Origin of the sequence: Agrobacterium vitis (genome assembly GCF_013426735.1) — a bacterium.
In the GTDB taxonomy this organism is placed as follows: Bacteria; Pseudomonadota; Alphaproteobacteria; order Rhizobiales; family Rhizobiaceae; genus Allorhizobium; species Allorhizobium vitis_D.
In genome coordinates, this window is the sequence record NZ_AP023272.1 from 797501 (window position 1) to 855171 (window position 57671).

General features: G+C 56.4%; 50 protein-coding genes, 1 tRNA gene and 2 rRNA genes (2 of these 53 running past the window's edge). 21 read left to right on the forward strand and 32 right to left on the reverse strand.

Annotated features, from left to right (window positions below; translation table 11 throughout):
- Positions 1-1643: ribosomal RNA gene (locus tag H1Y61_RS03620) — 23S ribosomal RNA — on the forward strand; it begins 1312 nt to the left of the window's first position.
- Positions 1644-1645: 2 nt separating this feature from the next.
- Here H1Y61_RS03620 and H1Y61_RS03625 read toward each other — a convergent pair.
- A complete protein-coding gene (locus H1Y61_RS03625) occupies positions 1646-1819 on the reverse strand; it encodes a hypothetical protein (RefSeq protein WP_174113773.1) in 174 nt (57 codons plus the stop codon).
- A 146-nt stretch (positions 1820-1965) separates the two neighbouring features.
- Here H1Y61_RS03625 and rrf point away from each other — a divergent pair.
- The 3 genes from rrf (at position 1966) to H1Y61_RS03640 (ending at position 4060) form a co-directional block, all read left to right on the forward strand.
- Positions 1966-2080, forward strand: a 5S ribosomal RNA gene (gene rrf, locus H1Y61_RS03630).
- Between the two features lie 119 nt (positions 2081-2199).
- Positions 2200-2276 (forward strand) — tRNA-Met (locus tag H1Y61_RS03635).
- A gap of 275 nt (positions 2277-2551) precedes the next feature.
- The gene (locus H1Y61_RS03640) at positions 2552-4060 is read left to right on the forward strand and encodes a pyruvate kinase (protein ID WP_180573729.1); all 1509 of its coding nucleotides are present in this window, start codon (positions 2552-2554) and stop codon (positions 4058-4060) included.
- 107 nt (positions 4061-4167) lie between these two features.
- Here H1Y61_RS03640 and H1Y61_RS03645 read toward each other — a convergent pair whose 3' ends face one another.
- From H1Y61_RS03645 to H1Y61_RS03680, 8 genes are all read right to left on the reverse strand, one after another.
- Positions 4168-6504 carry a polysaccharide biosynthesis tyrosine autokinase gene (locus H1Y61_RS03645; protein ID WP_012654199.1) on the reverse strand — a complete coding sequence of 779 codons (2337 nt, stop codon included), beginning with the start codon at positions 6502-6504 and terminating at the stop codon, positions 4168-4170.
- Positions 6505-7144: 640 nt separating this feature from the next.
- Positions 7145-8140, reverse strand: coding sequence for a glycosyltransferase family 2 protein (locus tag H1Y61_RS03650; RefSeq protein ID WP_180573730.1), 996 nt, complete (start codon positions 8138-8140; stop codon positions 7145-7147).
- Positions 8137-9069 (reverse strand): glycosyltransferase family 2 protein, encoded by a 933-nt coding sequence (locus H1Y61_RS03655; RefSeq protein WP_180573731.1) that lies wholly within the window; start codon positions 9067-9069, stop codon positions 8137-8139. The genes H1Y61_RS03650 and H1Y61_RS03655 overlap by 4 nt, the downstream gene beginning before the upstream one ends.
- Entirely contained in the window at positions 9066-10091 is a 1026-nt protein-coding gene (locus tag H1Y61_RS03660; protein ID WP_180573732.1) for a glycosyltransferase family 2 protein, read from the reverse strand. The genes H1Y61_RS03655 and H1Y61_RS03660 overlap by 4 nt, the downstream gene beginning before the upstream one ends.
- On the reverse strand, positions 10081-11325 hold the full coding sequence (locus H1Y61_RS03665; protein ID WP_180573733.1) for a glycosyltransferase family protein: 1245 nt from the start codon (positions 11323-11325) through the stop codon (positions 10081-10083). Before H1Y61_RS03665 ends, H1Y61_RS03660 begins: the two co-directional genes overlap by 11 nt.
- A 330-nt stretch (positions 11326-11655) precedes the next feature.
- A complete protein-coding gene (exoK, locus tag H1Y61_RS03670) occupies positions 11656-12462 on the reverse strand; it encodes an endo-1,3-1,4-beta-glycanase ExoK (RefSeq protein WP_180573734.1) in 807 nt (268 codons plus the stop codon).
- Between the two features lies 1 nt (position 12463).
- A complete protein-coding gene (locus H1Y61_RS03675) occupies positions 12464-13588 on the reverse strand; it encodes an acyltransferase family protein (protein WP_235680826.1) in 1125 nt (374 codons plus the stop codon).
- 399 nt (positions 13589-13987) lie between these two features.
- Entirely contained in the window at positions 13988-15466 is a 1479-nt protein-coding gene (locus H1Y61_RS03680) for a lipopolysaccharide biosynthesis protein (RefSeq protein ID WP_180573735.1), read from the reverse strand.
- 235 nt (positions 15467-15701) lie between these two features.
- Here H1Y61_RS03680 and H1Y61_RS03685 point away from each other — a divergent pair, with 235 nt between their 5' ends.
- Together H1Y61_RS03685 and H1Y61_RS03690 are read left to right on the forward strand one after the other, a co-directional pair.
- On the forward strand, positions 15702-16661 hold the full coding sequence (locus tag H1Y61_RS03685) for a glycosyltransferase family 2 protein (RefSeq protein WP_180573736.1): 960 nt from the start codon (positions 15702-15704) through the stop codon (positions 16659-16661).
- 73 nt (positions 16662-16734) lie between these two features.
- Positions 16735-17700: a polysaccharide pyruvyl transferase family protein gene (locus H1Y61_RS03690; protein WP_180573737.1), complete on the forward strand. Its 966-nt coding sequence runs from the start codon at positions 16735-16737 to the stop codon at positions 17698-17700.
- Between the two features lie 127 nt (positions 17701-17827).
- On the opposite strand, the gene H1Y61_RS03695 is transcribed toward H1Y61_RS03690, so the two are convergent.
- The gene (locus H1Y61_RS03695) at positions 17828-18844 is read right to left on the reverse strand and encodes a glycosyltransferase family 2 protein (protein ID WP_174112936.1); all 1017 of its coding nucleotides are present in this window, start codon (positions 18842-18844) and stop codon (positions 17828-17830) included.
- A gap of 271 nt (positions 18845-19115) precedes the next feature.
- Entirely contained in the window at positions 19116-19391 is a 276-nt protein-coding gene (locus H1Y61_RS03700; RefSeq protein ID WP_071203328.1) for an exopolysaccharide production repressor protein, read from the reverse strand.
- A 786-nt stretch (positions 19392-20177) separates the two neighbouring features.
- Here H1Y61_RS03700 and H1Y61_RS03705 point away from each other — a divergent pair.
- The 6 genes from H1Y61_RS03705 (at position 20178) to H1Y61_RS03730 (ending at position 24727) form a co-directional block, all read left to right on the forward strand.
- Positions 20178-20855, forward strand: coding sequence for a sugar transferase (locus H1Y61_RS03705; RefSeq protein WP_174112940.1), 678 nt, complete (start codon positions 20178-20180; stop codon positions 20853-20855).
- 97 nt (positions 20856-20952) lie between these two features.
- The gene (locus tag H1Y61_RS03710) at positions 20953-22233 is read left to right on the forward strand and encodes a polysaccharide biosynthesis/export family protein (protein ID WP_234903484.1); all 1281 of its coding nucleotides are present in this window, start codon (positions 20953-20955) and stop codon (positions 22231-22233) included.
- A 6-nt stretch (positions 22234-22239) separates the two neighbouring features.
- On the forward strand, positions 22240-23517 hold the full coding sequence (locus tag H1Y61_RS03715; protein WP_087730354.1) for an O-antigen ligase family protein: 1278 nt from the start codon (positions 22240-22242) through the stop codon (positions 23515-23517).
- Between the two features lie 296 nt (positions 23518-23813).
- Complete coding sequence (locus tag H1Y61_RS03720; RefSeq protein ID WP_180573738.1) at positions 23814-23978, forward strand: hypothetical protein; 165 nt, start codon at positions 23814-23816, stop codon at positions 23976-23978.
- A gap of 152 nt (positions 23979-24130) precedes the next feature.
- Positions 24131-24400: a DUF1488 family protein gene (locus H1Y61_RS03725; RefSeq protein WP_087730399.1), complete on the forward strand. Its 270-nt coding sequence runs from the start codon at positions 24131-24133 to the stop codon at positions 24398-24400.
- A 99-nt stretch (positions 24401-24499) separates the two neighbouring features.
- Positions 24500-24727, forward strand: a complete 228-nt coding sequence (locus tag H1Y61_RS03730) for a hypothetical protein (RefSeq protein WP_041698624.1) — start codon at positions 24500-24502, stop codon at positions 24725-24727.
- 54 nt (positions 24728-24781) lie between these two features.
- Here the strand turns inward: H1Y61_RS03730 and H1Y61_RS03735 are convergent, their stop codons facing one another.
- Positions 24782-25429 (reverse strand): alpha/beta hydrolase, encoded by a 648-nt coding sequence (locus tag H1Y61_RS03735; protein WP_180573739.1) that lies wholly within the window; start codon positions 25427-25429, stop codon positions 24782-24784.
- Positions 25430-25675: 246 nt separating this feature from the next.
- The gene (locus tag H1Y61_RS03740) at positions 25676-26629 is read right to left on the reverse strand and encodes a ring-cleaving dioxygenase (RefSeq protein ID WP_180573740.1); all 954 of its coding nucleotides are present in this window, start codon (positions 26627-26629) and stop codon (positions 25676-25678) included.
- Between the two features lie 257 nt (positions 26630-26886).
- Here H1Y61_RS03740 and H1Y61_RS03745 point away from each other — a divergent pair, with 257 nt between their 5' ends.
- Both H1Y61_RS03745 and H1Y61_RS03750 read left to right on the forward strand, forming a co-directional pair.
- Positions 26887-27825 carry a LysR family transcriptional regulator gene (locus tag H1Y61_RS03745; protein ID WP_180573741.1) on the forward strand — a complete coding sequence of 313 codons (939 nt, stop codon included), beginning with the start codon at positions 26887-26889 and terminating at the stop codon, positions 27823-27825.
- 269 nt (positions 27826-28094) lie between these two features.
- A complete protein-coding gene (locus H1Y61_RS03750) occupies positions 28095-29261 on the forward strand; it encodes a polysaccharide biosynthesis/export family protein (protein ID WP_180573742.1) in 1167 nt (388 codons plus the stop codon).
- Between the two features lie 81 nt (positions 29262-29342).
- Here H1Y61_RS03750 and H1Y61_RS03755 read toward each other — a convergent pair whose 3' ends face one another.
- Positions 29343-30095, reverse strand: a complete 753-nt coding sequence (locus H1Y61_RS03755) for a TetR/AcrR family transcriptional regulator (protein WP_180573743.1) — start codon at positions 30093-30095, stop codon at positions 29343-29345.
- Between the two features lie 99 nt (positions 30096-30194).
- On the opposite strand from H1Y61_RS03755, the gene H1Y61_RS03760 reads away from it, so the two are divergent.
- The 3 genes from H1Y61_RS03760 to H1Y61_RS03770 all read left to right on the forward strand — a co-directional run bounded on the left by H1Y61_RS03760 (position 30195) and on the right by H1Y61_RS03770 (position 35362).
- Positions 30195-31661 carry a carotenoid oxygenase family protein gene (locus H1Y61_RS03760; protein WP_012654221.1) on the forward strand — a complete coding sequence of 489 codons (1467 nt, stop codon included), beginning with the start codon at positions 30195-30197 and terminating at the stop codon, positions 31659-31661.
- Between the two features lie 418 nt (positions 31662-32079).
- Positions 32080-33858: an FUSC family protein gene (locus tag H1Y61_RS03765; RefSeq protein WP_180573744.1), complete on the forward strand. Its 1779-nt coding sequence runs from the start codon at positions 32080-32082 to the stop codon at positions 33856-33858.
- Between the two features lie 22 nt (positions 33859-33880).
- Positions 33881-35362 carry an aldehyde dehydrogenase family protein gene (locus H1Y61_RS03770; RefSeq protein ID WP_174112958.1) on the forward strand — a complete coding sequence of 494 codons (1482 nt, stop codon included), beginning with the start codon at positions 33881-33883 and terminating at the stop codon, positions 35360-35362.
- 91 nt (positions 35363-35453) lie between these two features.
- Here H1Y61_RS03770 and H1Y61_RS03775 read toward each other — a convergent pair whose 3' ends face one another.
- The 6 genes from H1Y61_RS03775 to hutI form a co-directional block, all read right to left on the reverse strand.
- Positions 35454-36056, reverse strand: a complete 603-nt coding sequence (locus H1Y61_RS03775; RefSeq protein ID WP_174112960.1) for a TetR/AcrR family transcriptional regulator — start codon at positions 36054-36056, stop codon at positions 35454-35456.
- A gap of 162 nt (positions 36057-36218) precedes the next feature.
- Positions 36219-36803 carry a HutD/Ves family protein gene (locus tag H1Y61_RS03780; RefSeq protein ID WP_174112962.1) on the reverse strand — a complete coding sequence of 195 codons (585 nt, stop codon included), beginning with the start codon at positions 36801-36803 and terminating at the stop codon, positions 36219-36221.
- A 1-nt stretch (position 36804) separates the two neighbouring features.
- Complete coding sequence (hutU, locus tag H1Y61_RS03785) at positions 36805-38478, reverse strand: urocanate hydratase (RefSeq protein WP_180573745.1); 1674 nt, start codon at positions 38476-38478, stop codon at positions 36805-36807.
- A 2-nt stretch (positions 38479-38480) separates the two neighbouring features.
- A complete protein-coding gene (gene hutG / locus H1Y61_RS03790) occupies positions 38481-39293 on the reverse strand; it encodes an N-formylglutamate deformylase (protein WP_180573746.1) in 813 nt (270 codons plus the stop codon).
- Between the two features lie 203 nt (positions 39294-39496).
- Positions 39497-41032 carry a histidine ammonia-lyase gene (gene hutH / locus H1Y61_RS03795; RefSeq protein WP_180573747.1) on the reverse strand — a complete coding sequence of 512 codons (1536 nt, stop codon included), beginning with the start codon at positions 41030-41032 and terminating at the stop codon, positions 39497-39499.
- Positions 41029-42276 (reverse strand): imidazolonepropionase, encoded by a 1248-nt coding sequence (hutI, locus tag H1Y61_RS03800; RefSeq protein ID WP_180573748.1) that lies wholly within the window; start codon positions 42274-42276, stop codon positions 41029-41031. Before hutI ends, hutH begins: the two co-directional genes overlap by 4 nt.
- Before the next feature lie 109 nt (positions 42277-42385).
- Between hutI and H1Y61_RS03805 the strand changes: the two genes are divergently transcribed.
- Complete coding sequence (locus tag H1Y61_RS03805) at positions 42386-43735, forward strand: formimidoylglutamate deiminase (RefSeq protein WP_180573749.1); 1350 nt, start codon at positions 42386-42388, stop codon at positions 43733-43735.
- A gap of 242 nt (positions 43736-43977) precedes the next feature.
- On the opposite strand, the gene H1Y61_RS03810 is transcribed toward H1Y61_RS03805, so the two are convergent.
- From H1Y61_RS03810 to H1Y61_RS03855, 10 genes are all read right to left on the reverse strand, one after another.
- Positions 43978-45330, reverse strand: coding sequence for an LLM class flavin-dependent oxidoreductase (locus tag H1Y61_RS03810; protein WP_180573750.1), 1353 nt, complete (start codon positions 45328-45330; stop codon positions 43978-43980).
- A 19-nt stretch (positions 45331-45349) separates the two neighbouring features.
- Positions 45350-46099: a histidine utilization repressor gene (gene hutC / locus H1Y61_RS03815; protein WP_180573751.1), complete on the reverse strand. Its 750-nt coding sequence runs from the start codon at positions 46097-46099 to the stop codon at positions 45350-45352.
- Complete coding sequence (locus H1Y61_RS03820; protein WP_071203311.1) at positions 46096-46887, reverse strand: amino acid ABC transporter ATP-binding protein; 792 nt, start codon at positions 46885-46887, stop codon at positions 46096-46098. The genes hutC and H1Y61_RS03820 overlap by 4 nt, the downstream gene beginning before the upstream one ends.
- On the reverse strand, positions 46884-47552 hold the full coding sequence (locus H1Y61_RS03825; protein WP_180573752.1) for an amino acid ABC transporter permease: 669 nt from the start codon (positions 47550-47552) through the stop codon (positions 46884-46886). The genes H1Y61_RS03820 and H1Y61_RS03825 overlap by 4 nt, the downstream gene beginning before the upstream one ends.
- Complete coding sequence (locus tag H1Y61_RS03830) at positions 47549-48190, reverse strand: amino acid ABC transporter permease (protein WP_012654235.1); 642 nt, start codon at positions 48188-48190, stop codon at positions 47549-47551. Before H1Y61_RS03830 ends, H1Y61_RS03825 begins: the two co-directional genes overlap by 4 nt.
- A 304-nt stretch (positions 48191-48494) precedes the next feature.
- A complete protein-coding gene (locus H1Y61_RS03835) occupies positions 48495-49322 on the reverse strand; it encodes a transporter substrate-binding domain-containing protein (RefSeq protein ID WP_180573753.1) in 828 nt (275 codons plus the stop codon).
- Between the two features lie 210 nt (positions 49323-49532).
- Positions 49533-50168: a nucleoside triphosphate hydrolase gene (locus H1Y61_RS03840; protein ID WP_180573754.1), complete on the reverse strand. Its 636-nt coding sequence runs from the start codon at positions 50166-50168 to the stop codon at positions 49533-49535.
- Entirely contained in the window at positions 50165-50947 is a 783-nt protein-coding gene (locus H1Y61_RS03845; RefSeq protein ID WP_180573755.1) for an ATP-binding cassette domain-containing protein, read from the reverse strand. The genes H1Y61_RS03840 and H1Y61_RS03845 overlap by 4 nt, the downstream gene beginning before the upstream one ends.
- Positions 50947-52029, reverse strand: coding sequence for an ABC transporter permease (locus tag H1Y61_RS03850; protein ID WP_174112982.1), 1083 nt, complete (start codon positions 52027-52029; stop codon positions 50947-50949). The genes H1Y61_RS03845 and H1Y61_RS03850 overlap by 1 nt, the downstream gene beginning before the upstream one ends.
- Before the next feature lie 195 nt (positions 52030-52224).
- A complete protein-coding gene (locus H1Y61_RS03855; protein ID WP_012654240.1) occupies positions 52225-53250 on the reverse strand; it encodes a sugar ABC transporter substrate-binding protein in 1026 nt (341 codons plus the stop codon).
- A gap of 350 nt (positions 53251-53600) precedes the next feature.
- On the opposite strand from H1Y61_RS03855, the gene H1Y61_RS03860 reads away from it, so the two are divergent.
- Positions 53601-54830 carry an ROK family transcriptional regulator gene (locus tag H1Y61_RS03860; protein ID WP_071206039.1) on the forward strand — a complete coding sequence of 410 codons (1230 nt, stop codon included), beginning with the start codon at positions 53601-53603 and terminating at the stop codon, positions 54828-54830.
- The gene (locus tag H1Y61_RS03865) at positions 54831-55259 is read left to right on the forward strand and encodes an RbsD/FucU family protein (RefSeq protein ID WP_180573756.1); all 429 of its coding nucleotides are present in this window, start codon (positions 54831-54833) and stop codon (positions 55257-55259) included.
- 118 nt (positions 55260-55377) lie between these two features.
- On the opposite strand, the gene H1Y61_RS03870 is transcribed toward H1Y61_RS03865, so the two are convergent.
- Both H1Y61_RS03870 and H1Y61_RS03875 read right to left on the reverse strand, forming a co-directional pair.
- Complete coding sequence (locus H1Y61_RS03870) at positions 55378-56145, reverse strand: SDR family NAD(P)-dependent oxidoreductase (RefSeq protein WP_180573757.1); 768 nt, start codon at positions 56143-56145, stop codon at positions 55378-55380.
- A gap of 41 nt (positions 56146-56186) precedes the next feature.
- Positions 56187-56633 carry an Lrp/AsnC family transcriptional regulator gene (locus H1Y61_RS03875; RefSeq protein ID WP_180574399.1) on the reverse strand — a complete coding sequence of 149 codons (447 nt, stop codon included), beginning with the start codon at positions 56631-56633 and terminating at the stop codon, positions 56187-56189.
- Positions 56634-56756: 123 nt separating this feature from the next.
- Here H1Y61_RS03875 and rocF point away from each other — a divergent pair, with 123 nt between their 5' ends.
- Positions 56757-57671: the 5' portion of an arginase gene (gene rocF, locus H1Y61_RS03880; protein ID WP_180573758.1), read on the forward strand. 18 nt of this gene lie beyond the right edge of the window; 915 of the gene's 933 nt are visible here — the first part of the coding sequence; it begins with the start codon at positions 56757-56759; the stop codon falls past the right edge of the window.

The following is a 57671-nucleotide window of genomic DNA, read 5'->3' on the forward strand; positions in this document are numbered from 1 at the left end:
TCTTTGCGCCGAAAATGTAACGGGGCTAAAGCCATGCACCGAAGCTGAGGATGTGCAGTAATGCACGTGGTAGCGGAGCGTTCCGTAAGCCTGTGAAGGGACAGTCGTGAGACATCCTGGAGGTATCGGAAGTGCGAATGTTGACATGAGTAACGATAAAGGGGGTGAGAGACCCCCTCGCCGAAAGACCAAGGGTTCCTGCTTAAAGTTAATCTGAGCAGGGTTAGCCGGCCCCTAAGGCGAGGCAGAAATGCGTAGTCGATGGGAACCACGTTAATATTCGTGGGCCTGGTGGTAGTGACGGATCACACAAATTGTACAGTCTTACTGGATTGATTGTGCAGTGGAGTGGTTCCAGGAAATAGCTCCACCGTATAGACCGTACCCGAAACCGACACAGGTGGTCAGGTAGAGTATACCAAGGCGCTTGAGAGAACTATGTTGAAGGAACTCGGCAAATTGCACGCGTAACTTCGGAAGAAGCGTGACCCCTTTTTACGCAAGTGGAGAGGGGTGGCACAGACCAGGGGGTAGCGACTGTTTATCAAAAACACAGGGCTCTGCGAAGTCGCAAGACGACGTATAGGGTCTGACGCCTGCCCGGTGCTGGAAGGTTAAAAGGAGAGGTGCAAGCTTTGAATTGAAGCCCCAGTAAACGGCGGCCGTAACTATAACGGTCCTAAGGTAGCGAAATTCCTTGTCGGGTAAGTTCCGACCTGCACGAATGGCGTAACGACTTCCCCGCTGTCTCCAACATAGACTCAGTGAAATTGAATTCCCCGTGAAGATGCGGGGTTCCTGCGGTCAGACGGAAAGACCCCGTGCACCTTTACTATAGCTTTACACTGGCATTCGTGTCGGCATGTGTAGGATAGGTGGTAGGCTTTGAAGCTTGGACGCCAGTTCGAGTGGAGCCATCCTTGAAATACCACCCTTATCGTCATGGATGTCTAACCGCGGTCCGTTATCCGGATCCGGGACAGTGTATGGTGGGTAGTTTGACTGGGGCGGTCGCCTCCGAAAGAGTAACGGAGGCGCGCGATGGTGGGCTCAGACCGGTCGGAAATCGGTCGTCGAGTGCAATGGCATAAGCCCGCCTGACTGCGAGACTGACAAGTCGAGCAGAGACGAAAGTCGGTCATAGTGATCCGGTGGTCCCGCGTGGAAGGGCCATCGCTCAACGGATAAAAGGTACGCCGGGGATAACAGGCTGATGACCCCCAAGAGTCCATATCGACGGGGTTGTTTGGCACCTCGATGTCGGCTCATCGCATCCTGGGGCTGGAGCAGGTCCCAAGGGTTTGGCTGTTCGCCAATTAAAGCGGTACGTGAGCTGGGTTCAGAACGTCGTGAGACAGTTCGGTCCCTATCTGCCGTGGGTGTAGGAATATTGACAGGATCTGTCCCTAGTACGAGAGGACCGGGATGGACATATCTCTGGTGGACCTGTTGTCGTGCCAACGGCATAGCAGGGTAGCTATATATGGAATGGATAACCGCTGAAGGCATCTAAGCGGGAAACCAACCTGAAAACGAGTATTCCCTATCAGAGCCGTGGAAGACGACCACGTTGATAGGACGGGTGTGGAAGCAGGGTAACCTGCGAAGCTTACCGTTACTAATAGCTCGATTGGCTTAATCGTTCTCATTGACCATGCTCATCAAAGCCTTCGGCTTTGATGATGCCATCTGTTTTGTCCTGACGCTGTCGGCTCTTTGAGCCTTCGCTGCGGACGGCCAGCACCATCAGGTGCGACGGCCCTTGGCCTTGCGGACTTTGTCCGATGAGTGCCACGAAAACGAAAAAAGACGTGTTCATAAAAAATCCAGCTTCTCAAATATGCAAAGCATCAATACGGTTCCGTATGGTCCTTTGGCACCCTTCAACACGTCAGTGTTGAAGAAAGGTTTGCCAAAGAAAAGGGAACAATGTTGATGCGAAGCATCAACATTGCCCTTAGCTGACCTGGTGGTCATGGCGGGGCGGCCGCACCCGTTCCCATTCCGAACACGGCCGTGAAACGCCCCTGCGCCAATGGTACTTCGTCTTAAGACGCGGGAGAGTAGGTCGCTGCCAGGTCTGCTAAGCGCAATGTTCATACTCAAATCAATCATCTTCTCTCAAAAACATCGGCCCAGCCGAAAACATAAAGGGTCGCTCAAGCGACCCTTATTCCGTTAACGAATAACAATATATAACGCGGGGTGGAGCAGCCCGGTAGCTCGTCAGGCTCATAACCTGAAGGCCGCAGGTTCAAATCCTGCCCCCGCAACCAATAGTTACACAAAATCCCGTAGCCTTAAATGCTGCGGGATTTTTGCGTTTGGGGAATGAGATCCCCGGGCTTTCGGCTCTGTTTATAGGTTACAAGGAAGGGTGCGCACAGTTTCGAACCTGCGGCTTACTCCGTAAGTCCTCACGGTTGAGATGATACCGCCTTTCGAAATTGCTTTGTGAAACTTTCTAGACGGTTGACGTAGCGCAAAGCGATATAAGCCACCATCAGTCTTCTGTGTCTAGAAGGCTTATGTCTTCTGGACATAATTAAGGATGATGGCCATGGCACAGTCTAATTTTGTTTCGAATGAGAATTCAATCGCACTGGAGGCTTTGCATCGCCAGATGAATGACCTTCGCGCTGACATTGCTGCGCATGCGCAGGATTTGTTGCAAGGTCTGTGCGGTTCGGCGGTGGTTCCCCTGCAACATAGGCCAGCGATTGAAAACCTTTGTCATTATCTTTCACTGCGCCACCGTGACCTACGTGTTTTGCAGCGCGAGTTGATGTGGAGAGGTTTGTCGTCTTTGGGACGTCTGGAAAGTCGTGTACTTCCAACCTTGGATGCGGTCTCCGCAGCGCTGTCGGGACTACAAGGTGTTACGTCACACCTGGAGGAACTGTCGGAGAGTAAATTCTTTGCCGGAGAGCGCTCGTTGCGAGCGGCAACAGAGGAATTGTTTGGACCGGCCCGCTCCTCTCGTCGCGGGCGGATCATGGTGACTATGCCAAGCGAGGCTGCTGATCAGCCGGATTTTGTACTTGATCTCGCCAAACGCGGGATGGACATTGCCCGGATCAATTGTGCGCATGATGACGAGAAGACATGGGCAATGATCTCCGGCCACGTCCGCGCGGCGTCAGAGATCATTGGCCATAAACTGACCGTGTTGATGGATATCGCAGGACCAAAAATTCGCACGGAGGCCGTTGCGGGGGAAAAGCGCAAACTTCAGGTCGGGGACCGCCTCAGATTGGTTGCGCAAGGAAAGCCGCGTCCAACCGAGGATGTGGAGTTTGCGGCGACCGTATCGGTTGCGGAAATCGTCACACGTGTCGCTGTGGGCCATCGGGTTCGATATGACGACGGTAAGCTTGAAGGTGTCGTCGAAGAAACGGGGCCAAACGAAGCGGTCATTCGTGTAACCCATACCAAAACCGGAGGTGTGAAACTCAAGCCCGAAAAGGGTTTGAACCTGCCAGATACAGCGCTTGGTCTTTCGCCGCTAACGACGAAAGATTATTCCGATTTGGCAACCGTTATGACACACGCGGATATGCTGGGCTATTCCTTTGTCAGCCATGCTGATGACATCGATCTTTTGGAGGATGCACTGGCAAAATTCCCGGCTCGTTTGCAGCCGCTGGGCTTGATTGCCAAGATCGAGCAGCCGCAGGCTGTGACCAACCTGCCGGAATTGATCGTGCGAGCTCGATGCTGTAATCGCCCGTTTGGTGTGATGATCGCCAGGGGTGATCTGGCGGCTGAAATCGGCTTTGAGCGGGTAGCGGAAATGCAGGAGGAGTTGTTGTGGCTCTGCGAGGCCGCCGCTGTACCCACCATCTGGGCGACCCAGGTTCTCGAGGATCTTGTCAAAACCGGTCTGCCGTCTCGGGGGGAGATGACCGACGCCGCCATGGCTGCTCGCGCCGAATGTGTGATGTTGAACAAGGGGCCCGCGGTGGGTGAGGCAGTGAGCCTTCTCGACAGTCTTCTTGCCCGTATGGATGGGCATGTGTTCAAGAAGACCCCAACGCTTCGCGCCCTGAAATCATGGTAGCGGACGGATTGCTCGTAGCCATCATCTTCAGGGACTTAACCCTCTCGGTGCGGCAGAGAGGGTCAAGTATATTTCAATTCATTATTTGTGAGTCGCCGTTACAGCGATTATTCCACGTAGTATTTATTGTATTGCTTGCGGAATTTCTCTGAACCGCCGAAGTCGCTATAGCGAGTCAGGGTCTGCATGTCTGTCTTGTTCAAGAGAACGCCGAGGACTTTATTGCTGATATGCGGTTCTGCTTCGAGTAGATCGGACACCAGCTTCTTAGGCGTCTTGCCCCATTCGACAACGAAGACGAAACCATCTGCCAAGGGGGCGAAGGCTTTGGCATCGACGACCGGGCCGAGTGGCGCAAGATCAACGATAATGTAATCGAACGATTGGCGGACATTTTCGAGCAAGGCATTCATTCCAGGCGATGCGATGAGCTCGTTGGTATGGGCCAGAGATCGGGCTGCCGCGCCTGGAACGATGGGTAGGACGGCAAGTTTCGTTTCCTGATCCACCTTGATGCAATCCTGCCAGGAGACCTCACCAAGCACGGCCTGCACGAGGCCGGTTTTCGGGGCTGGCTGCAGAAGCCGGCTGAGGCTCGGATTGCGCAAGTCGGCGTCGATCAGCAATGTCCGTTTGCCGCTGGAGGCAAGCAGAACAGCAAAATTTGCTGCAACCGTAGACTTACCTTCGCCAGGAAGTGCCGACAGTACACCGATAACGCGGCTTGTCTTGCCTTGTAGAATAATATCGGTGGCCAGCTTGGTATTGCGCAGGGTTTCTGTGAAGGCGGACCGGGGCGCTTCGATCACGGTTCGCATCATTCTGTCGAGCGATACATTTTCCGCGCCAGGAACGACAGTCGCTCCCTTAGGCGCTTTTTGACGCCAGCGGGCAAGTTTGGGATTGATCGGCTTTTTCAACTTGGGGCCGAGACGCGGCAGATAACCCAGAGATTTTTGGCCAAGTGTGGTGCGTACGTCGCTTTCCAGCCGGAAATACCGCTCCTGCATTTCCTGAAGAAAGGCTAACCCGGCACCGGCCATCAGGCCGAGAACCATGGAAAGGGCGATCACCATTGTCTTTTTCGGGCTGGATGGTGAGGCGGGTATGCCAGCCTCCGAGATAACCCGTGCTTTAGCAGCCGGCAGGGATTGGCTTTGGCTGGCCACTTCGTAGCGGTTCAGGAAGGCTTCGTAGAGGGTCTTGAGCGCTGACGATTTCTGCTCAAGCTCTCTCAGATGCACAAGCGATCGATTGGCGTCGGAATTGGTGCCGGTCAACTTCTCCAGGCTTCCGCGCAGTGATTGCTCACGCGATCTGGCAACGTCGAATTCATTGCCATAGCTTGACGTCAGTTGTTGCAGTTCCTGGAAAATCTGGCCGCCGACATTGTCTTTTTCAGCCTTCAGCGCTTTGGCCTGGGGATGAGTTGGGCCAAAATTGGCAACGATATCTTGTTCACGCTTTTCGATCGACAAATACCGGCTCCGCAGATCCTGGAGCACCTGATTGGCGCCAGCCTGTCCGGAAACGATGGCATTCTTGACCGCATTTTGCGGGCCTTGCGTGACGATGCTTTTATATTGCTCGTAGCGGGCCTGCGCGCTTGCCGCATCGGCCTGGGCAACGATCAGCTGCTTGTTGAGGTCGGTCAACTGTTGTTCGGACATCAGTTCGCCGCCCGTTTGGGTCAAGCCGTTTTCTGCCTTGTATTTTTCAACGTCCAGCGAGGCCAGCTGGGCACGCTTTGCCAGATCGTCCAAGCGACCTTGCAACCACAGCGTTGCCCGCTCACTGGCGTCGAAATTGGCATTCAACTGATCGGTCAGGAAGGCATCTGCGTAGGCTTTGGTGACTTTCGCTGACAGAAGAGGGTCGGGAGAGCGATAGGATACGGCAATGACCGCACTGCGCATCACCCGCTCCACGGTGATGTTCTGCTGTAGCATGGCAGCGGCCTTGCCGCGCTTGCCTGCTGCAATTTCCGCATCGGTTAATTTCGGTCCGGGGCTGACCAGTCTCTTTACGGATCGCAACATGTCCTTGACGAAGGAGACTGGCGAGGCAGGAGGATTGGTGACCAGTTCGTTATCGCTGAGCTTGGCCTCATCGACAACCCGCAGGGCCATGCTGTTGGATTTAAGGATTTCCACGGCGCTGGCCAGTTCGGTATCGGCCTGGGAACGGTCACCGGGTGCTGCCTTGTCGTCTTGCGTGTAGCGCGACAGGCTGTCATCCAGCAGGATCTGCGTCATCGACGTATAATAGGGTGTCGTGAAGAGCAGATAGGTGACGCCGAGCATCACGAAGAGGGCGATCGACAGACCGACGATCCTGGCCCTGCGCACGGCAATGGTCAGCAGTCTATCAAGATCGATAAAGGAATCGGCTTCAGGCTGCTCCCGTTGCAGAACGGCTTTATAGGGATAACTTCTCTCGTTCATGGGGCGGCTCTTCATAATTCGTTGCGGAACATAGTGTGGTCCAAGGATGTCTCGGCGGCACCAGGCATAAGCCGGAAACCGGCTTCAAACGTGGTTGAGGCATGGATAGCTGTCAGGAAAACACCTCCGCTGACCTGCCAGGATCGATTTAGGGTTCGTCTCCCGCCAATGCCGTCCGGGCGGGAACTTTTCGTCAGGGCATGGTCTGTCAACGGACAGCTGGACCGCCGCGACTGCTCATGCACATTGGAAAAACTCACACTCATACAGCACTCCAAACCCTTGATCTCGACAGATGCCCGTTTCCCAGCTTCGTTAGGATCGGAATGATCCGACCCTGATCAAGCAAATTGTAGAACAATGTTGATATTCCGGTGCCTCATGTCATTCATGACGAACAAACCAGGCTCAGGCACTTTATAGTCAAGCATCGTTGTCGCCTTAAATCGATTTCGGACTTAAGGACTTTGCACTATAGGACGTCTTGGTCCGCCTGAATACGGCCTTCATGCGACGGAACCAATTCCTTTAAAAAAGAGTAAACAGCGCAGGTCAAGATCGCTCCGGGTTGGGACAGGGGCTTCATTGATTTTGGTCTTGGCGTGCAAATATCCATGTCACTTCTCTTTAAAGCAGCGGGTTAGCCCTTGATTGGCGGATCGGCAGAAGAGGTAGCGGCTGTTGATGTCCGGTCTCTCTGCAGGCTCTTTATCAGTCGCCGGAGACGAACGGAGATTGGCATTTTCAGATGGCGTAGCGCCAAGGGATTGGCAAGGGCCGTTTTGATAACACCCGACAGCGATCGTGCCTTGAGACTATCGATCAGATTTATGAACGCGCGCGCCTCCTTCAGGCTACGGGTTCGGGCCGTCTGGGCCGCAAGGGCTGCCCCTTTCAGTGGATAGCGGGAGATGAAACCGGCATCGGCGGCCATCATTGCATCGACATGATGGAGGCGAAGCACCCGCGAGATCGATCCTTCCCTGATATAATAGAGGTAACCCGCAGTCGGCTCTATTGTGCAGACCGCATTCTCGGCCAAGGCCGAAGCCAACAGCAGATAATCCTCGCCGATCCTGAGGCTCTCGTCGAAACGCAGGCCTTTGTCATTCAGGAAACTGCGCAGGAAGATAGGCTTCATATAGCCGAAATTATGCTCGGACTGAAACAGGATGTTGGAGCCGATAAACCGCGCCAGGTCGATTTGGCCGATATGCGCCAGCGCGTCTTCCAGAAACATCGTCCGGCAGGTGCCATTCATGTCGATCACGTCGAGATTATCGACGACGACCTGGGCCTTTTCGTCCTCGGCGCGCTCGATCATCCTAAACAGGCGCATCGGTTTGAATGTATCGTCCGAATCCAGTACGGCGATCCAGCGACCACGGGCGGCATCTATTGCCGCATTCCTGGCGCCGCCCGGGCCCTTATTGCGCTCCAATGCGATCAAGCGAACGCGGGGATCGGTGAGGGCAGCAACCCGTTCGCGGGTATCGTCGGATGAGCAATCATCGACAACAACAACTTCGACTGTGACATTAACCTGCGACAGCGCGCTTTCAATGGCGCGCTCGATGGTTTCACCGGTATTATAGGCGGCAATCACCACCGTGACGTCGGGGGTCCAGGCGATCATGGCTTGGCAGTCTCCAGCGATCCGTATTGATGGATTTCACGAAAACCGAGAATGCCGGAGACGGCGCCGAGATGCAGGATGCCGCGCAGGACATAGCGATGACGATGGATTGGCATGAAGACGAAAACCAGTGCGGCCAGAAAGCAGAAAACCGCCTTTGCTGCAGCCACCAGGATTGCCTTGAATTTCGTCAACGGTCCCTTGCCTTCAGCCACCAGCCGGCCATGGGTCTGGCCCATGCGGTAGCGGCGCTTGGCCAACCAGTCGAACCGGCTGCGCGATGGGGTCACGGGTTCATGAAGAAGGGCGTTCTCAGCATAGGCGATCCTGCCGCCATTGCGGTATATATAGGTGAAATACTCGGTATCCTCGCCGCCGGTCTTGCCCAGCGCCAGGTTGAAGCGGCGCTCTGCAAGGCGTGGTGAACGTAGATCGAGAAGCACGTTGCAGGTATAGCCGGTGCGGATTTCACCGCCAACGAAGACCGGGAATGTCGAGTGAAAGTCACCTTTGCGCATCCATTCCGGTGCGTTGTCACTGTAGCTCGCCCTGACAGGACCAAGCACGGCATCGGCACCGGTTTGGCGGGCGACCGCCAGAAGTTCGGTCAGCCAGCTTTCCGTTGCGGTCTCGTCATCGTCGATAAAGGCGAGGTAATCGGCATCGCTGGCATCCAGGCAGGCATTGCGGGCGATGGATATATTGCCAGCCGGGCAATGGACGTAAATCAGCCCGCAGGGGAGGCGTGGGCGCAGGCTATCGACCAGGGATGTCGCGCTGGGCGTTTGGTCATTGTCGGCAACGATGATACGCAGGGATACACCGGTGGGAACGTCGATCATGGCGAGCGACAAGAGAGCTGTCTCAAGCTCCGGCCGGCGGAACGTGCAGATGCCGATATCGATGCGGATGGGATGGGCGGCATTCATGACGCAACCTCTTGACTGGGCGGCAGCGGATAGGTTTTACGATTGCGAAAATCCAATATTTCCCGCCAGAAACCGGCTGACCAGGCAAAATGCATGATCATTGCCGAGAGGGCGGCGAGAGGCCCGAGCGGCTGGCGCTCGCCGATGGCGAGCCAGACGCCGTAGCCAAGGCAGGCCAGCGCCCAGACGAGAAGCGGGATGAGTGCGAGCCAGCTGAATACGCACAGCAATGCGAAAACGGCAACCGGAGCCACAGCCAGCGGAATGAGCTGACGCAGGCTTGGACGGGAGCGATGTTTCAGGAAATTCTGGGCGCGGCCGCGGCCATAGCCAAAATATTGCCGGTAGAGCGGCAAGGGGCTGGAGCGTGGATAATAGACCATGCTGGTATTGGCGGTCATCCAGACACGAAAGCCGGATTTATTCAACCGGTAGTCGAATTCCGCATCTTCGTTATGGCGAAACGATTCGTCATAGCCGCCAATCGCTTTATAGGCGGCAATGCGGATCAGGGCGTGATGGCCATGATCTGTCCAGTGACTTTGAGCGCCGGTGCGATGCTTGGAGCCACCGTTGCCGAGCTTGGAATTCTGAGCCAGGGCCGTTGCCTTCTGGAACGTTCCGAAGCCAACCGTCAACATGCCGACAACGACGGAATCGGCCCCGGTTTCCAGGGCCTCTGTCACCAGTGTCTGGCAATAATCGTCTGGATAGGTGCCATGGGCATCGATGCGAATGATATAATCGTAATCGCCGCCGAATTGCGCAACGGTCAAGTTGACGGCGGCGCTCTGGATTTTCTTGGGATTGTCGATCAGCTTGACCTTGGAATTCTCAGCGGAAATGCGCGAGACGATCGCCTGGGTCTGATCGCGGCTGCCGCCATCGGCCACGACGATTTCAGCGTTCAGATCGTCAAGCGCCTTGGCCAGATTGGCGATAACGCCCTCGATATGCTTTTCTTCGTTGAGGCAGGGGATGACGATCAGGCATCTTACGGATTTCAGCTTGTCAGCCATCATGAACGTCTACCTTGTTCGAAAGGGTTGGCTTGGTTGAAAGGATCGGCGCCTTCATGGCGTTTGAATTCAGAGAACGCGAGGCCATGGGATCTGCAGGAAGTGCCGCAAGTCGGCGCACCAATGTCTCGCAATCGGCTCTGGTGAGCGTGAAGCTGTGAGGGTCCTGGGCGGCGACCGCATCGAAGGCGGACTGGTAGCGCTCGGCAGTCATGGTTTCAAACAGTGAAACGAGGGACGAGACACTTGCATCAGGCAATTCAAAGCCGATGCCCTTGCGGGCCAGGTAGCGTGCTGTCTCAGTCCCTTTCAGGGCAATGGGAACGGTGCCATAGCGACATCCTTCATAGAGCCGGTTCGGCAAAAGCCAGCTTGAATTCTGGCCCTCCTCATAGAAATCGATGGCCCAGACAAATTGAACCTGCTGGTAAATGCCGGCCAGGTCCTCAGGGTTTTTGTAGGGTCCATGAAAATTGACATGCGGTTCACGTGCGACCTGAGCGTCGAAATTCTCAAACTCGATATGGGCTGGACGTCCACGCATCTCAACAATTGCCGAACCCTGCATCGACCGGGTGAATTCACCGAGCAGTTTAAGGGATTTCGAACAGCGTAAGGCGCCGAACCAACCAATGCGCCAAGGCTGGCCGGGAGCCGGAACCCGCGGTGTCAGCGCCAGCGCTGTGTCTTGCCCGGACAAGTCGAGCACTTGGTTTTCCAGCAGCATGGTCGGCAGATCGAGACCTGAAAGCGGCTGGAAATACTGCTCGACAAAGGCCGGAGAGCTGGTGATCAACAGGCTTGCCTGGCGACCGAGCCGCGCTTCCAGACCACGCAGGGACTTGCCGAGCGGATCATTGCGCAGCATCAGCCGATGAATGTCGAGACATTCATAGACCATCGGTACGGCTGCACCGAAGATATGGCGCGCGCGACGGCCGATGGCTAGCATTTCGAGATTGCGGGCAATGATCACGTCCGGGCGGGGCAGATGGCCAAGTTTGGCGGCAGCTGACAAACTGGCTTTCACCACCGTTGCTGCGCGGTGAGCAAAGCGGCCATCGGCGGTGATCCCAAGCTCAATCGGCTGAACACCTTCCACTGCGGCCAATTTGTTTTCATCGCGGCGAAAGCCAGCCAGCATCACGTCCGCGCCACCGGCACGCAACATCATCACCCTGCGGCGAATGGCAGGATCGGCAAGGTCATGCGCAAGGTATAGCACACGTATGGTCATTGGCCCCCTTTGTGCAATTGCGGGGAAACCCTCGCCAGTGAGGATCCGGTTTCCCGCGCTAAATTGCGTCTTCATGGAAAGGTAAGCCACCCATGGCTTACCTTGCCCCCTGTCATAAAGATGCGGCATGTCTTTTCTTGAACCTTACTAGTGCACTGACGCATTCACTTCGTTCATGCTTTCGTGCACTAATTTTTTGTTTATGCATCGATTTTTCCAAACTCGGCTGAAGCCTCCGTTTGGATCGATGCACTAGGATCAAGCCGTGATGCAGTAGTCTGGCAATGTGGCGTCCCTCTCAACGTAAGGCTGCTCTCACATTGTTTGGTCTCAATTCAGCGTGCAGGCTACCGATTCCGGGAACTGGCACTTGTCGCCCAGCGCCGTGAATGCCAGTCGCTCTACGGTCATGGTCTGCGGTCCGGAATAGGAAAACGGCCCCATCCAGTCCTTCAATGTATCCGTACCCCAAAGACTGAAGAAGATCTTCTGGCTGTGGCTCGGCAATTTGGCCGGATCGGTCACGTCCTGAACCAGCTTGCCGTTGACATAGTAGCGCAGCCTGTCCTTTTCCCAGACAAAGGCATAATCGTTGAAGCCCTTGTTGGCGCCATTATCGACGGCAGCCATTTTTTCATTGCCACCCTTGGCCGAGATATACTGGTTGACCTGAACCTCGTTGAGGTTCTTGCCGAGGATCTCGAAGTCGATCTCGTCATGGGGAGTTTTGTCGCGCGGGCCGATAAAGGTGAAAAAAGCCGAATTCAGCCCGGACGCATCGGCGGTTTTCAGGCGCGCCTCATAGGTGCCATAGCTGAAGCGCTGCTTGGTCTGGATTTCGGCGCAGGAATACTGACGCTCGCCCAGGGGCTTGTCGTCAAATGTCAATTCCAGATGGCCATCCTTGATTTTCACGTTTTTCTTGGTCCACGTGCAGTTCTGATGCGGTCCGTTATTCCAGCCGTCGGAAATATACCAGCGTTTTAAATCCAGTTTGTCAAATGTATCGACAAAGGATTGTCCTTCCACGGGTTGCTGGGCATGTGCCGTGGACAGGGTCATCAAAACCGTCGCGCCGAAAGCAGAGGCGCAGAGTAGGCGAGAAAACAGACCTCGGAAAAGCGAGGGGTGGTTCATGTCAGTCTCCTTTGCTGAAGGCAAGCGCCCGCCCGGCTGCCACGTTCTTGTTCTTGTCTCTGCCGCTTGCATTGCGCTGGCCGGTCATGACCCCGTAAAATCCCGGCGTCAGCCGGATCGCCAGGAAATGGGAGGCAAGCAGCAGGCAGAAGGTGACGGGTAGCGCAAGGACGTAAAAGAGGGGGTAAGGCCCTATATCGAATTTTTGCCAGATCATCCATGCGGTCATCAAGATCGGATAATGCGCACAGAAAATCCAGAAACTAAGTCCGCCGGGAGCGGCGACCAGTGTTTTGCCAAGGCGCGTATCCTTGAGCAGCCGGGTCATTTCCCATGCTCCCAGGCCGCCAATCACCGTGATCAGACCATATATCACATCAAGCCAGAGTGGATGCTCGTTAAAGCCGGTTTGATACATGCAGACGAAGACCGCCATGGCCGAGACCAGCACGGCTGCCACAATCGGCAAGGCATAACGGTCGAGCTTGCGGATGTTGACATTGTGTATCGCAATCGCCGCACCAGCCGAAAACCCGAGAATGATCGATTTTTTCAGGAAGATCATATTGGGCACCGGTAGAACGACATAAAGCAACAGAACGCCAAGCGTCAGTACGGGTTGGCGTTTCACCAGGAAGCCAATCAGCGGCGATAAGAGGAAGCAAAGCAGCAGATCACGCAGGAAATAGAGCGGCAGATTGATTGGCCAATCTTCCGTCGCCAGCACCAGGGTAACGAGTTCCCGATAAGACGCGGTCAGTACGCTTGGGAAATATCCTTCGCCATAGCCCAGAGATTGCGTCGTCAGCACATACAGGAAAACGATGCTGTTCCAGAGCAGGAAAGGCAGCAATACGCTCACACTTTTTGAGCGCAGCACTTTCCTGTAATCGAAACCGTCCAGTCCTTTGCGAAACATCAGCAAGCCGGAAATCGCACTCAGGCAGGGAACGCCAATGCGAAACAGCATGTCGCCGAGAAAGGCGCGCAGCCAATCAAAGGCGCCGTATTGGCCCAGATAGGCGTTCGACTGCGGATCGAAGGGGACATGTACGAAGACAATGCCGACGATCAGCATCAACCGCGCCATATGAATCCGCGCGGAAAGTTCCTGGTCGATCTTCACGATATTCGGTACTCCTGTCTTCAATATCCTCTATCGTCCCCATCACCCCGCAGCCCTTCACAGTATGGGCCGACACCTTCACATTATGGGAATGTGCCTGTAAAAATGTGGCAGTGCAGCAAAAAATTTACCTTTGGTTCCTCAATTTTTTGCAGCTCGCTTGGTGAGCATAGGTGGGATTAGTGGGGTAATAGCCGGATTTTTTTGATAAAATATTTGAAATTCAATGGTTTGAATTTATGCAGGTAAAGCTATATGTCTATTCGCGTATGCGAATATTTTTTTGTCCGTAGCTCGAAAAAAGCTAAGGAATTGCGCCGCTTCCACCATCGGGTTTCCCGGATTAGCGCAGAATGGCTCGATAATGAGGCGGCGCAGAGCAGTTTGCAGGGGCTATCATCATTCTGCGGGTGCGGGGGCAGTGGATCTGCGGTTGCGCACCATGGTTTGCAGTTTTCTCAACAATTCGGCCTCCGTCAGAACCACAAATACACCATAGATTGTGCCGCCAATCAGGCCGCCAATCAATACTTGCAGTACGGGATTGGGGACCAGATACCCATAAAAATGCAGAAGGGCGCGAACCATGCCAGCCATGATCAGAGCGGTGACCATCGGCCGTGTGGAAATAAACATGCCCTTGAGGAAGGGCATCTGGTCGGCACGGAACACCACCCAGGAATAACCGAAGAGCACGACGACATTGACGACGCACAGCGCCACCATGGCATCGACCAGGTTTCCAAAGGCTGCGGCAACCGCGACCGCAACGGTGGTGACGATTGCCCGGATGACGGCCCACCAGAAGAGCGTACCGCCGTGTCCGACGCCTTTCAGATAAGGGATAAATGTGCTGCAAGGTGTGAGGATGCCCTTGGACAGAGCAAGCAGACCGAGAACCGGCCAGGCCCAGGCCCATTGCGGTCCAAACAGCACCAGCATGGCCGGTTCGGCCAATGCCCACATGCCGAACATCATCGGCGCCAGCAGCACGGTCGTCACCTGGGTGCTCAACATCAGCGCCTGTGAGCGGCGATCCCGGTCATGCATCATGGTGCTGAAGGCGGGAAACAGCACGCCCATGACAGCGGACAGGACGACCTGGTTGGGAATGCTGGAAAACCGGTTGGCGGCGGAATAAGCGCCAGCGTCCGACAGGCCGAGATAGCGGGAAATCACCACCATGGGAGATTGGAAGGTGATGAAATTGGCGATTTCCGACCCCATCATGCCGAGGCTGAAGCGACCGAGCGCCAGGATACGGCGCGGCTTGAAGGCAAAGCCCGGGACATAACCGGATACATAATAGAGCCCGCAAAGCCGGATGATGGAGGAGGAAAACAATTGCGCCACCAGCGCCATCACCCCATAACCCATCAAGGCCATGCCGACCGCAATCAGTGCGCCGGCCGATTCGGAAATCATGCTCCACAGCGCGTCCTGGCTGAACTGCATGCGCCGGGCCAGGAGAGCATAGGCAACGTCTCCGGTCAGTTGCAGCGGAATGAGCACCGCCATGATGCGCACCAGCGGCGCGGCCTCGACCGCCCCCAGCATGGCCGAAATCGGTTCGGCAAACACGTAAAGGAGAGTTGCCATCAGGCAGGAAATGATCAAATTCGCCCAGAAAACAGAATGGATCGTCTCCGGCTCTTCCTTTTCCTGGATGACCAAAGCTGCACCGAAACCCGCACCGCCGATCATCGCCAGGAATTGCACCACGGTTAGCGCAACGGCGACAGCACCGAATTGATCGGGAGTGAGAATGCGCGCCAGGATCGGGACCGTGACAAATTTAAGCCCGAAAGTGCCTGTTTTGGAAAGGACGCTCCAGCCAACATTCCGGGTTACGGATTTCGCATTGACGGTTGGCGGCATGGGCAAACATCCTTGGGTCTGGGGGCGAAAGAGCGGTTACAGGTCGAAAAGCTTGTGGGAAAGCGCCAAAATTGTATGGTTATGGAGAGTTTTTGCTTCAGGGTGGCAAACAACACAAGCGCTATGGCGAACCTGATTGCATCATGGAATATGGTGCAAGGCACCATAGTCTGATAGCGCAAGGGTACATAACAGGCAACTGAACCTCTTTCTTGAGAAACGACAGGGCAAAAAGATGGCGAAGCTGACGGTGATTATTCCCTTCTATCAGAAGGAAGCCGGAATTTTAAGACGGGCGCTGGGCTCGATTTTTTCCCAGACATTCCAGGACTTCGACATTATTGTGGTCGATGACCAGTCCCCCTATTCCATCGATTTGGAATTGCAGCCGCTGGAGCCGGCACATCGTGCCCGTATTCGGGTGATCAAGCAGGAGAACGGTGGTCCGGGCGGCGCCCGCAATACCGGGCTCGACGCAATTGCCGCCGACTGCGATTTCGCCGCCTTCCTGGATTCCGACGATGAATGGGCGCCGGACCACCTGAAAAATGCCTATGAGGCCATGACTCGCTTCAATGCGGATTGCTATTGGGCATCGATCCATGGCGGAGATGATTTCTACTATCATTTCAGCGTTGCCGAGCTGAAGAAGACCGAAAAAACCGTGCAGCTTCAGGAGGCGCCACTGGTGCTCGAACTGCCGGAAATGCCAGTGGTGATGCTGAAGAACTGGAGTTTCCTGCATCTGTCCTGCATGGTGATCGGTCGCCCGCTGTTTGAGAAAATCCGGTTTGAAGCCGAGCTTCGGCTGGCTGCTGAAGATGTGCTGTTCTTCTGTGATTGTGTGCTGGCAGCCAAGCGCGTCATTTTGTGCGATGCCGCCGGAGCCGAGCGCGGTGAAGGAATCAATATTTTCCACAGTATTGATTCAAGTTCTCCCGCCTTTCTCCAGCAGCAGTTGAATACCTGGGTGGCGCTCGATACGCTTGAACGGCGATTTTCCAATAAACCTGAAGCCTTGAGCTTTATTCAGCACTATAAGCAGACCGCTCGTAAAAATGCCCTCTGGGGTCAGATGGGCATGGTAAAACGCCGTAAGCTACCGCAATTCGGCGTGCTATTGCGATGGATGAGACGGGATCCAGCCATCGTGCAAAGTGCTTTGGCTCTTGCGGTTGGTAAATTTTCCCGCTGATATAAAAGTATCTTGAAATGCAGTGATCATGCATTCTCATCGGGCGTCTGCCTCGCCCCGTAAAGGAACATTCATGCAGCCTTACTATTGGGAATCCGCCCATGGAAATTTTGGTGACGACCTGAACCTTTGGTTATGGGATTTTCTCATGCCAGGTTTTCGGGATGTGCATCCGGAAACGTTACTTGTCGGCGTCGGAACTGTTCTCAATCGCGCTCTTTTGCCGGAAGGTCAGCATAAGCTGGTGATCGGCAGCGGTTTTGGCTATGGAAGCCTGCCGGATATGAGCCGACCGGAAGAATGGGATATAAGGTCCGTGCGCGGTCCTTTGACTGCCAAGGCGCTTGGTCTGCCGCCGGAAAAAGGTGTGATCGATCCGGCTGTGATGCTGGCCGACATGCCTGAATTCCAGAAGCTTCCAAAACTCTACAAAAAGAGTTTCGTTCCTCACTGGGAATCGGCGGTAGCGGGTGTTTGGGCATCAATTGTACCCAAAGTGGGCCTCACCTATATCGACCCCTGCGGCGAGGCAAAGGCGGTTATTCGTCAGATCCTGCAATCCGAAGTGATTATCGCCGAATCGATGCATGGGGCGATCATTGCTGATGCTCTACGCGTTCCATGGGTCGCGGTCAGCACCTCAGCTTCTATCAATAGTTTCAAATGGAACGATTGGGCTTCTACTCTTGGTGTGACTTACAAACCCCTGCGCGTCCCATTGTCCAGCCGAGCAGAAGCAAAGATAAAGGGCGAAAGCTTCTGGGGGATGAGTTTTAAAAACCACCAGCCAGCTCTGGAAAATCCGAATGATCTGGCTGTAGACGCAACGATTATCGAACAAGCACGTGGTCCAAAGCAGACCGGATTGCGCACCGTGGTCAAGCAGGTCCTGGCAGGGCCAGCCATGCTTGGTCTATGGAAGGCAAGCCAAGCAGAACCGCAACTGAGCCGGGATTCGGTCTTACAAGAGCGCAAAGCACGGTTCTTGGAGGTTATAGAGGGCGTCCGTCGTGATTACGGGATCGCAGCGGTCTCCTGATCATGCAGGTGTATGAAAGTCTGTCCGGTTTAGTCTGAGCCGGGCAGATTTTTCATTTATGCGGTGCCGTAACGCATCATAGACGACTTGCTACAGCGCTGTAGGTGCATGTTTTTCCTGGAAAACTCTATCTTTGATCGGCATCCGCGATGACAGGCAAAAGATAGCGCAGAGTCCCCGAAGACTGGGAGGATTGAGGGCGCTGGCTTTTACCCATCAGGGCATCTCTCTTATCTGCTGCAATCCCGCCGATGATGGCCGGTATGGCCATAGGATGCCTCGCGGCATAGGCGATGGCTGAAAATGCACCCTGATTATTCTTTAAATCGAGGAAATGGCGCAACTCGTAGCGGTCGCGAATGTGCTTTTCATGTTGGGTCAACAGTGACCTCTGTTCCTGCGTCAGGTTTGGATTGGCAAGAATGGAGCGGTCGGCTTCGTAAAGCCGCTTGAGATCTTCGGTGCGATGTTTGCCGCTCAGCGAATCATGGCGAACAACGGCGCCATAGCCGCAACTATGAATGATTTTGTAGCGTGCGCCAGCGACAAGTGCGCGCGCGTAAAGATCATAATCTTCACCAAGGCGGAGCTTTTCATTATACCGCAAGCCATGGCGATCGAGAAAATCCCGCCGCATGACTGGCTTTAGGAAGCCGATTTCCCCGCGTTGCGCGCCTCTTTGGGAAATATTTCCGGCAATGAAATCCTCAAGCACCAAAAGGCGGGCCTGACGCCGGAAACGTTTGACGCCGGTATTGACCTGGGAAACGCATTCCTCTTTTACAAAAACGATATTGTCGGCGATAAAATCCCACTGGTCTTCAGCCATCATCTGGGTGAAGCGTCCTGGCAGGAAAAAATCGTCGGCATCGAGAATAGCCAGCAAAGGTGCCGTCGATGCTTCAATGGCGCAGTTGCGCGCGGCGGCTGGGCCGCGGTTATGGTCGAAACGGATAATTTTCAAGCGACCGCTGTTGTCATCGGCGGATAGGGCTTCTGCACCAGTGCCATCCACAGATCCATCATCGACAACGACCACTTCATGCGTTTCGGCTTCCGCCAAGGCAGAACGCACCGCCCGTGCCACAGTGGCGCTAGCGTTTTTGGCGGCAATAATAACGCATACGGTGGAATTCATCGTCATTACGGTCCCCCGTACTCTAATCTGACGCGCAGGTAGCGCGTTTCTGATAAGAACAGATGACGAAGCAAAATTTCCCCTACATTACGGCAGGAACCGGAAAGGCAGTGGATGTCTCCCGGGGTTCTAATCGCCTTGCTCCAAATCAACCGTTTTCCAAGCCAAACGCGGCTTTCAAACACAAATGCTTGGCGAAGTGAGCCGTGTCAACGGCTTTCGCGCAATCTTTGCCATTTGATTTTGGCTGAAACGCGGCCAGGCGAAAGAAGGCGGGTTAGTTGTTGCGCAATGCGGTTTGACCCGTCTCGCCAAGCGCGCGGATCGCGCCATTGCTGGCTGTCGCGTCGCTGGTCCCCATCGCCTGCGTGCGGCGCTTTGATTCCTGGAAAACAAGATAAGCGACAGCGCAGAAGTAACCAACCTGTAAAAGAATGGCGGCCAAAACTGTTTTAATGAGCGTGCCAGCAAGCGAGCCTGACAGGAAATAAGTCGCAACTGCAAACACCAGCAGTGCACCAATCATGCTAAAGAAGACCTTAGGCGCATGCATAATTTAGAGCCTCCCCCCGGTACATTGATCTTGAGATCATAGCCATTGCCTTCTCCTCAGAGGCAAATTGAATATAGGCACCTTGCCTCATTCTTTCAATCTTCATGTTGTTACGGGCCTTTGGCTGCGATCTTGTCATGATGATAGAGCAAATGGCTTGCAGGACCGTTACAAAAATCAGTCAATTTTTCTGGCCGCTTTAGTGAATTACTAACTATTTCCTTGGCTTGCGACAGTGCGTCGATAAAGGTCATTGCGTGTTGGAATAGGGAATGCATTGTCGAAGGGGCGGCGGCGATCGAGCCGAAAACCTATATTTCACCTTTCCGAATTCATTAAATCTTTACCCAGTTCGATCACGAATTGTTACAATATTAGGATATTGTTTTAAACCTATATGCGTCGCACCATAATGATGCAATGCAATATCCATGTCGGGGGACATCAACCTGACCCTCTTTCCTTCATTTCACATGACGAATTTATGAAACTTCCAGGAGTCGGCATTTATATTATAAGTAAAAAACATTCCATTTGCGGGAAGGTTAAAGGATTTTCATTGCGAAACATCCAAAAATGGAAACCTAAGTGTCACAACGGGACATTAAATACTTAAAATGTAGTGCAAGAAAGACACATATTCTAATTGCTATCATTCCATCGTCCGGAAGGTTTTCTGCAAAGGGTATTGCGAAGGACAAATTATCACCACACACTAGGGTTCAATGACCACGGACGCGTCCCGCCGGGACCCGACCAATCGCCCACGTAAATGGAGTTACCTCTATGAAGTCCGCGACAAGATCGGCCAGTTCGCCGTTTTTTACGACCGCCGCATCCGGTACCCAGCCGGTTGGTGGTCTTGCCAAGAGAGGGTTTGATATATTCATCGCCACGATGGCGCTGATTATGTTCAGCCCGATATTCTTGATGATTGCAGCCATGGTAAAATTTACCGATGGCGGCAGTGTGTTTTACGGTCATCGCCGTATCGGACATAACGGCCAGCAATTTCATTGCATGAAGTTTCGCACCATGGTGCAGAATGGCGACAAGGTTTTGCAGGATTACCTGCGGGCCAATCCGGAAGCCTATGAAGAATGGCGTGCCACCCGTAAGCTGCAAAATGATCCCCGCGTCACGGCGATCGGTTCTGTGCTGCGTAAGCTTAGCCTGGACGAGCTGCCCCAGCTGTTCAACATCATCAAGGGTGAGATGAGCATCGTCGGACCCCGGCCTGTGGTCGAGGACGAGCTGGAAATGTACGATAGTGCCGCTGCTTTTTATCTGCAAACCCGCCCTGGCCTGACCGGTCTCTGGCAGGTGAGCGGTCGCAACGATGTTTCCTATGAAACGCGGGTGGCTATGGACACGCAATATGTTAAGACATGGTCGCTGGCCAGGGATGTCCTCATCATGGTCCGTACGGTTCCGGCTGTGTGTCTGTCTCGCGGCAGCTACTAAAATCTAAAGAATGTCATAAGGGCGGAGCCAGAAGGCTGCTGCCCGAAGTGGCGTTTTAGACCTGCCGCATTTTTATTGAATACGCATAGGATTTGCCATGAAGGCTTACGGATTTGCTGGAGGATTTCGGTCATCCAAGCGCATTACGACCGTGAACGGTGCAGCGCTCGCGTTTTGTCTGTCCTTGGCTGTGCCGGGATTGGCATTGGCCGATGACTATCGTTTGGGCGTAATGGACAAGATCCGCGTTCGGGTGGCTGAATGGCAGACGGCCGAGGGCGCCGTGCGGGACTGGGCCGCCGTCAGTGGCGACTATTCCGTCGGCGCTGCGGGCCAGGTGTCTCTGCCGTTCATCGGCGAATTGCCAGCCTCTGGTAAGACAACAGCCGACGTCGCCGACGAGATCGGCAAAAAGATGCAACAATTGTTCGGTCTCAGTGATCGACCGTCTGCATCGGTTGAAATTTCTGAGTATCGCCCCGTCTACATGGCTGGTGCAGTTCAGTCGCCGGGTGAATATCCCTATGCACCGGGTATGACTGTGTTAAAGGCGCTCAGTGTCGCAGGCGGCTTGAAGCGCGCCGATGCTGGCCAGCGTTTTGCGCGTGATTTCCTTCAGGCACAGGGCGATGGCGCCGTTTTGGTCTCCCAACGCAACCGTTTGTTGGTCCGTCGTGTGCGCGTTCTTGCGGAAATGAATGAAAAAGAGACGATAGAAATTCCCGAGGAGTTGAAATCCATTCCCGACATCAACCAGTTGGTTGAGTCGGAAGCGGCCTTGATGAATTCCCAAACCGCCAAGCTCAAGGTTCAGTTGTCATCCCTTGCCGACCTTAAGACTTTGCTTGCGGCGGAAATCGAGGCTCTTGGCAAGAAGTCAGAAACCCAGACCCGTCAGTTGACGATGGTTCAGGAAGACCGCGACAAGGTCAATAGCTTGAGCGAGCAGGGCTTGGCGCTGAGTTCGCGTCGTTTGGCGGTCGAGCAGCAGGTGTCGGATTTGCAATCGGCACTTCTGGATATCGATACCAACACGCTGAAGGCCAAGCAGGATCTGAACAAGGCCCAGCAGGACGAGACCACGACGCGCAACGATTGGGATGCACAGCTCGCCCAGGAATTGCAGGATACCGAAGCTGAGCTGGACCAGATTGCGTTGAAGCTTTCCACCAGCCGTGGCCTGATGGCCGAATCCCTGCTGCAATCTTCGGAAAGCGCCAGTGCCAAGACTGCCGATGGCGAAGCCAATGTCGCTTATTCCATCGTCCGCGAAAAGGATGGGAAGCCCACCGAAATCGCTGTGGACGAGAATACCTCGGTGACGCCCGGCGATGTGATCAAGGTTACGGTAAAGCTGTCTCAGCCAGCCATGCGGTAACGGTCGATGCGGATCGCCAAATCGCATCTCATCGACCCGGAACGCAATGGTCTCTATGCCGCCACGGCGATTGCGCTTTCCTATTTCGTCTTTGCCTATTCTGCCCGTTTCGGGCAGATTTCCATTCTGGCCTATTACGGTGTCTGGCTGCCGCTGATTGCTGTGAATTACCGGCGCGTGCTCGGTAACTATGGCCTGTATCTTCCGATTTTTGCCTTCAGTATTCTGACGATTCTATCTATCTTCTGGTCGGCGGCGCCACCTGTAACCGTCAGGGCCTCGTTGCAATATTTCTCGCATATCGTCTGTGCGTTGATTGCCATGCGTGTAGTGGGAATCCGTTCCTTTCTGAGGGGATCCATGATCGGCACAGGAATCGTGCTGGTCTATTCGCTGCTGTTCGGCTCTTATTTCCTCGATCCACTGGACGGATCCTTCAGCTTTGTGGGCGCGTTCTCGTCAAAGAACCAGCTGGGCTTTTATGCCTCCCTCGGCGTGTATTTTTCGTTCGCTGCGATCATTATCCTGAAAGAACGCAGCATATGGATGCTGCCGCCTGCTGGGCTGGCTTTGCTATCAGCTTACTGTCTGTTTGCATCCGAATCGGCGACATCGGTCATTACTGTCATGGCGGTGGTCGGTGCGTCGCTGGTCTTGAGAGCAGTTATTCTCCTGTCGCCGCGCCATCGTATTGTGCTGGTTGTGGCTGGCGTCGTGCTTGGCGGGCTTGGCGCAGCGGCGTTCGTGTATGCTGGTGGCGTCGATTTGATCCTGGGAGCGTTCGGAAAGGATTCGACCCTGACCGGGCGAACCTATCTTTGGCAACAGGGCATAGCGGCAGCCCTGGCGAATCCGATTTTTGGCGTCGGTTACCAGGCCTATTGGGTTCAGGGCTTTTCCGAGGCGGAGCGGCTATGGGATGAGTTCTATATTCCGACCCGAGCCGGGTTTCATTTCCACAATACCTTTATCGAAACCGCTGTTGAGACGGGGATTATCGGCCTCGTTCTGCTGGTTGCTATGTTGGTCGTCGCATTGATCGGCAATCTCAAACGTCTGCTCGTCAATGCCCGAGATCCAGAGGCCGGTGTGCTGTTCGGTCTCGCCATGCTGCTGGTCGAGCGGGCTTTCGTGGAAATCGATATTATCTTCGCTTACCAGATCGGCTCATTCCTGCTTTATTTCATGCTGGGCAAACTTGTTCAGCGCCGTGCCATTCCGGTGACACGCTCAAGTGTCGTGCGTTATTATGGTGATGGAACCTCGAGCGCCCGCAATATCTAAAAAACAACGGCGTTGTAGCCGTTGTAAAAGAAGCGCTACTGCATCATATATGAATGATTGGCTGCCTTGCTTGCAGGGTTCTGTCTTTGCGCTGTGCTTTCTTTTGCTGGCGTGGATTTTAGAAGTTGCCACCGGTGTTTTGCCAATGCACACAAGACGCCGTAACGCTTTAAAGATGCTGCATAATGGTCCTGAATCAAGTTGGATTTAGGCAATCGTGCAGCCACAGTCATAATCGACAGTCGATTTCCCGACCGTATCCCTTTGCTCAAGCCGTTCATTCGAAGGACTAAGCCATGATTCGATTCACCACTATTACCGATGATGCCGCACCGGCAAAAACGCCAGCCGTAAAGGCCGTTTCAAATGAGACCGCGCCGGAGCAGCAGTCCGAGCCGACAAAAACCGAAAAACGGCAGAAGCGGAGCAAACCGGCTGATGGCGGTGAAAGACTGTTGTGACGATTGGGCATGGCTACTGAAAATTGATCGCGAAGTTTCTTCGCGTTCGATTTGAGAAATGCATGCAGTCGTGGAACCTTAGGTGCCTTTTTTCACTTCAGAAATCCGATAATGACCTCTTTTCTTTGAAACATGCGAGCGAGAATAATGCGATGGCTTTAACCTTCCCGAATAGTAGCCGCAGTTTCGATGAGAAGGGACACCGCATCCGGTTTCTTGGTTACGACGGCATGTTTGAAATCCGGTTTTTCGTTGAACTTGATGCGATATCCAAGGCGATGGCCAAGGTCATTGTCGGAGAGCACGACTTCCTTGCCGCATTCGACAATCTTCGCGGGTCTATTCTGGATGTCGCGAGAAAAGCCTACGGAAAAAAAGGCGGCAACAACATGTATCTTTTGACCGCGGCGGATTTCCGTTGACCGTAGAACAGCTGGATCCGTTACGTACTCTCTGAACCTGACGGGGTCCAATGTCTTCTGCTCACGGCTACGTCAAACTCTAAGCAAAGGGATTTTACATTGACTGATCAAGATGAGGATCTGGTTGAGCGCCGCGCTGTTCGTGCCCAGGAAAAACTGGTGAAGCAGCAGGAAGGGCAGCAGGCGATGGATGAACATCTCGCTGCCCTCGAGCGGCAGAAGGAAAAGACCTTGCGGCTGCGCGAATTAAGACATGCCTTGGAGGCAGAAAAAATGCAGACCGCCGTCAAGGCAAAGCCTGCAACCAAACGCGCTGGTCAGCTGTAAACGACTTTGGACGGAGAGGCCGTATTTTATCTGCGGCCCAAAACACCCGTCATATCAGGTGGTAGCAGCCGGCGCGAAATTCGTGTCGAGGAACTGCTTGCTGATTGATAGATCGATTTGAGTGAGATTATGCCCCGACGGCAGGATTTCGTGGCTGACCGTATGGCCCACAGCTTGAAGCGAGCCGACCAATCGTTCTGCATTGTCTGCGGGAACGATTGGATCCATCGCTCCAGATAGGATGAGAACTGGCACGCCATCGGCAGTGTCATGCACGACCGGCGGCGACTGAAGCGGGGTCATGGCCCGCAACAGTACCGCACCAGCCAAGGCCTGGCGATGCAGCAACAGCAGAGCGGCGGCAATATTGGCGCCATTGGAGAAACCGACGGCGACAGGGGCTGCCAGGTTATGAACCGCACGGGCCTCCTTTATGAAGCCGGCCAGATCCGCTGCCCGCGCGCGCAGGTCATCTTCATCGAACACACCTTCCGCCAACCGTCTGAAGAAGCGTGGCATGCCGTGTTCCAGAACTTGTCCACGGGGTGATAGCAGAGCCGCACCCGGAGAAAGGGCAGAGCCAAGCGACAAGAGATCATTTTCGTTGCCGCCTGTTCCATGCAGCAAAAGCAAGGGCGTAAGGTTCGGCACCGTCGCCGGAACGAACTGATGGATGAATGACGAGATGGGGGAATGGGTCATGTCGGCTTTCTCCTAAGCTGCCCCGACGTGAGGCGCGAGATGTGCCGCAAACGTAAAGTGTTGCAGCAGTCGAGCGTTTGATAAAATGCACGATCGTGTTTCGGCAGCGCGTTTCGGTAACGCGCCGCATTTTTTAGCAGGTTGGTGGCAGCATCGCCCAGGAAACTGGAATCGGTACGATGCTGTCGGTTTTTGTTTTCGCATCGGACTTTCCGAAAACCTGATTCCACGTCTCCCTGACGAACGTTAGTCCTGCTGAGCAACGCTGAGATCGCCGAGATCGGGTAGCATTCCTTCGATCCGGCCCCGGAAGCCTTCAAGGCCCTTCGGCAGCTTCAAGGCCTGACCCAGGGTTTCTGCCGGTTCATCGACGGCAAAGCCGGGATCGAGCGTGGCGATTTCAAACAACACGCCACCCGGGGAACGGAAATAGATCGAGCGGAAATAGTCCCGGTCTTTCTGTTCCGTTGTCTGCAAGCGGTGATTCTTGCGCAGTTTTTCGGCCATTTCCGCCTGTTCGGCATCGTCCTTTGCTCTGAAGGCAACGTGGTGCACCGAGCCGGCACCTGGCCGGGCGGGCAGAAATTCACCGGCTTCGCGCAGATCCACTACCCCACCGATCTCCGTGCCAGGCACATGATACCGGGTGACATAGCCTTCCTTGCCCTGCTGTTCAAAGCCGAACACATCGGTCAGGACAGCAGCCGTTGCGTCAATCTTGTCCAGCAGCAGCGTCACCCCGTGAAATCCCCGCAGCGCGTGCTCCGCAGGAATGCCCGGTGCAGCCCATGCGGCTTCGTGTTCGATGTCTTCAACACCGACCAGAGCAAGTCGCATCCCGTCCGGGTCCTTGAAGGGCAGGACTGTCTGGCCAAAGCGCTGTTCGAGCTTTTCATGCACGACGCCCTGTTCGATAAAACGGTGCGTCCAGAAGCCAAGCGAAGATTTGGGAACCCGGTAACCGGTTTCCTGGGTTTCTCCGATGCCGAGGCGGCCCGGTGCAGCATGTTCCCAAGGGAAGAAGGTCATGATCGTGCCCGGATTGCCAGCCTCATCGCCGAAATAGAAGTGATAGGTGCCGGGATCGTCGAAATTCACAGTCTTCTTGACGAAGCGCTGGCCGAGAACCCGGGTGTAGAAATCGAGATTGCGGCGGGCGGGGCCAGCAATTGCAGTGACGTGATGAATGCCATGTGCCATGTGAACTCTCCTTTGCTTGGTCAGCATTGAGGACGCCGGGCGGTTTCAATTGCCGCGTTTCGGGTTCTCTGGGCCATGAAAGCAGGTGCAGGATTGGACTTCGGTTCCCGATGTCGGCAATGATGCGGCGCTTTCGATGACCAAGAGATAGGCGCTTGGCGTTCGGATTGCAGCTGATTTTGCTTGCATTCATGCAAACTTGACTTTGCGTTGTAAGAAACCAGAATGCATTCTGGAAATAAATGCGGAGGCTTATCATGAGGGCAGCAAAATCCTTGGCCTGGGACGATCTGCGGCTCGTCAAGGCTATCGCGCAGGCCCAAGGCATGGCTGGAGCTGCAGCGGCACTGGGGATTGATCACTCCACCGTGTTCCGCAGGCTGGGCGCCCTGGAAGAGGCGCTGGGTGTACCGCTGTTTGAGCGCAGGCGCTCCGGCTACGCGCTGACGCCGACCGGGGAAGAAGCGGTGCGCACCGCCGAGCGGATCGAGGCGGAGGTCGCCCAGATGGAACGCCGCCTGCAAGGCCGGGAGATTGCGCCAGCCGGTGAAATCCGGGTGACGACGGCCGACAGTCTGCTGGTCTATTTGCTGACGCCCTTGTTTGCCCGGTTCCAGCAGGTCTATCCGGACATTCAGCTGGATGTGGTGATCGGCAATAATGCTTTGAACCTTTCGCGGCGGGATGCAGATATTGCCATTCGTGCCACGGACAATCCGCCGGACATGCTTGTCGGGCGGCGTATCGGCCTGATCGCCTGGGCACTCTACGGTCGCGGCCAGGATTTTGCCGCCTCATCCGGCCCTTCGCCGGAGGAACTCGATGCCGCTCACTGGGTTTGCCTAGGCGAAGACATGGCCGGGTTGAAAGTGGTCAAGGCGGCCAAGCAGCAGCTGGCGCCAAAACAGCTGCGCTACCGCGCCAATTCTGTGCTGGCATTGGCCGACGCAGTCGAGGCGGGTATCGGCATCGGGCATATTCCCTGTTTCATCGGCGACGTACGCCCCGCCCTGGTTCGGCTTTCGCCGACCATTCCTGATTATTCCGCCAGCCTTTGGCTGTTGACCCATCAGGACCTGCGGCATTCGCCCCGTATTCGTGTGTTCATGGATTTTATTGCCGCACAGTTGATCCCGCTGCGGCCGCTGATCGAGGGGGAACTGCCGGGCCGTTCCGACACTCTCCAACAGCGTTGATGTCGCTGGGGTCGCGGCACGGCCAGGATCAGGCCGGGGAAAGTTTACCTTGCTATGCCGTCTGCGTCTTTACGGAACAATCTTTGTCATGCATTTCCTGTTGAAAGCCGGTGGGTGAGAATTCGTTAAGATTGTTTGAATAGTGTCAGCGTAGAGAGGGTATCTTGAAACGACCGTAGAAGGTCGCTAGTAGTTTGTTGCGCCCACCGTCTGCGATGGCAGTCGCACTGTGCAAGCGCCAAGGAGTTGTGCGAGTGGAGAGTTACCCGTTGAAAAAGGTTGTCGCAGTTTTTGTTACTGCGGGTCTTGCTGCATGCGATACTCTACCGGCCTCAGGGCCGCTTTCCTCGCAGATCGAGAGCCAGGCAGGTAAGTCAAGGCAGGAGCTAAACAGGCCCAATGCATCGGTTTTCGATGTTGTTGACGTCGATCAGCGGACGGCCCGTACGGTTTCCGGTTTTTCCAATTCGATGTTCAGCCGCCGTTTCGGTATTGGCGGGCGGGCTGGCCGGGTGGTGATCGGGATTGGCGATCAGTTGAAGATCAGCATTTTCGAAGCGGGATCGGACGGGCTATTTTCAACGAGCCAGTCCAAGCAGACGACCATCGATGTGGTGATCCAGCCGGACGGAACCGGCACCATTCCTTATGTCGGACAAATCGTTCTGGCCGGGAAAACCCAGGAAGAGGCGCGCAAGGCTATTCTGGCCAAGCTGGTCAATAAAGCGGTTGAGCCTGATGTCCTTGTCACGGCAGCGGGCACCGCCTCGCGTTCCGTCACGGTTTCCGGCTCCGTCGGCAAGCCTTCGAATGTGGAGCTGACACTGGCCGGAGACAAGCTCACCGAGGTGATCGCACGGGCTGGCGGGGCTTCCAGCGAACCCTACGAATCCTACGTAACCCTGGTACGCGGCACCAAATCCGCCAGCGTGCTTTTGAAGTCGCTGATCGAAAATCCGCGTGAAAACATCTATGTCGAGCCGCGTGACCAGATCTATGTCACCCACGATCCGCGCACCTTCACCATTCTGGGTGAAGTCGAGAAGAATGGGCGTGTACCCTTCGGCGCCAATGATCTGAACCTCCTGGAAGCCATTGCGCTTGGCGGCGGCGGTTCCGACAGCAAGGTGGATGCGGAAGGCTATTTCGTGTTTCGTTATGAGGAGCCGGAAATCGTCATGGATATTCTGGGTGCCAAGCGGTTCCACGAATTGCAGTCCAAGGGCATGGTGGCGAGCAAGGATGGCCGATACCCGATCGTCTACCGGTTCAACATGCGTTCACCCGATAGCCTGATTGTCGGCCAGAGCTTCCCGATCAAGAGCCGCGATGTCATCTATGCGTCGCGTCATCCGACGGTCGATTTCACGAAATTCATGCAATTGATCGCAACCCCGGTCGGCACCGCCTCTGGCGTTCGCAGTTTGACGGATTGAGTTTAAAGGGAGCCATACCGGGAGCCATTGAAAATGGCCCCCGCTATGCCCCATCACGACAAGTCAAGTGCTTGATATATATCAAATTCTATAGGGTTGCTCTTGGTGAGCTTTTTCGGGTAGCAGATCATTCTGCTGGCGCAGGACATCGCCGTCCGGCGGGTTTTTCCTGGGTGTCGAACGATTGGTCGATGACTGTTTTGCAGGGGCTTTCGGTCGCCGCCGCGATTTTGTCGGTCCATACCTCGTGCACATAATATCGACCGTGGCTGCGACATTGGCCTCCATGTCGCGTTCGCTCGGAATACCGGCTACACCAAGCAGCACAGGTTCATAAAGACCGGCCTCGCACAGCGCCTTGAATTCCCGCGCCGCCTGCGCGCTATCGGGTGGGACAAGTTTCCCTGACATCTTCATCGTCTCGAAAATCTGTATGAAGCGGTCCAGCACCCGGCGCGGACCGATGTCGAAGTAAATCGCGCTGAGATCAGTGGCCCTGCCTGCTTCCGACACCACCAGCCGGGTAATTGCGATGATCTTAGGGCGCAGCAGCAGCCTAAGATAGTTCATTCCGAGCGCTTTCAGCGTATTCGCCGCGTCCTGCTCCTTGTCGATGACGTCCATCAAAGGGGCAAAGGCATCTTCACCCACTTGGACGACAAAAGCGGCAAAGAGATCCGCCTTGCTTGGGAAATAGCCGTAGAGCGTTCCCTTGGATCCGCCGACTTCTGCCGCCACCGCCGCCATCGATACCTGGGCATAGCCATGGCGAAGAAACATCGACCCGGCGATGTCTACAATGGCCTGGCGCTTGGCCTGGGTTCTGACACGCATGGCGCCTCCTGAAATCGTACTGGTATGTACGTTTATAACTTGACGTCTGTCACATGGCTGTATATGTACAATATCGTACGGTTATGAAAGGTCAATCCGATGACAGTCCCATTTCCAAATAAGCCTGAATTTACTGGATCGCTCTATAAGCCGGCCCGTTTTGAAGGCCAGGTTTATGATCTCGAAGTGGAGGGCAAGGTGCCCGAGGAGATCGACGGCACGTTCTTTCAGGTTGCTCCCGACCCGCAATATCCCCCAATGCTTGGAGAGGACATTTTCTTCAATGGCGATGGCGCTGTCAGCGCCTTCCGGTTCAAGAACGGCCATGTGGATTTTCAGCGTCGTTACGTGATGACCGAGCGATTGAAGGCTCAGCGCGACGCTCGCGCCTCCCTGCATGGGATCTATCGCAATCCCTTTACCAATGATCCGAGCGTCAAGGATATTTCCAACTCCACCGCCAATACCAATGTCGTTGTTCACAATGGCAAGCTGCTGGCGCTGAAGGAGGATAGCCCACCTTATGCCCTCGACCCGATCACGCTTGAAACCATCGGTCTTTATGATTTCGATGGTCAGTTGACCAGCGCGACCTTCACGGCCCATCCGAAATTCGACCCTGAAACCGGCGATCTGCTGTGTTTCGGCTACGAGGCCAAAGGCGAGGCGACCCCCGACATCGTCTATTACGAGATCGACAAGCATGGCCGGATGAAGCGTGAAGTGTGGATCACTGCACCTTATGCCGCAATGATCCATGATTTCGCGGTCACGGAGCATTTCGTGATTTTCCCGCTGATGCCGTTGACGGCGGATCTGGAGCGGATGAAGCAGGGCGGCAAGCACTTCCAGTGGCAGCCGGGTCTGGATCAGCTGTTCGGCATTCTGCGCCGGGATGGCGACGGACGTGATGTTCGCTGGTTCAAGGCGCCCAACGGCTTCCAGGGCCACACGCTGAACGCCTTCGATGACGGCGGCAGGATCTTTGTCGATATGCCCGTTACATCAGGCAATATCTTCTATTTCTTCCCGCAATCGGATGGCACGGTGCCGCCGCCGGAAACCCTGTCGTCACAGATGATGCGCTGGACTTTCGACATGCGGTCGAACGGCAACAATATCGAAGTGAAGCCGCTCACCAGTTTCGCTTGTGAGTTTCCCCGCAGCGACGACCGCTATTGCGGCCGGCAATATCGCCATGGCTTTGTGATCGCCATGGATCCCACCAAGCCCTTTGATGAAGCCCGGATCGGTCCGCGTCCGTTTCAGTTCTTCAACCAGCTGGCGCATCTGGATATCGCAACCGGAAAGACCCAGCTCTGGTTTGCCGATGACCAGTCCTGTTTCCAGGAGCCGATCTTCGTGCCGCGCCGGCCGGACGCGCCGGAAGGCGATGGCTATGTGATCGGTCTGGTCAATCGGTTGGCGGAGCGCGCCACGGATCTCCTCGTGCTGGATGCGCAACATCTGTCCGACGGTCCGATTGCGACCATCAAGTTGCCGATGCGTCTGCGCATGTCGTTGCACGGCAATTGGGTGCCTGGCGATCAGCTGAAGGCGGTTTGACGTCGCCTGAAGGACGGCATTGGGCTGAAAGCCGGGAACGATTTTCAGCCCGATGCGATAATACCAAGACTTAGAGCATCGTGCCGATTCCGATTTTCTGCACCATTTTCTACAGCGTCGCGCGTTTTATCGCGCGCATGTAAGTTGCTGTAATAACTTAAATTTTCGACATAGTTTCGCATTGGATTGAGTTCAATTTAAGGAATTATGCGGTAAGGCTTGGGACATTCGAAAGAGTATACGAAGTGTCATCTTTCATGACTCTTCTTACCAGACATCAATCCGATACCGGACCCCGTTGCCGCCTTTGAAGAGAACCGACCGCATGTCTCAAGCGTCAAAAAACACAACACGTGGCGATGTAAACCGGTGGCGGCGTCGATTTGTTTTCTTAAAAGGCCCCAGCGTCAGCTTTGCCTTGCGCACCACCCTTGCCGCCATTCTTGCCATGGCGCTCGCCACTTTGCTGCAAATTCACCATCCCTATTGGGCGGCAATGACTGTGTGGCTGGTCGCCCAGCCCACGCGTGGCCTGGTGGTCGAGCGGGGACTGGCGCGTCTGGTTGGCACTATCATCGGAGCACTTGTCGGCTTTCTCGTGCTTTGGCAATTGAGCGCGGCGCCCGGCCTGCAGCTGTCGGTGCTGATTTGCTGGGTCGCGCTGTGTGCCGCGGCTGGGTCGTTCTTTCGCCACTTCCGATCCTATGGGCTTTTGCTGGCTGGCTATACCGCTGCCGTCGTCACTATGTCGGGTCTGATCGAGCCCCAGCTTGGCCATGAACTTGCCTGGTCACGGATCGCCTGTACCCTGATCGGCGTGGTGGCTTCGCTTGTCGCCACGGTGCTTTTCGCGCCGGGGGCAACCAAGGACATGGTTCATACCCGCTCGCTGGCGCTTCTGCGTCAGGCTCTGTCGCTTTCGGCGACCTTGCTGAAAACCCGTGAGGAGACTGTGGGTGAACCCGTGCAACAGTTCTTCTCTGCGGTGGTCCAAATGGACGCCGATCTCGATACATTGGCCGCGGGCTCACTCACAGGGCATCAGCGCGCCCGGTTCGCCCGTCACATTGCCGCCGCCTCGACCATTCTTGTCACCGAAGCGATGACCGCCCGCCAACTCGAGGAACCGCAGGTGAGGGCGGAAAAGACCGCCGACACATTGGCCGTCGTCGATCAGGCGCTTGGGCGTGGTGATATCGAGGCTGCCCACGCTGCCGTCACGGCAATTGGCGATCATGCCCCGCAATTGTCCGCAGCCATGACCGCTGCGATCAGTTATTTGGCTGAGCTTTCCGCTGTCCAGCCGGTCAATCGCCTGCTGGACCTCAATGCCTTGCGCATCTCGGACAAAAGGGCGGCAGCAATTGCCTTTTGCCGGACTTTTCTGGCGCTGAGCGCCGTAGCACTGGTCTGGAAGCTCACCGGCTGGTCGCTGGGTCCGGTCATGCTCATGACGGCTGCCGTCTTCGTGACGCTGTTTTCAAGCCATGAAGCCCCTCAGCTCGCGGTTGGTGAGGCATTGAAGGGGACGCTGTGCGGCGCAACGCTTGGCATGTTCTCGCGGATCTTTCTGCTGCCGCATGCGGAAAATTCGCTGGACATGCTGTTGATGGTGGCGCCTTTCCTGGCAGTGGGCGCTTACGCCATGTCGCGTCCGAAAACCGCCAAAGCGGCCATTGATGGCAACATGTCCTTTCTGCTCGCCGCCCAGCCGGTTTTTCCGGTGGCGGTATCGCCCTGGCTTTCGGTCGAACAGACCTTGGCGATGGTGGCGGGCGTGGCGGCGGCGGCACTCGCCTTCCGGTTTGTTTTTCCGGTCAATCACCGGCTGGTGCTGACAGTGCTGCGCAACCGTTTGACGGAGGATCTTGAGGTGACGGCCCGGCTTGCAAGCCATGAACAGGTGCTGCAACGCCGCTTCAGAATGATCCAGCGCATCCTGCGCATGGGAAGTCTGCGGCTTGTTGCGCCTTCAGAAACCAGCCGGGACGTGTTTCTGCTTCTCTGCCTTGTGACCATGCTTGGCCGTCTTCTGGAGCGGCGCGGGCGCGATGACATCGCCTCGCTCGACAGGCGCTATGTCGATTTCGCACTCGAGGCACTGAAAGCGGCGCCTGAAAACTGGGAACACCATCATTCGGTCTTCTCGACCCTCCTGAAACGGGATCCGGTCCTGGTTCCCCACGCATCCCTTTGAATTCCAATTGTGGAGAAAAACAATGAACGCGATCGCTCGGTCGGAATCCTATGGCGTTTACAGCGGCCAGTATATTGGCGGCATTTGGCGTCCTGGCGCCGCAGGTGACGTCCTTAACGTCAACAATCCCTATTCCGGGGAGAGGATTGCTGAAATCGCACTGGCCTCAGTAGAGGATCTTGATGCGGCCTATTTGGCTGCCGAAGCGGCGCAGCGCGATTGGGCAGATAGGCCCGCCAGTGTAAAGAGGGATATCTTTCTGCGTGCGGCGCAGATCGTTGAACAACGGCATGCTGAAATCGTCGATATGATCATCGCCGAATCCGGCAGCACGCGCATCAAGGCCGAGATTGAATGGGCCTCGGTGCGCGATATGATGCTTGAGGTGTCCGGCATGCCGTCGCGCGTCCAGGGCCGGATTATCCCCAGCGAAGTGCCGGGCAAGGACGTGCGGGTTCATCGCGCTCCTCTCGGTGTCATTGGCGTTATCAGCCCCTGGAACATGCCGATGCATCTGTCACATCGGTCGATCGCACCGGCGCTGGCGCTCGGCAATGCAGTGGTTGTCAAGCCAGCGGAAGAGACCCCGATCAGCGGCGGGTTGATGATTGCCAAGATTTATGAAGAGGCTGGCCTGCCGGGCGGCCTCCTGAATGTGGTCGTCGGCCTTGCCGGGGTGATCGGCGACATGTTCACGCTGCATCCGGTGCCGAAATTCATTTCCTTCACGGGATCGGCGCGTGTCGGCCGACATATCGGACAGCTTGCCATGCAGGGCTCAACCTTGAAACGGGTGGGGCTTGAACTTGGCGGTAATGCGCCCTGCGTCGTGCTTGATGATGCGGATCTCGATCTGGCCGTCCGGGGCGCTCTCTTTGGCCGGTTCCTGCACCAGGGCCAGATCTGTATGAGTACCAACCGGATCATCGTCGATGCATCGATCTATGACGAGTTTGTCACCCGCTTCATTGAGCGTGCCTCCAAACTTACCTATGGTGATCCCAGTCTGATCGGCACCAATATCGGTCCGATCATCAGCAAGCGCCAGCTTGACGGTATCCTGGCAAAAATTAATGAAGCCAAGGCCTCTGGCCTTCATCTGGCATTGGGTGGTGAGCCGCAAGGCCTGGTCCTGCCGCCGCATGTGTTTATTGATGTCGATAACAATTCGACGCTGGCCCAGACTGAACTGTTTGGCCCCATTGTTCCGATCATCAAGGCTCATGGTGAGGAGGACGCGCTGAAACTCGCCAACCAGACCGAATTCGGACTTTCCAGTGCGGTTTTCACGCGCGATGAAGGGCGTGGCCTGCGGTTTGCCAAGCGCATCCATGCCGGCATGACCCATATCAACGATATTTCCGTTGCCGATAGCCCCAATGCGATGTTTGGTGGTGAAAAGAATAGTGGTATCGGGCGGTTCAACAGCGATTGGGTCATCGCGGAATTCACCTGTGATCACCTGATCACCACCCAAAGCATTCCCTTGCAATATCCCTTCTGACAGAAGGCGCTTCGTTTATCGCACGGACACGACAGCATCAGACGTTTCATAAAACGCATGATGCTGTCGTTAATAGCCGTCGGCCAGCGTTTCAGCGGCTATAAAGCATCAGGATGGTGGTGGATGCATTTTTCGCTGCGGTCTCGATTTGCGCGTCATTCGGGCGATCAATCAGGCCCCAGAGGCAGTGTTCATAAAGACCCGCCTCGGCCACTGCCTTGAACTGTAAGGCCGCCATTGCGATATCCGGGATGGCAAGCGCCTGGCGTTCGACCAGATGCTCCAGCTTTTTTTCGATCTGGTCCAGCGTGGCCCGGGGTCCATTCTGATAGAAGATCCTCCCAAGCTCTTGAAAACGTGGCGCTTCGGCAATCACCAGCCGGTTGATGGCGAGAACCTCCGGTGAAAGCAGCAGCCGCAGGTAGGCGCGCGCATAGGCCGTCAGCGATTTTTCCACATTGTCGCCAGCCTGATTGCTATCGGCCAGAGCTGCAAAGGGTTCGCGCCCTGCTTCAATCACATAGGCTTCGAACAAGGCCTCCTTAGAGGGGAAATGATTGTAAAGGGTCGATTTCGATCCGCCGACCGAGGCCGCGATCTGCGCCATATTAACGGCGCCAAATCCGTGTTCCCGGAACAGATTCCCGGCAATCGTCAGGATCTGGCGTCGTTTCGTCTCGCTTTTTGTCCGCATGGGTTCTCTGGTCGGAATACATCGAAGATGCTGATGTATCCACATCATTGAGGATCATCGCTATCCCTGATGCCTCAAGGCTTCAAGTGTTCATTCTACACGAGAACTATCCTAAAATTCTTGCCAGGTTAAGGTTCTGTGTCGCAGAAGGAACAATCTTCTTCAGGTTTGATACCCTGCGTCCAGCGTCACAGTGAGGAGATCGCGCTGCGCCGTGAGTGTCAGGTCCAGTGGATCTCCTGGCGAAAAGACCAGGGTATCGAAGCGGCGCAGGGAGATAGTTTGTCCATTGGCAATGACAGTGGCATCACTGTTGAAAACGGCCAGTGTTGTGATTGTGGTCGTGATCACTTGGCCGTGCAGCACTTCCAGATTGCCCCGTTGCATGCTGTGGCGAAAGTGGCTGCGCCGGGTCATGATATTGAGATCGATGGTTTTGCTGCCAAGATTGCGACTGGAAACGGCTAAATCGCCAGAAAAGGCGAGGGGCTTACTGCCTTGTTTGAGTGTCACATCTTTGCCGTCCGGTAATGACAGAACCATGCCATCGCCATCCAAGAGCGCAATGCTGCGATCCACACCGGGAAAGGTCGAAAAAGGGCCGTCCGCGCCGACATGGGCGATGGACAGCCGGTAATCGAAATCCTCAAGGCCGCTGCCGGGCGGAAAAATCAGGATTTCCTCGGTCATGCCCTGGCCATTCTTCCAGGGCATGCGGCGATAGTCTTCCCGACGCAGAATCTGCATCTCAATTGCCCAGAATGCCGGGAAGACGAAGGCCTTTTTCCTTGGCGCAATCCAGCGCTTCCTCATAGCCCGCATCGGCATGGCGCATCACGCCGGTGGCCGGGTCGTTCCACAACACCCGCTCCAGGCGCCGTGCTGCATCGTCGGTGCCATCGGCGCAGATCACCATGCCCGAATGCTGGCTAAAGCCCATGCCAACCCCGCCGCCATGATGCAGCGACACCCATGTGGCACCCGAGGCGCAATTAAGCAGCGCGTTCAGCAACGGCCAGTCGGATACGGCATCCGAGCCATCCTTCATCGCTTCGGTTTCGCGGTTGGGTGAGGCGACGGAGCCGGAATCCAGATGGTCACGGCCAATGACAACAGGAGCTTTCAGCTCGCCGCTGCGGACCATTTCGTTGAAGGCCAGACCCAGTTTATGGCGATCACCAAGACCCACCCAGCAGATGCGGGCAGGCAGGCCCTGAAAGGCAATGCGCTCGCGCGCCATATCCAGCCAATTGTGCAGGTGCTTGTTGTCGGGCAACAGTTCCTTCACCTTGGCATCGGTCTTGTAAATATCCTCTGGATCACCCGAAAGGGCAGCCCAGCGGAACGGACCAATGCCCCGGCAAAACAGCGGACGGATATAGGCAGGCACAAAGCCGGGGAAGGCAAAGGCATTTTCCAGCCCTTCTTCCTTGGCGACTTGGCGGATATTGTTGCCGTAATCCAGCGTCGGCACGCCCATGTTCCAAAAATCCACCATGGCGGCGACATGCACTTTCATCGAGGCGCGGGCGGCACGCTCCACCGCTTTCGGATCGCTCTCCTGCTTGGCGCGCCATTCGGCCACGGTCCAGCCGGAGGGCAGATAACCATTGATCGGGTCGTGGGCCGAGGTCTGGTCGGTGACAATATCGGGACGGATACCACGCTTGACCAGTTCCGGGAAAATATCGGCAGCATTGCCAATCAGGCCTACGGATTTGGCTTCTCCCGCCTTGGTCCATTGGTCAATCAGCGCTAAGGCTTCATCCAGCGTGTGGGCCTTGGCATCGACATAGCGCGTGCGCAGACGGAAATCGACACGGGTTTCATCGCATTCCACCGCAAGGCAGCAGGCCCCGGCCATAACGGCGGCGAGAGGCTGCGCGCCACCCATGCCGCCGAGACCGCCGGTTAGTATCCACTTACCTTTAAGGCTACCATCATAATGCTGGCGGCCCGCTTCCACGAAGGTTTCATAAGTTCCCTGCACAATGCCTTGCGTGCCAATATAGATCCACGAGCCTGCGGTCATCTGGCCATACATGGCCAGCCCCTTCTTATCCAGCTCGTTGAAATGGTCCCATGTGGCCCAATGGGGAACGAGGTTGGAATTGGCAATCAGCACCCGTGGCGCATCTTTATGGGTTTTGAACACGCCGACTGGCTTGCCCGATTGCACAATCAGGGTTTCTTCTTCGGTCAGGGTTTTCAGCGTGGCAACAATGCGGTCAAAATCTTCCCAGGTGCGGGCGGCGCGGCCAATGCCGCCATACACCACCAGCTCATGCGGACGCTCGGCCACGTCGGGGTCGAGATTGTTCATCAACATGCGTAAAGGCGCTTCGGTCATCCAGCTCTTGGCCGAAAGCTCCGTGCCGGTCGCGGCCCGCACATCGCGGATATTGTGGCGTGGGTTGGTCATGATCATTCCCCCTTTTGTTTCAGCTGAAACGCGATTTGTTCAATCCGTTCCAGAATGGCTTTGAGATGAACGCGCAAGCGATCAGCCTTTTCCTCGTCGTAAGCAAACGGCGGCTCTTCAGTGGCAAGGTGTGATGCCTGCGCCAGCTCCATCTGAATGGCGTGAATGCCCGTGTCTGGCTTGCCATAATGGCGCGTGGTCCAGCCGCCTTTGAAGCGGCCGTTGAGGATGGATGTGTAACCCTCCGCTGACGCTGCAATCTCCACTGTTGCCGCTTCAATGGCGGCATCACAGGTGCGGCCCATGTCGGTGCCGATGTTGAAATCCGGCAAGCGGCCTTCAAACAGAAAGGGGATGTTGGCGCGGATGGAGTGGCAATCGTAGAGCACCGCCACGCCATGGATGGCTTTGACGCGCTCGATTTCCGCCAAAAGGGCGGCGTGATAGGGTGCGTGAAACGCCGCCAGACGCTCCGTAATATCCGCCTTAGTCGGTTCTTGCGAATCAATCCAGATCGATTGTCCGTCAAAATCCGTCTCTGGAATAAGCCCCGTGGTGTTTTGCCCCGGATAGAGGCTCACCCCCGCCGGATCACGATTGGCGTCAATCACATAGCGATGGAAGGTGGCGCGAACGGTGGTGACGTTTGGCAACAGGTCTTGGTACAGATTGTGGATATGCCAATCGGTATCGGCCAGCAGTTTGCCGTTGTCGTTGAGGCGGTTCCAGATGGCAGGTGGCACATCCGTTCCCGTGTGCGGGAAGGCGAGGATAACGGGCGATGTGCCTTGGGTGACTTCGAAGATGTTGGACATTTAAAATGATCTCCCTTGGCGGCTGGAGTTACCCCCCTCTCTCCTGCCGGACATCTCCCCCTCAAGGGGGGAGATCAGCAAGACGCGATGCCGAGTTCCATTATTTGGCCCCGCACTTTTCAACGAGTCGATCTCCCCCCTTGAGGGGGAGATGGTCGGCAGACCAGAGGGGGGTAGACCCCACATGAAAACGCCCATTCCGCTCACCCCTCCAACCCCGGCAAAATCCCAGCCGATACGCTGCCCACCAAAGCCCCATCAGCCACCAGAGCGCTGGCCGCAACCAAATCCGGTGCCATAAACCGATCTTCTTCCAGTGTCGGCACAACGGCGCGCAGGGTATCCATGGCCTTTTGCAGCTCCGGGCTGGTGGTGAGGGGCGCGCGAAACTCCACGCCTTGGACTGCGGTGAGAGCCTCAATGCCAATGATGGCAAACAGGTTTTCGGTCATTTGCAACAGCCGCCGCGCACCGTGGCAGGCCATGGAAACATGGTCTTCCTGATTGGCAGACGTTGGCGTTGAATCGACTGATGCCGGATGGGCCATCTGCTTGTTTTCGCTCATCAGCGCGGCAGAAGTGACTTCGGCAATCATCAGACCGGAATTGAGGCCGGGTTTTTTCGCCAAAAACGCTGGCAAGCCATAAGACAGGGCCGGGTCCACCAAAAGCGCAATACGCCGCTGGGCAATGGCACCGATTTCACACACGGCAATGGCAATCTGGTCGGCAGCAAAAGCCACTGGCTCGGCGTGAAAATTGCCGCCAGACACCACACTGTCATCTGAGAGCACCAGCGGATTATCCGTCACCGCATTGGCTTCGATTTCCAAGGTGCGGGCGGTCATCCGCAGCAGATCAAGGCAGGCTCCATCCACCTGCGGCTGGCAGCGGATGCAATAGGGGTCCTGTACGCGCTCGTCACCATCCAGATGGCTTTGGCGGATCACCGAGCCTTCCAGCAAGGCGCGCAGGCTTGCGGCCGTATCAATCTGGCCCTTGTGGCCGCGCAGTGTGTGAATATCGGCCGTAAACGGTGCCGAGGAACCCATGGCGGCGTCCGTAGACATCGCCCCGGTAATCAATGCTGCTTGCGCTGCGCGATGGGCGCGGAAAAGGCCTGCCAAAGCCAAAGCGGTGGAGGCTTGCGTGCCATTGATCAGCGCCAGCCCTTCCTTGGCTGCCAAAATAACCGGAGTAAGGCCAGCGCGTTCCATCGCAAGTTTGCCCGGCAGCTTTTCGCCCTGATAAAATGCTTCCGCCTCACCCATCATCACCGCAGCCATATGGGCCAGCGGGGCCAGATCGCCGGAGGCACCGACAGAGCCTTTTTCCGGGATCAGCGGAATAACTCCTTTTTCCAGCATGGCTTCAATCAACCGCACCAGTTCCAGCCGCACGCCGGAGGCTCCACGGCCCAGCGAAATCAGTTTTAGCGACAGGATCAGCCGCACGATATTCTCAGCCAGTGGTGCACCGACGCCGCAGCAATGGGAGAGAATGAGATTACGCTGAAGCGTGGCGGTATCCGCTGCATCAATCTTGATGGAAGCCAGTTTGCCAAAGCCGGTGTTGACGCCGTAAACAGGCTCATTGCCCGCAGCTATAGTGGCAATGCGGGCGGCGGCGCGCTCAATGCCCGCATCAAAACTGCGATCCAGAACGGCAGGCTCACCATGCCAGTAGATTTTCGCCAGATCGGCCAGCGGCACGGAGCCGGGGTGCAAGGTAATGGTCATAGTGGCCCCTTGTTGGAAAGTGTTATTGTGTCTTGGCCGCGCCATACCCGCGCATAAAGCGGGTTAAAGCCCATGCGGTAGACAAGCTCAGACAGTTCAGAAATATCCCAAATGGCAAGATCAGCCGATTTTCCGGCTTCCAGCGTGCCAATCTCATCCAGCCGACCCAGTGCGCGGGCGGCCTCGCGGGTCACCCCGGCAAGGCACTCCTCCACCGTCATGCCAAACAGAGTGGCCCCCATATTCATGGTCAGCAGCAGCGAGGTGAGTGGTGAGGTGCCGGGGTTGTTGTCGGTGGCCAGTGCCATTTTTGTGCCGTGCTGGCGGAAGAGATCGACAGGCGGCTTTTTTGTCTCGCGGATAAAGTAGAAGGCACCCGGCAGCAGCACCGCTACGGTGCCTGCCTTTGCCATGGCATCCGCGCCCGCTGCATCGGTATATTCCAGATGATCGGCAGACAGCGCGCTATATTCGGCAGCAAGGGCTGCACCGGATAGATTGGAAAGCTGATCGGCATGCAGTTTTACAGGCAGGCCCAGAACTTGGGCCGCATCAAACACCACGCGCATCTCATCGGGTGAAAAGGCAATGCCCTCGCAAAAGCCATCCACGGCATCAACAAGCTGTTCCGCATGGGCAGCTTTCAAGCCGGGAAGCACCACCTCGCGGATAAAATCACCATTGCGGCCCTTATAGTCTGCGGGCGTGGCATGGGCACCGAGATAAGTGGTGCTGATGGAAACGGGGCGCGTATCGCTGAGTTTTTTTGCGGCCCGCAGCATTTTCAGCTCGTCTTCCACCGTCAGCCCATAGCCGGATTTGATCTCAATGGTGGTCACGCCCTCCGCCAGCAGCGCATCCAGACGCGGCAGGGTTTCACGCAGCAAATCCGCCTCACTCGCCGCCCGTACCTTGGATACGGATGAGACAATGCCACCACCCGCCCGGGCAATTTCTTCATAGCTGGCACCTGCCAAGCGCATTTCAAATTCATGGGCGCGGTTGCCAGCATGCACCAGATGGGTGTGGCAATCCACGAGGCCGGGAGTGATCCAGCGGCCCTCGCAATCGGTCACCTCGGCGGCGTTCAGCAGACTGATCGGTAGCTCACTCATCGGGCCAGCATAGATAATCTGCCCACCGCGGACCATCAGCGCGGCATCTTCGATAATGCCGAGGCCGGATAGCTGCGGATTGAGCGTTGCCAACCGCGCATTGGTGAAAATGCGATCCCGATGTGTCATGCTGATCCCTTGTTATTGCGGTTCAGGCTGCATTGCGCCTCACCGATTTTCCTATTATGTATATACTTAATGAACCAAGACGCAAGTTAGAAAATGAGAGGGGAAAGCCATGCCGACACTCCACGCAAAACAGGCGCTACTGCCGGATGGCTGGGCCAAGGATGTGCGGCTGACGCTGAAAGGCCGTGCCATTTCCGCCATTGAGCGGGGTGTGGAAGCCAAGCCGGGCGACGAGCGGCATGAAATTGTGCTGCCCACCATGGCGAACCTGCACAGCCACGCCTTTCAGCGCGGAATGGCGGGTTTGGCGGAGCTGCGCGGGCCGGACAATGACAGTTTCTGGAGCTGGCGCACGGTGATGTATCGCTTTGCCCTGACCATGAGTCCGGAGCAGATGCAGGCCATTGCCGCCCAGCTTTATGTGGAAATGCTGGAGGCTGGTTTTGGCCGTGTGGGCGAGTTTCACTATCTCCACCATGATCGTGATGGCAGCCCTTTTGCCAACCGCGCCGAAATGGCCGAACGTATCGTCGCCGCGAGCAGCGAGACCGGAATTGGCCTCACGCTCCTGCCCGTGTTTTATGCCCATTCCGGCTTTGGTGGGTTGGCCCCCAATGAGGGCCAGCGACGGTTTATCAATGATGTCGATGGTTTTGCAGAACTGTTGGAGGGGGCGAAAAAGGTAGCCTCGAACCTGCCCGGTAGCGTCACAGGCATTGCGCCTCACAGCCTGCGGGCGGTGACGCCGGAAGAATTATCAGCGCTGCAACAGCTTTCTTTCGATGGACCAATCCATATCCATGTGGCCGAGCAGGTGAAGGAAGTGGAGGATTGCGTGGCGTGGTCTGGTCAGCGTCCGGTGCAATGGCTGCTGGACAATGCCGATCTCACCGCTCGCTGGTGCCTGATCCATGCCACGCATATGACCGACGACGAAACCATGCGGATGGCAAAAAGCGGTGCCATTGCCGGTCTTTGCCCGATCACTGAGGCCAATCTGGGCGATGGCACGTTTAATGCTGAGGTTTTCTTGGGGCAGGGCGGGCGCTTTGGTATCGGCTCTGATTCCAACATTCTGATTGGCATTGCCGATGAGCTGCGCCAGCTGGAATATTCGCAACGTCTGGCCCATCGCGCCCGTAACGTGATGGCTTTGCCCGGCGGATCAACGGGCCGGTATCTGTTTGATGGTGCTGTGAATGGTGGGGCTGCGGCGCTGATGGCGGAGAGCGGCTTGGCGGTGGGCAAGCCTGCCGATGTTGTCAGCCTCAAGCCGCACCATGATCTCGGTTTGAGCGGAGATCAGATTTTGGACAGTTTTCTCTTTGCCAATGGGGCTGCGGTGGATTGTGTTTGGGTGGGTGGGGCCAAGCAGGTGGATGCCGGGCGGCATAAGGCGCGGGAGCGGGTATCATTGCGGTTTGCGGGGGTTATGCGGGAGTTGATGGCTGGGTTTTGAGGTTGCCTTGTCGTCCAACACTTTGGCTTCGCCCCCTCATCCGGCTGCCGCCACCTTCTCCCCGCTGGGGAGAAGAGGTTGTGTGGCAGATGTCATTGTATTCAACCAAAGGCAGTCTATGTGGACGCCGATTTTAGTATGAATTCAAGGCTAATGATTTACGCTCTTCTCCCCAGCGGGGAGAAGGTCCCGGCAGGGGGATGAGGGGGTGCGCTTGCGCCCTGAGATACGGAGGCCAATCATCAACCACCCTTCCGCGCCGCCGCATAGCGATTAACCGGCATCGACAACCCCAAATTCTCCCGCAAAGTCTTGCCCTCATACTCTTCCCGAAACAGACCACGCCTGCGCAATTCCGGCAGCACCAGCCGCACAAAATCATTCAAGCTGGCGGGCAGGGTTGGCAGCATCAGGATAAAGCCATCGGCGGCTCCGGCTTGGAACCATTCTTCCATAAAATCAGCAATTTCGGTGGGGGTGCCGGTGATGCCGTTGCCGGTGCTTTTTTCGGCGTAGAAGCGGATCAGCTCGCCAACGGTGTGGCCTTCCATGATGAAGTCGCGCAGCCATTCAAACATGGCTTTCGAGCCTTTTGGCTCTGCGGGCAGGCGCTCCAGCGGGAAAGGCTGGTCGAGAGCAACACCGGAAAGATCGGCCTCCAGAAATTCTCCCAGCATCCAGCGGCCGACATCGGGGTGCAGGTTGTCGATCAGGAAATCCACCTTGGCTTGCGCTTCCGCTTTGGTTTCGCCAACGTTGACCACCAAGCCGGGCATGAGCTTTAAATCATTGGTCGAGCGGCCATATTTGGCCATGCGGCCCTTGATGTTGTCGGCAAAGGCCTTGTTGCGCTCCAGATTGGAGGCGAGGCTGAAGACGATTTCGGCGGTGCGGGCCGCCAGTTCCATACCCGCTTCCGAGCCACCGGCTTGGGCAATCACCGGGCGGCCTTGGGGGCTTGCTGCAATGTTGAGCGGGCCGCGCACCTGAAAATGCTTGCCCTTGTGGTTCAGCGTGTGCAGCTTTTCTTTGTCGTGGTAAAGCCCGTTTGCCTTGTCCAGCACCAGCGCATCTTGCTCAAAACTGTCCCACAGGCCAAAGACAACATCGACGAACTCTGAGCCGCGCTCGTAGCGTTCCGCATGGGGTGGCAGGCCCTCAAAGCCGTAATTATAGCCGGTCTCGTCATGGTCAGAGGTCACCACATTCCAGCAGGCGCGGCCACCGCTTAAATGATCAATGGAGGCGAAAATCCGGGCAATGTTAAACGGCTCGTAATAGCTGGTGGAGGCGGTGGCAACAAAGCCGAGCTTTTCCGTCAGCACGGACAGCGCCGAAATCAGCGATAGCGGCTCAAACCGGTTCATCTTGGTGGGTGAGCGCGCCAGCGCATCGGCATCGCCAATGGCGGCGGCGGGAGAATCGGCCAGGAACATGAAGTCGAATTTCGCCGCTTCCGAGATTTTCGCCACGTTCAGCAGGTGATCAATCTTGTTGGCCCCATTCACATCGGTATCCGGGTGCCGCCACGCTGCCGGGTTGAAACCGAAAGTGTAGACGAAGGTTCCAAGTTTCAATGTGTCGGTGCGGGCCATGGTGATCTCTTCTCTTTGATCAGGCAGGAGTGGAAAGGCGTTGCGATGGGGTAAAACGGGCGGTAACGGCATGGCTGGCACCCGGATAGGTCAGGCGCACTTGGGTGACTGTTTCATCCAGCCGCCATGTTTGGCGCTCCACCACCAGAACCGGGGTGTTGGCAGCAATATCCAAGGTTTTAGCCGCCGCCTCATTGGCGGCTTCGGCAGCAATACGGTGTTCGGCGGCATTCCATGGAATGTGCGTCAAAAGCCACGGACCGGGAGCCAGATCGGCAAAATCAGCATTCGCTGCCTGCGGCACCACGCCCAGGTTGATGATACGTTCTTCAAGGCAGAAAGGACTATCATCAGCATAATGCAGACAGGCGAGGGTCAGCAGCTTGCGGCGCGGTGCGAGAGACAGGTTTTCACACTCTGCCTTGGTCGGAGGGCGGATGGTTCGCGACAGAATGCGGTGATGGTAGGTCTTCTCTAACGAGATGACCTCATCACGGATGTCGTAAATTTCCAGAATGGCGCTTTGCGAGTTCTGCGGCATGACGATGCTGCCGGTTTTGCGCTTGCGCAGCACAAGGCCAGCGCGAGCAAGCTGGGTCAGCACCTTGTTGACGGTCATGCGTGAGCAGGCATATGTCTCGGCCAGCACTTGCTCGGACGGAATTTTATAACCCGGCGGCCATCGGCTTGAGAGAATATTGCTCTCAATGTCATCCAGAATACGCTGGTGCAGCGATTTGCTGCGTGTGTCTATCTCTTCAGTCATCATGCCAGCATCGATGCGCCGCGATCCAGATAGGTATCAAGGAATTGTTCCAATCGGGGATGGCGCGGCTTGGCAAAAACATCCGATGGCGCGCCGGTAAACAGCAATTTTCCCTGGTCGAGAAAGCTGATCTGCTGGCCAACCGTGGCGGCAAAGCCGATTTCGTGGGACACGACCACCATGGTCATGCCCTCGGCTGCCAGATCGCGCATCACGTTGAGCACTTCGCCGGTTAATTCCGGGTCGAGCGCCGAGGTTGGCTCATCAAACAGCATGATTTTCGGTTGCAAGGCGAGGGCGCGGGCAATGGCCACGCGCTGTTGCTGTCCGCCGGACAGCTGCGACGGGTAGTGGCCTGCGCGGTTTTCCAGCCCCACTTTTTTCAGCTGCGCCATGGCGCGGTCTTCCGCCTCACGTTTTGGCACTTTATGCACGGTCTTCAAGGCTTCGGAGACATTACCAAGCGCGGTCATATGCGGCCAGAGATTGAATTGTTGGAACACCATGCCAATTTTAGAGCGCACGGCGCGGATTTGGGCGGCAGGCAAGCGTTCACGTTGACCATCGGGTTTTTCGAAATAGCCAAGTGCCTCGCCGCTGACGGTGATCATGCCTTCGCTGGCCTCTTCCAGAAAGGCCATGCACCGCAGAAGCGTGCTTTTGCCAGAGCCGGAGGGGCCAATCAGGCAGGAGACCTTACCTTCCGGGATTTCCAGGTTGATGTCATTTAACACGGTATTGGTGCCAAAGCGCTTGACGAGCTTGGAAACGGAAATAGCGGGAAGCGTCATGGCGCGGAAAACCTCAATCTGCTCAAACGGGATTCAGCCTTGCGAGCCGCCCAAGCGGTGGCCTCCACAATGACCCAGTAAATAACGGCCAGCACGAAAATCGCCTCCAGAAAGGCATATTGCGCAGAACCAATGGCGCTGACGGTGGCGGTGAGTTCGGGAACGGTGATGATCGACAACACCGCCGATTCTTTCAGAAGAATGATCGCCAGATTGACGCAAGGTGGCAGCACGATCAGCGCCATTTCGGGCAAGAGAATGCGGCGAATAATTTGAAGCCGGGTCAGCCCCAGACATTCTGCCGCTTCCACATGGCCATGGGGAACGGAGCCATAGCCTGCGCGGAAAATTTCCGAGTAATAGGCGGCGGAATAGACGGTGAGACCAATCAACCCGCAAGGGATAGGGTCGAGCGACAGGCCAACATAGGGTCCGCCATAATAGACAAGGAAAATCTGGATTAGAAATGGCGTGCCGCGTAACACTTCCACCACCAATCCCAGTGGAATATCCAGAAGCCTGCCGCCGTAGCGCCGTCCTGTCGCGACGAGAAAGCCAACGACAATGCCCAGCACCATGCCGACCACCCAGATCCAGAGGGTGGTGGTGGCACCGCTGAAAATTTCCGGCAGATGATCGAGAATGACTTTCGGATCAAAGATCATTTGACCGCTCCCGGCAGGCTACGCTCGGTGATGCGGGCGATCATCGCCACGCTCCAGCAGATGATCAGGTAAATCAGCGCTGCCGATGAAAACAGCTCAATGGGCAGATAGGTGGAGGCGGCAAGATCCTGTGCCATGCGGGTCAGCTCGACAATGCCGACGACCGAGACCAGCGAAGAGGATTTGAGGATCATGATTGCCTCATTGACCAAAGCCGGAAAGGTCAGCCGCAACGCAATGGGCAGTTTGATGCGTAAAAACGTCTGGCGGCCTGAAAAGCCAGCCATATCGGCAGCCTCGATCAAGCCTTTCGGCACGCTTTCAAAGCCCCCACGCAGGTTTTCGGCCTGATAGGCTGCGGTGCAAAGCGACAGGCCAATGATGGCGGCCACCACGCTTGGCACATTGATGCCTATAAAAGGCAGGAGATTGTAAATCAGCAGCAATTGCACCAGCAATGGCACGCCGCGAAAGAAGCTGATGAACAGCTTGGTTGGCATTGTATAGAGTCGTTTGCCGGAGAGCATGGCGCCAGACAGGGCAATGGCAATCAAAAAGCCGATGGCAATCGAAATCACGCTGATGCCCAGCGTCCATCCGGCAGCCTTAACCAGCAGGAAGAAGAGTTTGAATGACATGGCTCTCCGGTCTTCGTGTTTTTGTGGCTATCGATGAGCATGGATGGTTCAGTGTGGCAGATGAAAGAAGGGTGCTTTTCGGCCCATCCGTTTATTGGCCCACCTCACTCTCGGCCTTCGTCACCCTCGGGCCTGTCCCGAGGGTCTGCTACGAGAGACTATGCCATTAAGGTCGTTTTTAACGTTTAACGGTGGCAGATGCTCGGCACAGGGCCGAGCATGACGTTGGAGAGAAAGGTGACTTATTGTCATCAGGTGGGCGTCATTTGGAACGGCGTTTTCACGCCCTCCCAATCGGATCACCTCAAAACGCCGGGTCTTTCACGCTATCAGGCGTATCAAACTTGGTGCCAAACCACTTTTCCTGCAATTTCGCCATGCGGCCATCACCCTTCATCTTGATGATGGCGGCATCGACGGCGTCGATCAGGCTGGCGTGGTCTGCATCCTTGGTGCCGACAAAGCTGAAATAGCTCTTTTTGCCAAAGGGTGGCAGAACCACTTCAAAAGCTCCATTGCGCTGCTTGGCAACGAAGGCGATATTGGGCAGTGAATTGGCAACGGCCACCACGCGGCCCGCGGCCATATCGGCATAGGCGTCGTTGAAGGAGACATATTCACGCACATCAATTTTCTTCGGCAGGGTTGCGGAAAGCTCCTGCAACTGCGCCAGCTGGGCTGTGGCCTTGCCGACGCCAACAGATTTACCCGCCAGATCCTCAGGCTTGGTAATGGTCTTGTCGCCAGCCTTTTTCAGGATAGCAACGGTGGCTTCGGCAATCGGAGCGGTGAAGCGATAGCGCTCCATGCGGGCTTTGGTGACGGTGGCAGGGCCTGCAACAATATCGAACTTGCCTGCTTCAAGGCCGGGCAAAACACCGTCCCACGGCAGGGCAATCCACTCAACCTTCACGCCCAATTCCTTGCCGATTTCGGCAAAGAGATCGACGTTGAGGCCAACGTGGTCGCCAGCATCGATAAAGTCAAAGGGTGCAAAGGCGGTTTCCGTGCCGACTTTCAACGTGCCAGCGGCTTTGATCTTGGTGAGCGCATCTTCGGCATGGGCCGACATGCTCGCACCAAACAACAGGGCGGCCCCAAGCGCCGCCTTCAGCAACAGTCTTTTCTGCATCACGATTTCTCCAGTTGCCCGCAACCCGGCGATCTCTCGTACCGGTGCAATTCCCCTCAGCCGTTTCTCGGCTATTTGACTATACAAATAGAGCGGGGAAGGGGGCAGCTGTCAATGCTATTGTGCGGAAAATAAGCGTGCTTATTTTCTAAGCAGATCTTTGGCTGGAGTCGAGGCGAATCCGCCCCTTTTTCCAAGGAAAATGCTATTTCATGCGATGGCGACGATATCGACGCTGATATCGGCGGGCCGGGAGGCTTCGATCACCAATCGACCGTTGGGCAAGTCGTTACCATTCAATTTCCAGGCGATTGCGGCCTCGTCCAGTCCGTAATGAACCCAGCGGTCGCGCAGGCGCTGTTCCAGCACCTCCAGTGGGGGGCCGACGAAGACCGTCAGGTCGAAGCAGCTTTGCAGACGGGTCCAAGGGGCGCGATCCAGAAGCAGGTAATTGCCCTCGATCAGAATGAAGCGGGTTTCCGGTGCAATTGGCCGGGCCGAGGCAATCGCTAGTTCGCGGTCGCGGTCGAAAACCGGCACAAGCACTTCCTCGTCGCCAGCCTTCACCGCCGTGACGATGTCGAGAAAGCCGCGCACGTCGAAGGTTTCCGGCGCGCCCTTGCGCTTCAGCAGGCCGCGCTGTTCCAGAATGCCGTTGTCCATGTGAAATCCGTCCATCGGCAGGATTTCCGCAGTTTCGCCGCGCGCAATCAGCGCCTCGCGCAAGGCTTCCGACAGGGTGGACTTACCGGCACCTGGCGGCCCGGCAATGGCGATCATGAAACGGCTGGCCCCTTGGGCCAGCCGCGTGATTTCCTCAAGAAGGGAGGAAATAGATGTTGTCATGCTGCAATCGCTTCTGCTGGTGCTTCTTTTGCACCCGTCATGAAGGCCACGGCATCCGACATGGTGTAATCCTTCGGATTGATCACGCAGAGACGCTTGCCAAGCCGATGGATGTGGATGCGGTCGGCCACTTCAAACACATGCGGCATATTGTGCGAGATCAGCACGATCGGCATGCCGCGCGAGCGCACGTCCTGGATCAGCTCCAGCACGCGGCGGCTTTCCTTGACACCCAAGGCAGCGGTTGGTTCGTCGAGGATAACCACCTTGGAACCAAAGGCAGCGGCGCGTGCCACCGCCACACCCTGACGCTGACCGCCGGACAGGGTTTCCACCGCCTGATTGATGTTCTGGATGGTCATCAGACCAAGCTCGGACAACTTTTCACGGGCAAATTTGTCCATGGCAGGCTTGTCCAGCGCCCGGAACACGCTGCCCATGATGCCGGGTTTGCGCATTTCACGGCCCAGAAACATGTTGTCGGCAATGGAGAGCGCCGGAGACAGGGCAAGGTTCTGATACACGGTTTCAATGCCAGCTTTGCGGGCATCGATCGGCGAACGGAAGTTGATGGTCTGTCCTTCGAGCTTGATCTCGCCTTCATCCGGCGTCACGGCGCCGGAAATGGCCTTGATCAGAGATGACTTTCCTGCCCCGTTATCGCCGATCACAGCGAGGATTTCACCCGGATAAAGATCAAAATCGGCGTTGTCGAGGGCAGTGACGCGGCCATAACGCTTGACGAGACCACGGGCGGTGAGAATGGGTTCTTGTGCCATTAGCCAGCTACCTTTCTGATCCATTGGTCAATTGCGACGGCGGCAATGATCAGCACGCCAATCAGCATATAGGTCCATTGCGGGTCGGTGCCGGCCATACGCAGGCCAAGCTGGAATACGCCAACAATCAACGCGCCAAACAGCATCCCCATGATAGAACCGCGACCGCCGAACAGCGACATGCCGCCAATGACCACTGCGGTGATGGATTCGATATTGGCAAACTGGCCAGCCGTTGGCGATACCGAGCCGATACGGCCAATCATCGCCCAACCACCCAGCGCACAGATCAGGCCGGCAAGGGTGTAGACGGAAATCAGCATGCGCTTGACATTGACGCCAGACAATTCCGCTGCATCGGGATCGTCGCCGACCGCGTAGAGATGGCGGCCCCATGCTGTGTTGTTCAAGACATACCAGAGCACGGCGACCAGAAGGGCCAGCGCGATTACGCCATAGGTCAGGACGGCGCCGCCCAACTTAAAGCTTTGGCCAAAGTATTGCAGAATGGGCGCATTGGTGACCAGATCCTGCGACCGGATCGTTTCATTCGATGAATAGAGGAAATTGGCCGCCAGAACGATCTGCCACATGCCGAGCGTGACAATGAACGGAGGCAGCTTGACGCGGGCCACCAGCACGCCATTGATGAAACCGCAAATGCCGCCGACGGCAAAGCCGCACAGCACGGCAAGCGGGCCAGGCATGCCATAGTGAACGGCGAATTGCCCCATGACCACCGATGACAACACCATGATGGCACCCACCGACAGATCGATACCGGCAGTGAGAATGACCAGGGTCTGTGCCGCACCGATAATCCCGGTAATGGCAACCTGTTGCAAAATCAGTGTCAGAGCAAAAGGCGAAAAGAACTTGCCGCCCAGAATGACGCCGAAAGCGATCAGAGACAGGATGAGTACGATCAGCGGCACGGCAGCCGGGCTGGAATGCAGGAAGTGCTGAAACTTCTGCAAGGGCGTCTTGTCGTTGGTATCGAACTGGGCGACCGAGGTCGAGCTGCCCGACAGGACGTTTTCGTATTCAAGATGAGGTTTGGTGGCGGCTTTTGGCTCGCTCATCGGCTTTCCTCCCGTGGACCTCTTCTGAGGCTTGAGGGCCGGGCTGGACCGTGACACCAATTGCCGACGGCCGCCTGCGGCATTGTAGGATTTATGTATTCAACCCAGAAATCTGTCTATTACTCTTGGTTGCGTATCGCGCTTACCAGAAGGGCGGCCTGAGCCGCCCTTCCGTTGCAATATTTCAAGAGCGTATCAGCCCCAGCACTTCTTCAGGCCTTCGGCGACGTCGATTGACGGAACGCCTTTGGCAGCCTTGTCGGTGACGAGCGAAACGCCCGTATCAAAGAAGTCCTTGCCAGCGGTTGGCTTTGGCTTTTCGCCAGAGTCAGCAAACTTCTTAATGGCTTCGATGCCCAGAGCCGCCATCATCAGCGGATACTGCTGCGATGTCGCACCAATCACGCCTTCCTTGACGTTTTTCACGCCAGGGCAGCCGCCGTCAACCGATACGATCAGCACGTCCTTCTGCTTGCCAACAGCCTTGAGGGCTTCGTAGGCACCGGCAGCGGCTGGCTCGTTGATCGTGTGAACAACGTTGATGTTCGGGTTTTTCTGCAGAAGGTTTTCCATGGCCGTACGGCCACCTTCTTCGTTGCCGTTGGTGATGTCGTGGCCGACGATGCGCGGGTCGGTTTCGTCACCAATCTTGTTCGGGTCCTTCGGATCAATGCCGAAGCCGATCATGAAGCCCTGGTCGCGCATAACGTCAACCGATGGCTGGGCAGGGGTAAGGTCGAGGAAGGCAACCTTGGCATCCTTGGCCTTGTCGCCCAAAGTGGCGGCAGCCCACTGGCCAATCAGCTTGCCAGCAAGAAGGTTGTCGGTCGCAAATGTCGCGTCAGCGGCATTGACCGGATCAAGCGGCGTATCGAGTGCGATCACCAGAAGACCCGCGTCGCGGGCTTCCTTGACGGCAGGCACGATGCCCTTGGTGTCGGAGGCGGTGATCAGGATACCCTTGGCACCATCGGCAATGCAGGTTTCAATGGCTGCAACCTGGCTTTCGCTATCGCCATCGATCTTGCCGGCATAGGACTTCAGCGTAACGCCCAGTTCCTTGGCCTTGGCGGAAGCGCCTTCCTTCATCTTGACGAAGAATGGATTGGTATCGGTTTTGGTGATCAGGCAGGCTGACACGTCAGCAGCCTGTGCGCCTGTCGAAAAGACAACGCCGAGAGCCAGGGCGCCAAGCGTGGCGCCGATCAAATTGGTCTTCATATGGATCCTCCCAAGGACAAAGATAAACGCACCCTCTCAAGGGGCCGTTCGGTTCGCATGGTCCATCACCTCTCCCGTGTTGGCCTCCATGCTTCCTGCCTCAAGAAAACACTATTCCAAATGCCTGTCAATAAATAAATCGAGTTGAATTATTAATCCACTGTGGCATGCTTGGCCCTGTCGTGGCCTGCCGGGGGAGCCTGTATCAGGCGGATACAGGCCAGGACAGAGGAGCAGAATGATCGCCGGATCAGGATCGAAATTATTGGTCTGCCCGGTCGAATATGTAAGGAATTCCTGTTCAGCCGACGCTGGATGCAGTCGGGCGGCGCAGGATGGGAGGATGATCGATGACAGAGGGAATGAATGCGGGTCTGGCGATGCCGCCCGCTGCCCTCGAGACGAGTGGCGGCGCCAATCAGGTCGGCGTGCGCGCCTATAACGAGCGGCTGGTCATGTCGCTGGTGCGCCGGCATGGTAGCCTGTCCAAGGCGGAAATTGCCCGGCGCAGCGGTCTCTCGGCCCAGACGGTGACGGTGATCATGCGGGTGCTGGAGCGCGAAAAGCTGCTGGTGCGCGGTGAGCCGGTGCGTGGACGCGTCGGCCAGCCTTCGGTGCCAATGCGGCTCAATCCGGATGCGGTCTATTCGTTCGGGGTCAAGATCGGGAGACGCAGTGCCAACCTGGTGCTGATGGATTTCGTCGGCACGATCCGCCATGAGGTGCGTCGCACCTATCCTTATCCGATGCCCGGCCTCCTGCTGGATTTCATCGTCGGCGGCATTTCCGATATCGAGGGCAGGCTTTCCGTAGCCGAGCGGGCCCGAATTGCCGGTGTGGGCATCGCAGCGCCGTTCGAATTGTGGAGTTGGGCGGAGGAAACCGGCGCGCCATCAGAGGAAATGGATGTCTGGCGCGATACCGACCTGAAAGCCGATGTCGCGGCCCGGATCGGTTATCCGGTCTTCATCCAGAACGATGCGACCAGCGCCTGCGCCGCCGAACTGGTGTTCGGGGTTGGGCCACACTATCCGGATTTCGTCTATTTCTTTCTCGGCTCCTTCGTGGGTGGCGGCATCGTGCTGAATTCCTCGCTGTTTTCCGGGCGCACCGGCACAGCTGGCGCGGTCGGGCCGCTGCCGGTGCAAAGGCGCGATGGCAAAACCGTCCAGCTTTTGAAGATTGCGTCGATTTTCGTGTTGGAAAACCTGCTGCGCGACTATGGACAGGATAGCCAGTCCCTGTGGTATTCGCCGAGCGACTGGGTGGACTATGGGGAGCCGCTGGAAATCTGGATCCGCGATACCGCCGCAGCGCTGGCCCAGGCGATTGTGGCTGCGGCATCGATCATCGACTTTTCCGCCGCCGTCATCGATGGCGGCTTTCCGCAATGGGTGCGCCAGCGTCTGGTCGTGGCCATCCAGGAAGCGGCGCGTGACCTCGACCTCCAGGGTGTATTGATGCCCGAGATTGTCGAAGGCGCCGTCGGCCACCAGGCCCGGTCGGTGGGCGGTGCCAGCCTGCCGCTGTTTTCCCGTTATCTTTTGGATCAGAATGTGTTGTTCAAGGAGTTACTGTAAATGCTGAAGGGTCTCAACCCCATCCTCAATCCCGAATTGCTGGCCACCCTGCGGGCCATGGGGCATGGTGATGAAATCGCCATTGTCGATGGCAATTATCCCGGTCTCGAGCATGCAAGGCGGCTGGTGCGGCTGGATGGTCTCGGCCTCATTCCTGTGCTGGATGCTATTCTCTCCGTCCTGCCGATCGACGATTTCGTGCCGGAAGCGATTTTCCGCTCCACCGTCGGCAAGGACCGCGATGCACTTGACCCGGTTCATGCGGAAATCATCGCCTGCTGTGCCGCCCATGAACCAAAGCAGCCGGTCGTTCCGCTGCTGGGGCCGGATTTCTATCCGCGTGTCAAGGCGGCTCATACAGTTGTGCAAACTGGCGAACCTCGCCTTTATGCCAATGTCATTCTTAAGAAGGGCGTGATATATCCATAATTACTATTGGTTGCAGCAATCGCATTGGCGGACCTGCGGCTGCAAAGGGCGAATGACCCACGAGGGGGTTTCAGCCATGAGAGGCCGTGCGGGGTTCCCTGCACGGCCTCTTCCATGCTCAAATCGCTGTAAAGCCGTTATCCACGAACAGATGGGCGCCATTGACGAAGCGGGATTCGTCGCTGGCGAGGTAAAGGGCAGCGCGGGCCACGTCTTCCGGTTCGCCGATCCGGCCCTGTTGGGCGATGATGGCGGCATCCGAGACATCGACGCCCAGCGCTTGCAGGTCGGTCAATTCCCGCAATCCATGCGGCGTGCGGATAAAGCCGGGGCAGACGGCGTTGCAGCGAATGTTCCGGTCGCGGAATTCCACGCCGATGGCGCGGGCAAACATATGGACCGCCCCCTTGGTGGTGTCATAGAGCACTTCCATCGGCGTCGCGGCCACGGCGGATATTGATGACGTGCAGACGATGGAGCCGCCGCCTGCGGCAATCATGCCGGGCAGAACGGCCCGGGTCATCAGGAACATCGAGCGGACATTGACGGCGTGCAGCCAGTCCCATTCCTTCAGCGTGGTTTCCAGGAATGGTTTGATAACGATGGTGCCGGCGTGATTGAACAACACGGTGACAGCCCCGAACCGGTCCTCGACACGCTTGACGGCGGCCTGAACGGCGTCTTCCTCCGAGACATCGGCCACCCAGAAATCGGCTATGCCGCCAGAATCACGGATATCCTTGACCGTCTGCTCGGCTTCTGCGCCATTGCGGTCGATGATGGCGACGGCAGCGCCTTCGGCTGCAAACAGCCGCGAGGCTGCCCCGCCCATGCCGGTTGCGCCACCGGAAATGATGGCGACTTTTCCCTTCAGCCGATCTGTCATGGGTTTCCGTCCTTGTTGCGCTGCGGATGATGTTGGTGCGCTCACGGCTTCGACAGCCTTGCCCGGGTTGAGCGCGGCGTCGAAAGAATGAGGCTGGTTTCGCTATTGGTAATGCCGGGAACCAGTCGCACACGTCGCAAGACACTGTCGAAATCCGTCAGGGTTGCCGCGCCCAGTTCAACGATCAGGTCCCAGCGGCCATTGGTGGAGTGCACAGCGGAAATCTCGGGAAAACCGCTCAGCGCCCGGATCACCTTGTCAGTGACATGGCCCTGGATTTCGATCATCATGATGCCGCGCACGCCAAGATCGACCGTATCGGCCCGCAGGATCACGGTATAGCCAAGAATGGTGCCATCACGCTCCAGCCGCTCCAGCCGCGCCCGCACCGTTGCGCGCGACGCGCCGGTTTCCAGCGCCAGATCGGAAATGCTGCGCCGGCCATTATGGCGCAGAAGCGTGACCAGTCTTTCATCGAGATCGTCCACCAGCTTCTCACTTTGAGCAATAAAACTGCCATAACGATAAGCCATATGGAGATTATTGCCAATCTATATCGTTCAAATCGCCAGTTTCAAATGGTTGAATAGCGACAATAACAGGAGGTGCGCATGGAGTGCAGATTGATCGGAGTTCCCTTGCAGATCGGGGCGGGCCGTCTGGGTTGTGAAATGGGACCGAGCGCGCTGCGCATTGCCGGGCTCGGCCCGATGCTGGAAGAGCTGGGTCATCGCGTCACCGATCTCGGCAATGTCGCGCCTGCCGTTTTCAAGGACCTCAGCCATCCCAATCCCGCCGTGCATCACCTGCCGGAAACCGTTGCCTGGATCGAGACCTTGTCCGAGGTCGCCTACCGCGAAAGTGCGGATGCCATGCCGATTTTTTTGGGTGGAGATCATGCCCTTTCGGCTGGTACGGTGCCGGGACTGGCGCGCCGGGCGGCGGAACAAGGCCGCCCGCTTTTCGTGCTCTGGCTGGATGCCCATACCGATTTCCATACGCTGGAGACCACGGAAAGCGGCAATCTGCATGGTACGCCGGTCGCTTATTTCACCGGTCAACCGGGGTTTACCGGCTATTTTCCGGATCTGGTCGAAGCGGTCGATTCGGCTCATGTGGCAATGATCGGCATTCGCAGTGTCGATCCAGCCGAACGCGCGGCTTTGCGCCGGACCGGCATCACCGTGCATGACATGCGGATGATCGATGAGCATGGCGTTGCCGTGCTGCTGCGGGCTTTTTTGGATAAGGTTCGGGCCGCGAATGGCTTGCTGCATGTCAGTTTCGATGTGGATTTTCTCGATCCGATGATTGCGCCCGCCGTTGGCACCACGGTGCCAGGTGGTGCCACCTTCCGCGAGGCGCATCTGGTGATGGAAATGCTGCATGACAGTGGCCTGGTCTCCAGCCTCGATCTGGTCGAACTCAACCCTTTCCTGGATGAGCGGGGCCGCACCGCCATCCTGATGGCCGATCTGACGGCGAGCCTGATGGGACGGCAGGTCATGGACCGCCCCACACGCGAC

Coding starts and splice junctions, on each gene's coding strand:
- H1Y61_RS03625 (WP_174113773.1), bottom strand. CDS start 1,819: ATGAACACGTCTTTTTTCGTTTTCGTGGCACTCATCGGACAAAGTCCG.
- H1Y61_RS03640 (WP_180573729.1), top strand. CDS start 2,552: ATGATGGCCATGGCACAGTCTAATTTTGTTTCGAATGAGAATTCAATC.
- H1Y61_RS03645 (WP_012654199.1), bottom strand. CDS start 6,504: ATGAACGAGAGAAGTTATCCCTATAAAGCCGTTCTGCAACGGGAGCAG.
- H1Y61_RS03650 (WP_180573730.1), bottom strand. CDS start 8,140: ATGATCGCCTGGACCCCCGACGTCACGGTGGTGATTGCCGCCTATAAT.
- H1Y61_RS03655 (WP_180573731.1), bottom strand. CDS start 9,069: ATGAATGCCGCCCATCCCATCCGCATCGATATCGGCATCTGCACGTTC.
- H1Y61_RS03660 (WP_180573732.1), bottom strand. CDS start 10,091: ATGATGGCTGACAAGCTGAAATCCGTAAGATGCCTGATCGTCATCCCC.
- H1Y61_RS03665 (WP_180573733.1), bottom strand. CDS start 11,325: ATGACCATACGTGTGCTATACCTTGCGCATGACCTTGCCGATCCTGCC.
- exoK (WP_180573734.1), bottom strand. CDS start 12,462: ATGAACCACCCCTCGCTTTTCCGAGGTCTGTTTTCTCGCCTACTCTGC.
- H1Y61_RS03680 (WP_180573735.1), bottom strand. CDS start 15,466: ATGCCGCCAACCGTCAATGCGAAATCCGTAACCCGGAATGTTGGCTGG.
- H1Y61_RS03685 (WP_180573736.1), top strand. CDS start 15,702: ATGGCGAAGCTGACGGTGATTATTCCCTTCTATCAGAAGGAAGCCGGA.
- H1Y61_RS03690 (WP_180573737.1), top strand. CDS start 16,735: ATGCAGCCTTACTATTGGGAATCCGCCCATGGAAATTTTGGTGACGAC.
- H1Y61_RS03695 (WP_174112936.1), bottom strand. CDS start 18,844: ATGACGATGAATTCCACCGTATGCGTTATTATTGCCGCCAAAAACGCT.
- H1Y61_RS03700 (WP_071203328.1), bottom strand. CDS start 19,391: ATGCATGCGCCTAAGGTCTTCTTTAGCATGATTGGTGCACTGCTGGTG.
- H1Y61_RS03705 (WP_174112940.1), top strand. CDS start 20,178: ATGAAGTCCGCGACAAGATCGGCCAGTTCGCCGTTTTTTACGACCGCC.
- H1Y61_RS03710 (WP_234903484.1), top strand. CDS start 20,953: ATGAAGGCTTACGGATTTGCTGGAGGATTTCGGTCATCCAAGCGCATT.
- H1Y61_RS03715 (WP_087730354.1), top strand. CDS start 22,240: ATGCGGATCGCCAAATCGCATCTCATCGACCCGGAACGCAATGGTCTC.
- H1Y61_RS03720 (WP_180573738.1), top strand. CDS start 23,814: ATGATTCGATTCACCACTATTACCGATGATGCCGCACCGGCAAAAACG.
- H1Y61_RS03725 (WP_087730399.1), top strand. CDS start 24,131: ATGGCTTTAACCTTCCCGAATAGTAGCCGCAGTTTCGATGAGAAGGGA.
- H1Y61_RS03735 (WP_180573739.1), bottom strand. CDS start 25,429: ATGACCCATTCCCCCATCTCGTCATTCATCCATCAGTTCGTTCCGGCG.
- H1Y61_RS03740 (WP_180573740.1), bottom strand. CDS start 26,629: ATGGCACATGGCATTCATCACGTCACTGCAATTGCTGGCCCCGCCCGC.
- H1Y61_RS03745 (WP_180573741.1), top strand. CDS start 26,887: ATGAGGGCAGCAAAATCCTTGGCCTGGGACGATCTGCGGCTCGTCAAG.
- H1Y61_RS03755 (WP_180573743.1), bottom strand. CDS start 30,095: ATGCGTGTCAGAACCCAGGCCAAGCGCCAGGCCATTGTAGACATCGCC.
- H1Y61_RS03760 (WP_012654221.1), top strand. CDS start 30,195: ATGACAGTCCCATTTCCAAATAAGCCTGAATTTACTGGATCGCTCTAT.
- H1Y61_RS03770 (WP_174112958.1), top strand. CDS start 33,881: ATGAACGCGATCGCTCGGTCGGAATCCTATGGCGTTTACAGCGGCCAG.
- H1Y61_RS03775 (WP_174112960.1), bottom strand. CDS start 36,056: ATGCGGACAAAAAGCGAGACGAAACGACGCCAGATCCTGACGATTGCC.
- H1Y61_RS03780 (WP_174112962.1), bottom strand. CDS start 36,803: ATGCAGATTCTGCGTCGGGAAGACTATCGCCGCATGCCCTGGAAGAAT.
- hutU (WP_180573745.1), bottom strand. CDS start 38,478: ATGACCAACCCACGCCACAATATCCGCGATGTGCGGGCCGCGACCGGC.
- hutG (WP_180573746.1), bottom strand. CDS start 39,293: ATGTCCAACATCTTCGAAGTCACCCAAGGCACATCGCCCGTTATCCTC.
- hutH (WP_180573747.1), bottom strand. CDS start 41,032: ATGACCATTACCTTGCACCCCGGCTCCGTGCCGCTGGCCGATCTGGCG.
- hutI (WP_180573748.1), bottom strand. CDS start 42,276: ATGACACATCGGGATCGCATTTTCACCAATGCGCGGTTGGCAACGCTC.
- H1Y61_RS03805 (WP_180573749.1), top strand. CDS start 42,386: ATGCCGACACTCCACGCAAAACAGGCGCTACTGCCGGATGGCTGGGCC.
- H1Y61_RS03810 (WP_180573750.1), bottom strand. CDS start 45,330: ATGGCCCGCACCGACACATTGAAACTTGGAACCTTCGTCTACACTTTC.
- hutC (WP_180573751.1), bottom strand. CDS start 46,099: ATGATGACTGAAGAGATAGACACACGCAGCAAATCGCTGCACCAGCGT.
- H1Y61_RS03820 (WP_071203311.1), bottom strand. CDS start 46,887: ATGACGCTTCCCGCTATTTCCGTTTCCAAGCTCGTCAAGCGCTTTGGC.
- H1Y61_RS03825 (WP_180573752.1), bottom strand. CDS start 47,552: ATGATCTTTGATCCGAAAGTCATTCTCGATCATCTGCCGGAAATTTTC.
- H1Y61_RS03830 (WP_012654235.1), bottom strand. CDS start 48,190: ATGTCATTCAAACTCTTCTTCCTGCTGGTTAAGGCTGCCGGATGGACG.
- H1Y61_RS03835 (WP_180573753.1), bottom strand. CDS start 49,322: ATGCAGAAAAGACTGTTGCTGAAGGCGGCGCTTGGGGCCGCCCTGTTG.
- H1Y61_RS03840 (WP_180573754.1), bottom strand. CDS start 50,168: ATGACAACATCTATTTCCTCCCTTCTTGAGGAAATCACGCGGCTGGCC.
- H1Y61_RS03845 (WP_180573755.1), bottom strand. CDS start 50,947: ATGGCACAAGAACCCATTCTCACCGCCCGTGGTCTCGTCAAGCGTTAT.
- H1Y61_RS03850 (WP_174112982.1), bottom strand. CDS start 52,029: ATGAGCGAGCCAAAAGCCGCCACCAAACCTCATCTTGAATACGAAAAC.
- H1Y61_RS03855 (WP_012654240.1), bottom strand. CDS start 53,250: ATGAAGACCAATTTGATCGGCGCCACGCTTGGCGCCCTGGCTCTCGGC.
- H1Y61_RS03860 (WP_071206039.1), top strand. CDS start 53,601: ATGACAGAGGGAATGAATGCGGGTCTGGCGATGCCGCCCGCTGCCCTC.
- H1Y61_RS03865 (WP_180573756.1), top strand. CDS start 54,831: ATGCTGAAGGGTCTCAACCCCATCCTCAATCCCGAATTGCTGGCCACC.
- H1Y61_RS03870 (WP_180573757.1), bottom strand. CDS start 56,145: ATGACAGATCGGCTGAAGGGAAAAGTCGCCATCATTTCCGGTGGCGCA.